Annotated in this window: 49 protein-coding genes and 1 riboswitch (2 of these 50 running past the window's edge); of the genes, 26 read left to right on the forward strand and 23 right to left on the reverse strand. The window is 67.3% G+C overall.

Translation table 11 applies throughout. The annotated features are described in order from the left end of the window. Both ftsZ and lpxC read left to right on the forward strand, forming a co-directional pair. Positions 1-790 carry the 3' portion of a cell division protein FtsZ gene (gene ftsZ, locus AC3IR9_RS03290; RefSeq protein WP_489295680.1) on the forward strand. Its footprint begins 437 nt before the window's first position, so the window shows 790 of its 1,227 coding nt (coding positions 438-1,227); its start codon lies beyond the left edge, outside the window; its stop codon occupies positions 788-790. Positions 791-968: 178 nt separating this feature from the next. After that, positions 969-1,880, forward strand: coding sequence for a UDP-3-O-acyl-N-acetylglucosamine deacetylase (gene lpxC / locus AC3IR9_RS03295; RefSeq protein WP_489294027.1), 912 nt, complete (start codon positions 969-971; stop codon positions 1,878-1,880). A gap of 297 nt (positions 1,881-2,177) precedes the next feature. Here lpxC and AC3IR9_RS03300 read toward each other — a convergent pair whose 3' ends face one another. After that, entirely contained in the window at positions 2,178-2,618 is a 441-nt protein-coding gene (locus tag AC3IR9_RS03300) for a DciA family protein (RefSeq protein WP_489294028.1), read from the reverse strand. Positions 2,619-2,630: 12 nt separating this feature from the next. On the opposite strand from AC3IR9_RS03300, the gene AC3IR9_RS03305 reads away from it, so the two are divergent. The 4 genes from AC3IR9_RS03305 (at position 2,631) to AC3IR9_RS03320 (ending at position 8,348) form a co-directional block, all read left to right on the forward strand. Then, entirely contained in the window at positions 2,631-3,581 is a 951-nt protein-coding gene (locus AC3IR9_RS03305; RefSeq protein WP_489294029.1) for a peptidoglycan DD-metalloendopeptidase family protein, read from the forward strand. Positions 3,582-3,748: 167 nt separating this feature from the next. Then, positions 3,749-6,481: a preprotein translocase subunit SecA gene (secA, locus tag AC3IR9_RS03310; RefSeq protein ID WP_489294030.1), complete on the forward strand. Its 2,733-nt coding sequence runs from the start codon at positions 3,749-3,751 to the stop codon at positions 6,479-6,481. 468 nt (positions 6,482-6,949) lie between these two features. After that, positions 6,950-7,321, forward strand: a complete 372-nt coding sequence (locus AC3IR9_RS03315; protein ID WP_489294032.1) for a VOC family protein — start codon at positions 6,950-6,952, stop codon at positions 7,319-7,321. 61 nt (positions 7,322-7,382) lie between these two features. Then, on the forward strand, positions 7,383-8,348 hold the full coding sequence (locus tag AC3IR9_RS03320; RefSeq protein WP_489294033.1) for a Nudix family hydrolase: 966 nt from the start codon (positions 7,383-7,385) through the stop codon (positions 8,346-8,348). Between the two features lie 161 nt (positions 8,349-8,509). Here the strand turns inward: AC3IR9_RS03320 and AC3IR9_RS03325 are convergent, their stop codons facing one another. The 3 genes from AC3IR9_RS03325 to AC3IR9_RS03335 form a co-directional block, all read right to left on the reverse strand. After that, entirely contained in the window at positions 8,510-9,094 is a 585-nt protein-coding gene (locus tag AC3IR9_RS03325) for a DUF4124 domain-containing protein (protein WP_489294035.1), read from the reverse strand. A 51-nt stretch (positions 9,095-9,145) separates the two neighbouring features. Then, positions 9,146-9,973: a methylenetetrahydrofolate reductase [NAD(P)H] gene (gene metF / locus AC3IR9_RS03330; RefSeq protein WP_489295681.1), complete on the reverse strand. Its 828-nt coding sequence runs from the start codon at positions 9,971-9,973 to the stop codon at positions 9,146-9,148. 137 nt (positions 9,974-10,110) lie between these two features. Continuing rightward, positions 10,111-11,607 (reverse strand): amidohydrolase family protein, encoded by a 1,497-nt coding sequence (locus AC3IR9_RS03335; protein WP_489294037.1) that lies wholly within the window; start codon positions 11,605-11,607, stop codon positions 10,111-10,113. 169 nt (positions 11,608-11,776) lie between these two features. On the opposite strand from AC3IR9_RS03335, the gene AC3IR9_RS03340 reads away from it, so the two are divergent. Further along, positions 11,777-12,334: a DUF3228 family protein gene (locus AC3IR9_RS03340; RefSeq protein ID WP_489294039.1), complete on the forward strand. Its 558-nt coding sequence runs from the start codon at positions 11,777-11,779 to the stop codon at positions 12,332-12,334. A 40-nt stretch (positions 12,335-12,374) separates the two neighbouring features. Here AC3IR9_RS03340 and AC3IR9_RS03345 read toward each other — a convergent pair whose 3' ends face one another. From AC3IR9_RS03345 to ahcY, 3 genes are all read right to left on the reverse strand, one after another. Beyond that, the gene (locus AC3IR9_RS03345) at positions 12,375-12,884 is read right to left on the reverse strand and encodes a hypothetical protein (RefSeq protein ID WP_489294041.1); all 510 of its coding nucleotides are present in this window, start codon (positions 12,882-12,884) and stop codon (positions 12,375-12,377) included. After that, a complete protein-coding gene (gene ybaK / locus AC3IR9_RS03350; protein ID WP_489294042.1) occupies positions 12,881-13,354 on the reverse strand; it encodes a Cys-tRNA(Pro) deacylase in 474 nt (157 codons plus the stop codon). Before ybaK ends, AC3IR9_RS03345 begins: the two co-directional genes overlap by 4 nt. Positions 13,355-13,902: 548 nt before the next feature. Beyond that, on the reverse strand, positions 13,903-15,348 hold the full coding sequence (ahcY, locus tag AC3IR9_RS03355) for an adenosylhomocysteinase (protein ID WP_489294043.1): 1,446 nt from the start codon (positions 15,346-15,348) through the stop codon (positions 13,903-13,905). Positions 15,349-15,428: 80 nt separating this feature from the next. Continuing rightward, positions 15,429-15,515, reverse strand: a riboswitch (S-adenosyl-L-homocysteine riboswitch). 183 nt (positions 15,516-15,698) lie between these two features. Between ahcY and AC3IR9_RS03360 the strand changes: the two genes are divergently transcribed. After that, complete coding sequence (locus AC3IR9_RS03360) at positions 15,699-18,167, forward strand: S9 family peptidase (RefSeq protein WP_489295683.1); 2,469 nt, start codon at positions 15,699-15,701, stop codon at positions 18,165-18,167. A gap of 221 nt (positions 18,168-18,388) precedes the next feature. Then, positions 18,389-21,100 (forward strand): phosphoenolpyruvate carboxylase, encoded by a 2,712-nt coding sequence (ppc, locus tag AC3IR9_RS03365; protein WP_489294045.1) that lies wholly within the window; start codon positions 18,389-18,391, stop codon positions 21,098-21,100. Positions 21,101-21,273: 173 nt separating this feature from the next. On the opposite strand, the gene AC3IR9_RS03370 is transcribed toward ppc, so the two are convergent. After that, positions 21,274-21,774 carry an acyl-CoA thioesterase gene (locus AC3IR9_RS03370; protein ID WP_489294047.1) on the reverse strand — a complete coding sequence of 167 codons (501 nt, stop codon included), beginning with the start codon at positions 21,772-21,774 and terminating at the stop codon, positions 21,274-21,276. Positions 21,775-21,938: 164 nt separating this feature from the next. After that, complete coding sequence (metK, locus tag AC3IR9_RS03375) at positions 21,939-23,150, reverse strand: methionine adenosyltransferase (protein ID WP_489294049.1); 1,212 nt, start codon at positions 23,148-23,150, stop codon at positions 21,939-21,941. Positions 23,151-23,486: 336 nt separating this feature from the next. Between metK and olsF the strand changes: the two genes are divergently transcribed. From olsF to AC3IR9_RS03390, 3 genes are all read left to right on the forward strand, one after another. Further along, entirely contained in the window at positions 23,487-25,196 is a 1,710-nt protein-coding gene (gene olsF / locus AC3IR9_RS03380; RefSeq protein ID WP_489294051.1) for a bifunctional ornithine lipid synthase OlsF, read from the forward strand. After that, positions 25,193-25,996, forward strand: a complete 804-nt coding sequence (locus AC3IR9_RS03385; protein WP_489294052.1) for a UDP-2,3-diacylglucosamine diphosphatase — start codon at positions 25,193-25,195, stop codon at positions 25,994-25,996. Before olsF ends, AC3IR9_RS03385 begins: the two co-directional genes overlap by 4 nt. 74 nt (positions 25,997-26,070) lie before the next feature. Next, positions 26,071-27,129: a metal-dependent hydrolase gene (locus AC3IR9_RS03390; RefSeq protein ID WP_489294053.1), complete on the forward strand. Its 1,059-nt coding sequence runs from the start codon at positions 26,071-26,073 to the stop codon at positions 27,127-27,129. Positions 27,130-27,150: 21 nt separating this feature from the next. On the opposite strand, the gene AC3IR9_RS03395 is transcribed toward AC3IR9_RS03390, so the two are convergent. The 8 genes from AC3IR9_RS03395 to AC3IR9_RS03430 all read right to left on the reverse strand — a co-directional run bounded on the left by AC3IR9_RS03395 (position 27,151) and on the right by AC3IR9_RS03430 (position 35,948). Then, positions 27,151-28,173, reverse strand: a complete 1,023-nt coding sequence (locus AC3IR9_RS03395) for a glycosyltransferase (RefSeq protein WP_489294054.1) — start codon at positions 28,171-28,173, stop codon at positions 27,151-27,153. After that, positions 28,170-30,056: a DUF7657 domain-containing protein gene (locus tag AC3IR9_RS03400; RefSeq protein WP_489294055.1), complete on the reverse strand. Its 1,887-nt coding sequence runs from the start codon at positions 30,054-30,056 to the stop codon at positions 28,170-28,172. The genes AC3IR9_RS03395 and AC3IR9_RS03400 overlap by 4 nt, the downstream gene beginning before the upstream one ends. Before the next feature lie 196 nt (positions 30,057-30,252). Beyond that, entirely contained in the window at positions 30,253-31,080 is an 828-nt protein-coding gene (locus AC3IR9_RS03405; RefSeq protein ID WP_489294056.1) for a methyltransferase domain-containing protein, read from the reverse strand. A 39-nt stretch (positions 31,081-31,119) separates the two neighbouring features. Further along, positions 31,120-32,142 (reverse strand): tRNA dihydrouridine synthase DusB, encoded by a 1,023-nt coding sequence (gene dusB / locus AC3IR9_RS03410; protein ID WP_489294057.1) that lies wholly within the window; start codon positions 32,140-32,142, stop codon positions 31,120-31,122. Positions 32,143-32,389: 247 nt separating this feature from the next. After that, positions 32,390-33,136, reverse strand: coding sequence for a SagB/ThcOx family dehydrogenase (locus AC3IR9_RS03415; protein WP_489294058.1), 747 nt, complete (start codon positions 33,134-33,136; stop codon positions 32,390-32,392). Between the two features lie 14 nt (positions 33,137-33,150). Then, a complete protein-coding gene (locus tag AC3IR9_RS03420) occupies positions 33,151-34,488 on the reverse strand; it encodes a YcaO-like family protein (RefSeq protein ID WP_489294059.1) in 1,338 nt (445 codons plus the stop codon). Continuing rightward, positions 34,485-35,039, reverse strand: coding sequence for a hypothetical protein (locus AC3IR9_RS03425; protein WP_489294060.1), 555 nt, complete (start codon positions 35,037-35,039; stop codon positions 34,485-34,487). Before AC3IR9_RS03425 ends, AC3IR9_RS03420 begins: the two co-directional genes overlap by 4 nt. 66 nt (positions 35,040-35,105) lie before the next feature. Next, positions 35,106-35,948, reverse strand: a complete 843-nt coding sequence (locus AC3IR9_RS03430; RefSeq protein ID WP_489294062.1) for a hypothetical protein — start codon at positions 35,946-35,948, stop codon at positions 35,106-35,108. Between the two features lie 76 nt (positions 35,949-36,024). Between AC3IR9_RS03430 and AC3IR9_RS03435 the strand changes: the two genes are divergently transcribed. Further along, on the forward strand, positions 36,025-36,675 hold the full coding sequence (locus AC3IR9_RS03435; RefSeq protein ID WP_489294064.1) for a phosphatase PAP2 family protein: 651 nt from the start codon (positions 36,025-36,027) through the stop codon (positions 36,673-36,675). Positions 36,676-36,827: 152 nt separating this feature from the next. Here the strand turns inward: AC3IR9_RS03435 and AC3IR9_RS03440 are convergent, their stop codons facing one another. Beyond that, on the reverse strand, positions 36,828-37,793 hold the full coding sequence (locus AC3IR9_RS03440) for a ribokinase (RefSeq protein ID WP_489294065.1): 966 nt from the start codon (positions 37,791-37,793) through the stop codon (positions 36,828-36,830). 26 nt (positions 37,794-37,819) lie between these two features. Further along, positions 37,820-39,118 (reverse strand): NupC/NupG family nucleoside CNT transporter, encoded by a 1,299-nt coding sequence (locus AC3IR9_RS03445; protein ID WP_489294067.1) that lies wholly within the window; start codon positions 39,116-39,118, stop codon positions 37,820-37,822. A gap of 193 nt (positions 39,119-39,311) precedes the next feature. Between AC3IR9_RS03445 and AC3IR9_RS03450 the strand changes: the two genes are divergently transcribed. From AC3IR9_RS03450 to AC3IR9_RS03470, 5 genes are all read left to right on the forward strand, one after another. After that, complete coding sequence (locus AC3IR9_RS03450) at positions 39,312-40,280, forward strand: potassium channel beta subunit family protein (protein ID WP_489294069.1); 969 nt, start codon at positions 39,312-39,314, stop codon at positions 40,278-40,280. Between the two features lie 388 nt (positions 40,281-40,668). Next, entirely contained in the window at positions 40,669-40,866 is a 198-nt protein-coding gene (gene hemP, locus AC3IR9_RS03455) for a hemin uptake protein HemP (RefSeq protein WP_019182448.1), read from the forward strand. A 170-nt stretch (positions 40,867-41,036) separates the two neighbouring features. Next, positions 41,037-43,271, forward strand: a complete 2,235-nt coding sequence (locus AC3IR9_RS03460) for a TonB-dependent hemoglobin/transferrin/lactoferrin family receptor (protein WP_489294071.1) — start codon at positions 41,037-41,039, stop codon at positions 43,269-43,271. 5 nt (positions 43,272-43,276) lie between these two features. Beyond that, complete coding sequence (locus AC3IR9_RS03465) at positions 43,277-43,873, forward strand: Hemin transport protein (protein ID WP_489294073.1); 597 nt, start codon at positions 43,277-43,279, stop codon at positions 43,871-43,873. A gap of 43 nt (positions 43,874-43,916) precedes the next feature. Continuing rightward, positions 43,917-44,858 (forward strand): DUF6607 family protein, encoded by a 942-nt coding sequence (locus tag AC3IR9_RS03470; protein WP_489294074.1) that lies wholly within the window; start codon positions 43,917-43,919, stop codon positions 44,856-44,858. Positions 44,859-45,309: 451 nt separating this feature from the next. On the opposite strand, the gene AC3IR9_RS03475 is transcribed toward AC3IR9_RS03470, so the two are convergent. The 3 genes from AC3IR9_RS03475 to AC3IR9_RS03485 form a co-directional block, all read right to left on the reverse strand. Next, a complete protein-coding gene (locus AC3IR9_RS03475; protein ID WP_489294075.1) occupies positions 45,310-45,663 on the reverse strand; it encodes a DMT family protein in 354 nt (117 codons plus the stop codon). 89 nt (positions 45,664-45,752) lie between these two features. Then, a complete protein-coding gene (locus AC3IR9_RS03480; RefSeq protein ID WP_489294076.1) occupies positions 45,753-48,239 on the reverse strand; it encodes an ABC transporter permease in 2,487 nt (828 codons plus the stop codon). Continuing rightward, positions 48,236-48,838 (reverse strand): ABC transporter ATP-binding protein, encoded by a 603-nt coding sequence (locus AC3IR9_RS03485; RefSeq protein ID WP_489294077.1) that lies wholly within the window; start codon positions 48,836-48,838, stop codon positions 48,236-48,238. Before AC3IR9_RS03485 ends, AC3IR9_RS03480 begins: the two co-directional genes overlap by 4 nt. A gap of 120 nt (positions 48,839-48,958) precedes the next feature. Here AC3IR9_RS03485 and AC3IR9_RS03490 point away from each other — a divergent pair, with 120 nt between their 5' ends. From AC3IR9_RS03490 to AC3IR9_RS03500, 3 genes are all read left to right on the forward strand, one after another. After that, positions 48,959-49,609, forward strand: a complete 651-nt coding sequence (locus AC3IR9_RS03490) for an arylesterase (RefSeq protein WP_489294078.1) — start codon at positions 48,959-48,961, stop codon at positions 49,607-49,609. Positions 49,610-49,698: 89 nt separating this feature from the next. Next, positions 49,699-50,412 carry a response regulator transcription factor gene (locus AC3IR9_RS03495; protein WP_019182442.1) on the forward strand — a complete coding sequence of 238 codons (714 nt, stop codon included), beginning with the start codon at positions 49,699-49,701 and terminating at the stop codon, positions 50,410-50,412. 153 nt (positions 50,413-50,565) lie between these two features. Further along, positions 50,566-51,837, forward strand: a complete 1,272-nt coding sequence (locus tag AC3IR9_RS03500) for a sensor histidine kinase (RefSeq protein WP_489294080.1) — start codon at positions 50,566-50,568, stop codon at positions 51,835-51,837. A 479-nt stretch (positions 51,838-52,316) separates the two neighbouring features. Here AC3IR9_RS03500 and AC3IR9_RS03505 read toward each other — a convergent pair whose 3' ends face one another. Then, the gene (locus AC3IR9_RS03505; RefSeq protein WP_489294081.1) at positions 52,317-53,021 is read right to left on the reverse strand and encodes an SGNH/GDSL hydrolase family protein; all 705 of its coding nucleotides are present in this window, start codon (positions 53,019-53,021) and stop codon (positions 52,317-52,319) included. A 241-nt stretch (positions 53,022-53,262) separates the two neighbouring features. On the opposite strand from AC3IR9_RS03505, the gene AC3IR9_RS03510 reads away from it, so the two are divergent. The 5 genes from AC3IR9_RS03510 to AC3IR9_RS03530 form a co-directional block, all read left to right on the forward strand. After that, positions 53,263-53,643: a diacylglycerol kinase gene (locus tag AC3IR9_RS03510; RefSeq protein WP_489294082.1), complete on the forward strand. Its 381-nt coding sequence runs from the start codon at positions 53,263-53,265 to the stop codon at positions 53,641-53,643. A gap of 38 nt (positions 53,644-53,681) precedes the next feature. Next, positions 53,682-54,431, forward strand: a complete 750-nt coding sequence (locus AC3IR9_RS03515; RefSeq protein WP_489294084.1) for a TerC family protein — start codon at positions 53,682-53,684, stop codon at positions 54,429-54,431. A gap of 211 nt (positions 54,432-54,642) precedes the next feature. Next, positions 54,643-55,284 (forward strand): LemA family protein, encoded by a 642-nt coding sequence (locus AC3IR9_RS03520; RefSeq protein WP_489294086.1) that lies wholly within the window; start codon positions 54,643-54,645, stop codon positions 55,282-55,284. A gap of 10 nt (positions 55,285-55,294) precedes the next feature. Next, a complete protein-coding gene (locus AC3IR9_RS03525; protein ID WP_489294087.1) occupies positions 55,295-56,185 on the forward strand; it encodes a TPM domain-containing protein in 891 nt (296 codons plus the stop codon). Next, positions 56,185-56,245, forward strand: the 5' portion of a protein-coding gene (locus AC3IR9_RS03530) for a TPM domain-containing protein (RefSeq protein WP_489294089.1). It continues 428 nt past the right edge of the window; only the first 61 of its 489 coding nucleotides appear in the window; its start codon is at positions 56,185-56,187; its stop codon lies off the right edge, out of view. The genes AC3IR9_RS03525 and AC3IR9_RS03530 overlap by 1 nt, the downstream gene beginning before the upstream one ends.

Here is a 56,245-nt window from a genome sequence, read left to right on the forward strand (position 1 = left end):
GCAGGTGGCGCTGAAGGGCATTGAAGAGCTGAGCCAGCATTGCGACTCGCTGATCACCATCCCCAACGAAAAGCTGATCACCGTGCTGGGCCGCAACGCCACCATGATCCAGGCCTTCCGTGCCGCCAACGACGTCCTCCAGGGCGCCGTGCAGGGCATCGCCGACCTGATCGTGCGTCCGGGCCTGATCAACGTCGATTTCGCCGATGTGCGCACCGTCATGTCCGAAATGGGCCTGGCGATGATGGGTACCGGTACCGCCCGCGGTGATGACCGTGCCCAGGCCGCCGCCGAAGCGGCCATCCAGAACCCGCTGCTGGACGATGTGAACCTGGCCGGTGCCAACGGCATCCTGGTCAACATCACCGCCGGCGCCGACTTCACCATGGCCGAGTTCGACGAGATCGGCCGCACCATCGATGGCTTCGCGTCCGAAGACGCCACCGTGGTGGTCGGTACCGTGCTGGATCCGGATATGCAGGACGAAGTCCGCGTGACCGTGGTGGCCACCGGCCTGAACCGCGTCGCGTCGGCCAAGAACCAGCGTCCCGGCGAGCGCGCCCCGATCAAGCTGGTCCGCAACGCGACCACCGGCCAGCCGGAGTTCGGCGAGTTCGACAACGGCGGTGATGCCGTCTCCAAGGCCGTGGGCGGCATGGGCCTGGGCCTGCGTCGTCCGAGTGCGGACACCCCGGCTGCGTCGGCACCGTCGTCCTCCGGCCCGGCCGCTGCCGAGCTGCCCAACGATTACCTGGACATCCCGGCGTTCCTGCGCCGCCAGGCGGACTGAGGGTTGCATGCCGGGGTCTTGTCCTCCCCGGTAGGCGCCTCCATGTCCCTTGCTGCCGGGCCAGGATCGGCCCGGCAGTCTGCTGCCCGCCCCATGGTTCAGAAAGGGGCAGTGGTACTGCGTGTTATTCTTGTTTGTCATTGCCGCGCTGACAGCGCGCTCTTCCGGTCCCCCTCCCATGATTCCGCAACGCACCCTCAAGAACACGATCCGCGCCACCGGCGTTGGCCTGCACAGCGGTGACAAGGTCTACATGACCCTGCGCCCGGCCCCGGTCAACCATGGCATCGTGTTCCGTCGGGTCGACCTGGATCCGGTGGTGGAAGTCCCGGCGCGTGCCGACCTGGTCACCGAGGTCACCCTGTGCACCGGCCTGACCTACCACGAGGCCAAGATCCAGACGGTCGAACACCTGATGTCGGCCCTGGCCGGCCTGGGCGTGGACAACATCATCGTGGAACTGTCCTCGGCCGAGCTGCCGATCATGGACGGCTCCTCCGGTCCGTTCGTGTTCCTGCTGCAGTCGGCAGGTATCGCCGAACAGGACGCCCCCAAGCGTTTCATCCGCATTCTCAAGACGGTGGAAGTCACCGAAGGCGACAAGGTCGCCCGCTTCGAGCCGTATGAAGGCTACAAGCTCGGTTTCACCATCCAGTTCAACCATCCGATGATCCCGGACAAGCAGTCGCGTGCGGAGATCGAGTTCTCCACGGCTGCCTACACCAAGGAAATCTCCCGCGCGCGCACCTTCGGGTTCATGCGCGACCTGGAGTACATGCGCGAGCGCAACCTGGGCCTGGGCGGGTCGATGGACAATGCCATCGTGCTCGACGAATTCCGCGTGCTCAACGAAGACGGCCTGCGCTACGCCGACGAGTTCGTGCGCCACAAGATCCTCGATGCGATCGGCGACCTGTACCTGGCCGGCGGCCAGGTGCTGGGCGCCTATGAGGGCTTCAAGTCCGGCCATGCGCTTAACAACAAGCTGGTACGGGCCCTGATGGCCGATGCCAGTGCCTGGGAATGGGTCAGTTACGACGCAGCCGCCGCGACCGCGCCGGTGGTCTACAGCATGCCGGCCTACGCCTGAGTCGCCGGTGTCGCGGTAAGTTTATGATTTTAAAGGATAAAAAACGGCGCCCAGGCGCCGTTTTTCGTTTCAGGCCACTGTTGTGGGATTAAGGCCAGATGACCTTGATGTCAATGAACCGTGTGCGGACGTGGGTCACGGAATTGTGAACCTGATCGAGCTTCTTGCTGAATTTAACGACTTTTTAATAAAACACTAACGACTCGGCGCGGTTCCACGGCTACAGTGCTGACCGGTTCCCTGACAAGTTCACGTGTTCGTGACGCGTCGGGGAAGGGGCCGGATGCCCCGATGCTTTCAGGATTTGGTCTCGTCCAGATCGTCGAAGCAGGCCAACGCGTCGCGTAGCCCTTTGTGCGTGGCGGCTGAAACTGCGTGGGGGCCATTCCTGTTATCGATCGCTGGGGAGCGTGGAGGAGCGGCAGGCGCGGTTTTGACGGTCACCTTGGTGACCTTCAGCCCGATGGACCGGGCCGCGTCGATCAACTGTGCTTCGGCAAGCCTCAGCTTGGCGTGCCACACGGGAGATTCGACGAGAAAAACGAGGTGCTCGCCGTTTACATTCGCCAGCCGGCAACGGGTGGCCAGTGCAGGCGGCAAATGGGGGCGCAATTGACGGTCCAGCGCGTCGAGCCACAAGGCACGGCGCAGCGGGTTACCGGCTTTGTCCGCCATGACCACATCCAGCGCCGGCTTCGGTGTTGATGGGGGACGGGTACTGGATTTCGGCTCAGACATGAAAACTCACTGATGGCATTCAAAAAGATCGTAATCAAAACGCGTGAAGGAAAGGCCAAGACGCCCCTGGCGCGTTTGCGTTTCTACTTCGAAGATTCACCCCGCGCCCTGCTGGGCAGTGTCCTGGGGCTGGGCTGCCTGATCGGCTTCGGTGCCGGTATCGGTGGCAGCATGTTCAATGATTCCCGGCTCCACGCCAAGGTCGCCCAGCAGGAACGCGAGCTGGCGCAGGCCCAGAAAGACGCTCAGACCCAGGTCAACGCGCTGGCCGCGCGGATGGGCGAGCTGCAGGCCCAGGCCACCCGTCTCAACGCCCTTGGCGAACGGCTCACCCAGATGGGCAAGCTGGAAGACGGCGAATTCGACTTCAACGAGACCCCTGGCCTCGGTGAAGGCGAGCCCGGCCCGACCCAGGATATCCCGGTCAGCGCGGTCAATGCCGACTTACAGGTGCTGGAGCAGCGCTTTGCTGCGTCCGGCCGTCAGCTGTCGGTGATGGAATCGCTGATGTTCGACCACCAGCTCGAACAGAACGCCGTGCCCTCGCGCATGCCGATCCGCAACACCTACATCACCTCCAACTTCGGCACCCGCAGCGATCCGTTCGGTCGCGGTGCGGCCACCCACAAGGGCATGGACTTCCACGCCAAGGTCGGCGACCCGGTGATGTCCGTGGCCGACGGCGTGGTCAGCTTTGCCGGCGTGAAGGGCGGCTACGGCAACGTGGTCGATGTGGACCACGGCAACGGCTATGTCACCCGCTACGCGCACAATTCGCGCCTGGTGGTGAAGCCGGGTGATCTGGTCCGGGCCGGCCAGGAAGTGGCCAAGGCCGGTTCCACGGGCCGTTCCACCGGTGCCCACGTGCATTTCGAGGTGTGGGAGCGCGGCCAGGTGGTCAATCCGCGCAAGTTCCTCGGTGACGGCGGCAATACCCCGGTCGGGCGCGTTTCACGCGGCTGATCGCGACGTTCGCGTCGAAGGGGGGTGGTTGAAACGCCAGCCCCCCGTCCCAAGCTACAATGGGTATTGCCATAGACAGGGCGCAGTGCGCCCTGTTTCGTTTGCGGCCGAGCGCTCCTCAGGGGAAGCCTCGCCGTTGGGGCGTCTCATTCCAACCGGTTCCTTCAATGATCAACAGCCTGCTTACCCGCGTCTTCGGCAGTCGTAATGAACGACAGCTGCGCCAGCTCAACCGCATCGTCGCCAAGGTCAATGCGTTGGAGCCGGAAATCGAAAAGCTCTCCGACGAGCAGCTCAAGGCCAAGACCCCGGAGTTCAAGCAGCGCATCGCTGACGGTGAAGCCCTGGACAAGGTGCTGCCGGAAGCCTTCGCGGTCTGCCGTGAGGCCAGCCGCCGCGTGCTGGGCATGCGCCACTACGACGTCCAGTTGATCGGCGGCATGGTCCTGCACCTGGGCAAGATCGCCGAAATGCGCACCGGTGAAGGCAAGACCCTGGTGGCCACGCTGCCGGTCTACCTGAACGCGCTGGAAGGCAAGGGCGTGCACGTGGTCACCGTGAACGACTACCTGGCCCGCCGAGACTCGGCGCAGATGGGCAAGCTGTACAACTGGCTGGGCATGAGCGTGGGCGTGGTCTACCCGGGCATGCCGCACGGCGACAAGCGCGAGGCCTATGCCAGCGACATCACCTACGGCACCAACAACGAATTCGGCTTCGACTACCTGCGCGACAACATGGCGCTGTCGCGCGCCGACCGCCACCAGCGCGGCCTGCATTACGCCATCGTCGATGAAGTCGACTCGATCCTGATCGATGAAGCGCGTACCCCGCTGATCATCTCCGGCCCGGCCGACGATTCCCCCGAGCTGTACATCCGCGTCAACCGCGTGGTGCCGAGCCTGATCAAGCAGGAGGCCGAGGAAGGCGAGGGCGACTTCTGGGTCGACGAGAAGGGCAAGCAGGTGCACCTGTCCGAAGCGGGCATGGAGCACGCCGAGGCGCTGCTGGTCGAGGCCGGCATCCTCAACGCCGAGACCGAAGGCCTGTACGCCGCGCAGAACCTGACCGTGGTGCACCATCTCAATGCCGCGCTGCGCGCGCATGCCATCTACCAGCGCGACGTGGATTACATCGTGCGCGACGGTGAAGTGGTGATCGTTGATGAGTTCACCGGCCGCACCCTGGCCGGCCGCCGCTGGTCCGATGGCCTGCACCAGGCCGTGGAAGCAAAAGAAGGCGTGCCGGTCCAGCGCGAGAACCAGACCCTGGCCAGCATCACCTTCCAGAACCTGTTCCGCATGTACAAGAAGCTGTCCGGCATGACCGGTACGGCCGATACCGAAGCCTACGAATTCCAGAGCATCTACAACCTGGAAGTGGTGGTGATCCCGACCAACCGCCCGACCATCCGCAAGGACGGCTCGGACCAGGTGTTCCTCAACCGCAACGGCAAGTTCAACGCCGTGCTGGCCGACATCCAGGAATGCAACGCGCGGGGCCAGCCGGTGCTGGTGGGTACCACCTCGATCGAAACCTCGGAGATGCTGTCCGAGCACCTGCGCAAGGCCGGTGTGCACCACGAAGTGCTCAACGCCAAGCAGCATGATCGCGAAGCGACCATCATCGCCAACGCCGGCATGCCCGGTGCGGTCACCATCGCCACCAACATGGCCGGCCGTGGTACCGACATCGTGCTCGGTGGCTCGCTGGAAGCGCAGCTGCAAGAGCTGGGCGAAGACATCAGCGACGCGCAGCGCGCCCAGGTCAAGGCGGATTGGCTGGCCCGCCATGAAGCAGTCAAGGCCGCCGGCGGCCTGCACATCGTGGGCACCGAGCGCCACGAATCGCGGCGTATCGACAACCAGCTGCGCGGCCGTTCCGGCCGCCAGGGCGACCCGGGTTCGTCCCGCTTCTACCTGTCGCTGGAAGACAACCTGATGCGCATCTTCGCCTCGGACTGGGTCCAGAAGGCGATGCGCATGATGGGCATGAAGGAAGACGACGTCATCGAAGACCGCCTGGTCAGCCGCCAGATCGAAAAGGCGCAGCGCAAGGTGGAAGCGCACAACTTCGACATCCGCAAGAACCTGTTGGACTTCGACGACGTCAACAACGACCAGCGCAAGGTGATCTACGCCCAGCGCGACGAACTGCTGGACGCCGAGTCGGTCAAGGAAAACGTGGACGGTATCCGCGGCGATGTGATCTACGACATCGTGGCGCGTTTCGTGCCGCCCAACTCGATCGACGAACAGTGGGACCTGCCGGGCCTGGAAGCCACGCTGGCCTCCGACCTGGGCCTGCAGATGGACATCACCGGGCTGCTCAAGCAGCACGAAGAGCTCGATGCTGAAGCGATCGCCGAAAAGGTGCAGACGCGTGTGGACGAGCACTTCGCCGAGAAGGAAGCCGGCGTGGGCGACGAGACCATGCGCGCGCTGGAGAAGCACGTGATGCTCACCGTGCTCGACCAGAGCTGGAAGGAGCACCTGGCCCGCATGGATTACCTGCGCCAGGGCATCTACCTGCGCGGTTATGCGCAGAAGCAGCCCAAGCAGGAATACAAGAAGGAAGCCTTCGAGCTGTTCTCGGAAATGCTGGAGAACGTCAAGCGCGAAGTGGTGACCCTGCTGGCGCGCGTGCGCATCCGCAGCGAAGAAGAAGTGGCGGCGCTGGAAGCAGCCGAACGCCAGCAGGTGGAAGCGCGCCTGCTGCAGTCGCAGTTCCAGCACCAGGATGTTGGCAGCTACAGCGCCGACGAAGAAGCGGCCGACGTGGAAGCGTTGCAGAACGGCGTCTCCCAGGTCACCCGCGACGAACCCAAGGTCGGCCGCAACGACCCGTGCCCCTGCGGCAGTGGCAAGAAGTACAAGCACTGCCACGGTCAGCTGACCTGACCCACTGAAAAACCCCGCCTGGTGCGGGGTTTTTTTGGGGTTCTTCCGGGCCCGGTGCCCTTGCGTGCGACGCCCCCGGCGCCGACCTGCGGCGAACAGTGTCACCACCAACGGTGGTGACCTACCGCGGACCGCAAGCCGAGCCCCTTGGCGGTCGACAGGTCCTTGGCAAAATAAAGGAGGAGGCCGTCGCCGCAGGCGTCGGCCGGGGGACATTTGCACAAGGACCTGCCGGCCGCCAAGGGGCCCGGACGCTCGCGCCATAGCCAGGCGAAGACATCCCCGCACGCTGCTGTCGCCCCGTGGGTGAACCTCTCGTCTTACATGGGACAAGCGCCTTTTGGAGAGCTCGCCGCGCCCGTCATATCCATGCCATGCGTGGAGGCGGTTCGCCGACGCCGACGCCGGGACAGATGGTGTCGCTGGGATACCATCGCTGCTGCGCTTCATCCCCTCTGCAGGTATTCCATGACGAGCTGGCACGCACAGCAACTGAAGGTCTTTGTTCCGGCCAGGGACTTCGCCGTGTCGCAGGCGTTCTACCAGGCCATCGGATTCACGCTGGAATTCCAGGGCGACGGCCTGTGCGGGTTCCGGGCGGGTGGGACGTGCGCGTTCTTCCTGCAGGATTTCTACGTCGCTGCCCTGGCCGACAACCTGATGCTGCACCTGCAAGTAGATGACGTCGATGGCGTCCACGCACAGCTGCAGGCGCAGGACGTGCCTGGCCGGTTCGGCGTGGCCTGCAGCGCGGTCGAGGACCGCCCCTGGGGACTGCGCGATTTCACCCTGCACGATCCGTCCGGCGTGCTCTGGCGGATCGCCAGCGCGCCGGGCTGAGTCCGGCGCCGGCCACGTGCCGCCATTGCATCCCCCCCGTGCCTTTGGGCATGCTCTGGGCATGCCATCTCCCAAACGATCGATCCACGTCGTGGCCGGCGTCATCACCGACGCCCGCGGCCGCATCCTGCTCAACCGCCGGACCGAGAACAGCGACATGGCCGGCCTGTGGGAATTCCCCGGCGGCAAGCGCGAGCCCGGTGAAACCTCCGAACAGGCGCTGGTGCGCGAGCTGCGCGAAGAGCTGGGCATCGAGGCCGAGATCGGCGAGTGGATCATGGACGTCCCACAGATCTACCCCGACAAGCGGCTGCGGCTGGAAGTGCGCCGGATCAGCAGCTGGAAGGGCTCCCCGCGTGGGCGCGAGGGCCAGGCCATCACCTGGGTCGCCCCGGACAAACTGTCGCGCTACTCCATGCCGCCGGCCGACCTGCCGGTAGTCGCCGCGCTGCGCCACCCCGACCGCTACCTGATCACCCCCGAACCCGAGGCCGACCACGACCAGGCCCACCGGGACTGGCATCAACGGCTGGCCCAGGCGCTGGCCGCCGGGGTCAACCGCGTGCAACTGCGGACCCCTGCCAGCCCGGCGCGCATCGCGCTGGCCGAACAGGCCATCGGGGCCCACCGCGGCCGCGTGCAATGGCTGCTCAACCGCGATATCGCGCTGGCCAGGCGCCTCGGTGTGGGCGTGCACCTGGGCAGCGAGCAGCTGCTGGCGCTGGCCCAGCGCCCGCTGCCGGTCGACCAGCTGGTGGCCGCCTCCTGCCACGACCTGGCGCAGTTGCAGGCGGCGCAGCGGCTGGGCTGCGACTTCGCGGTACTCGGCCCGGTGCAGGCCACCGCCAGCCATCCCGATGTGCCCGCACTGGGCTGGGATGCCTTCGAGCAGCTGCGCGAGCAGGTCTCGCTGCCGTTGTACGCCCTTGGCGGGCTGCACCCGCAGGACATCGTCGAGGCGCGCCGACATGGCGCGCAGGGCATCGCCGCGATCGGCAGTCTCTGGCCGTCGGCCGTCAACGGCTGATTGCCCGGGCATTCGCGGTCATCCCCCGCGCCTTTGGCGCGCATCGACCAACGGTCGATGCCTACCGGGTGGCGGGGGGCATGGCGCGCATCGACCAACGGTCGATGCCTACCGGGTCCGGGTAGGTGCCGACCGTTGGTCGGTACGCCTTACCCGCGGCGCTACAGCGTGATCCAGAAACACCCGTATTGACGGCGCAGCCCAAACACGGTGCGTGCCGGCGTAGCGCTGTTGCCCAAGGTCTGCTCCAGGCGCAATCCCACCGGGCGCGGCCGGCTCGGCGCGGCCACCGGCAGCGGCAGTCCATCGCTGCCCACTGGCGCCTCAGCCGCAGCCTCCATCGGCGCGCTTTCCTCGCGATACGGATACACCGGCGCGATATCCACCAACGGCCGCTGCACCACCGATTCCAGCCGCCCGATGATGCTGTTGGCAGTGGCATTGGAAACATTGCTCCACAGGTAGATCGACGAGAGCCGGTTCACGTCCTGCTGGCTCACCGCGTCGCGTATCTGGCCGGTCAGCTCGCTCAGCCGCCGCGCGCAGCCGGCGCGGTAGATGCCCGTGTTCCCCACCGACGGCGCCCGCACCGGCATGCGTTCGGTAGCACCCAGCGCATCACAGCGGCGGTCGGTGAACACGGTCTGGCCCTGCGCGTTGGTACAGCGGTTCACGCGTTGCGCCTGCGCCGATGCCGGGGCAGGCAGGCACAACAGCAACAGCAGGGACAGGAGCAGCGATTTCATCGCAGCAGAGTAGCCGGGCCGGCGTTATCTGCAAGCGATATACGCCGATTTTCAACTTTGCAGCAGCTTCAGCACCTGGCTGGTCGGCTTGGCCAGGTTGAGCGTGTAGAAGTGCAGGCCTGGCGCGTCACCGGCCACCAGCCGCTCGCACAGGCTGGCCACCACCTCGGCCCCGAACGCGCGTACCGACTCGGCATCATCGCCGTAGGCCTGCATCTTCTTGCCGATCCAGCGCGGAATTTCAGCACCGCACTGTTCGGAGAAGCGGCGCAGCTGGCTGAAGTTGGAGATCGGCATGATGCCCGGCACGATCGGCACGCTGACGCCCAGCTTGCGTACTGCATCGACGAAGTGGAAGTACGCATCGGCGTTGAAGAAATACTGGGTGATGGCGGCATCGGCACCGGCATCGATCTTGGCCTTGAAGTGCTTCAGGTCCAGCAGTGCGTCGTTGGCCTGCGGATGGGTTTCCGGGTAGGCGCCCACCTCGATCCGGAACGCATCGCCGTGCTCGGCGCGGATGAAGCTGATCAGCTCGGCGGCGTAACGAAGGTCGCCCGGGTGGCCCATGCCCGAGGGCAGGTCGCCGCGCAACGCGACGATGCGGCGGCAGCCGATCGCCCGGTACAGCTTGAGCAGCTCGCGGATCTCCTCGCGGCTGCCGCCCACGCAGGACAGGTGCGGGGCCGCCTCGAAGCGGTGGTGCTGCTTGAGGTGGCGCACGGTTTCGGAGGTGTAGCTCAACGTCGAGCCACCGGCGCCGAACGTACACGACACGTACTCCGGTGCGAACACCTTGAGTTTGGCGGCGGTGCGGTCCAGCTGGGCGCGCTGGTCATCGGTCTTGGGCGGGTAGAACTCGAAGCTGAGGGCGGTCATGGGCGGCGGCGGCAGCGGATGTGCGAACATCATATCGCTTCATCGCGATGAATGTGAAGTAGAGGGCGGGCGCCCCCGCCGCATTGATCTGCGCCGGGCGCGCGTTGCCTGAACGGATGGCGCGGTAAACGGTGCCCTCAGAGCTCGGCACTGACCGGGCTGCGCAGGAAGCCCCATAGCAGCTTGACCCACAGGGTCGGCGCGTTGGCCTGGTCGCCACTGAACTGCAGCAATGCATCCAGTCGCGGGCGGTCGTACAGCCGTCCGCCAAGCAGCACGGCATGGAGGCGGCGTGTATTGCCGATGTCCTGCAGCGGGTTGGCGTCGAGCAGGAGCAGATCGGCGACCCTGCCGACGGCAACCGACCCATGCTGGTGCTCCATGCCCGCGTAACGGGCGGCATCCAGCGTGGCCGCCCGCAACACCTCGGCGGGCGACAGCCCGGCGCGGACAAGCAGTGCCATTTCATCATGGAAACGGAACCCACCGATGGCCGTGTCGGTACCGACCAGCACCGGTACGCCCGCGCGGTACGCCGCTACCGTCAGCGCAAGGCCGTGGTTGAAGTAACGCTCGAGCGCGGCCTGGCCGCGCTCCCCGGGATAACGTGCCGCAGTGGCGGCCAGGTCGTCGGCATAGGCCCAGCGTGAGAGCGGATCGAGGTACTCCAGGCGGGGGTCGTGCAGGAACGCCGGGTCGGTCGCACGCGCATCTTCCTCGCGGGTGACGTGGGTGGGTATCCACCAGCTGCCTGCCCGCCGCATCGCCTCGAAGGCCTGTTGGCAGCGCGCTGGGTCGTGCTCAGCGACCATGCGCTCTGCAAGCAGCGTCGGCGGGGACTGGTCCAGGGCCCCTGCGCGCCACTGTGCAGCGTCCTTGAAACAATGACGGGTGAGCAGGTGGCCGTGCTCGAAACTGCGTTGGCCCTGCTGCACTGCCTCCTCAAGAGGGACCGCCTTGGGCAGGTGCCCCACCAGCGGCATGCGCAGGCGCCGGGCATCAGTAGCCAGTTGCAGGTAGATGGGCCGCTGGAGCCGGTTGTAGACCTTCAGCGTGTCCAGCCCCCTGGCGTGGAAGATGGCGGCGCGCTGGGCGGCGTCGGCAGGTGTCATCGCCGGATCGTCAAAGTAGAAGCTGGCCATCTCCACCAACCGCGGTGCGCTCAGCTGGCCGGCTGCCACCTGCGCGGTCCAGCGACGTTTGTCCTCCACGCAGGCGATGAGGCTGTCGTGCTCGCGTGGGCAATCCATCATGTCGCGCGTGCCGGTGATGCCGTTGGCCACGAACAGGGGAAAGTGCAGCTGCGGGGACAACTGGAATGCATGCGTATGCATGTCCCAGAAGCCGGGCAACAGAAAGCGCCCGCCGGCGTCCAGTACCGGCACCTCTGCCGGGACGGTCAGCTCCGGGGCGATCCGGGTGATCCGGCCGCCTTCGATCAGCACCCGCGTGGGCGCGCCGACGGTGCCCCGCTCGACGTCGATGATGCGTACGTTGCTCAGCAGGCGCGTCGTGGCCGGATCGGGCAACGGCGCATTCGCGACCGGCCATCGGATAGCGATCGCCAACAGTGCCGCCGCGATGACAATGGCGATGCCCAGCCACCGGAGCGCACGGATCGGCCCGCGCTTCATGCGCATACCGGTGGCCGTGCCGCCAGCCATGGCAGGGAGCAGGAAGTCTCGTCCATGAAGGTCACCGCTGCGGTCGTCAGAGCGGGAGCTTGGCGCAGTCACCGCTGCCGTGCCAGTGCCGCAGGCAGCTCGGGTTACCCTGTCCCCCTGTTTTCCTGCTGCGTGCGCCATGTCCATCGTTCTCACCCCGTTCGCCCGCCCCCGCCTGTTCCCGCGCGTTCCCCGTGGCAACACGATCCAGGACTGCAGTGCCGAGCAGTTCCAGGCACACCTCAACGCACACGCACCGCTGAAGGTGCTCGACGGCTACGCGCCGTTCTGCAAGTTGCATGTGTACGAGAACTGGACCAGCACGCGCTGCCTGACCGTGCCGATCACCGATGCCAACCGCCACCAGCTGCATACCGGCTACGAAGCGCGCAACCGCGAGGAACTGCCGGTGCTGGTGCGTTGGTTCGAGGGCGTGGAATCGCCGCGTGCGAACTACCTGGTGGTGATCCTGTACAGCGCTGCGCAGCTGGCAGCCGAGGGTTCGCCGATCGAGGCCGACTGGGGCATCGTCGGTTGCATCTACACCGCCGAGCCGGAAGAAGTGCCGATGGCGCCGATCACCATGATGCGCAACGCGCTGGGGGTGGAGGAAGGCGGCTCGGGTGTGCCGCTGGACCGGGAGGCGTACCAGCGTGCGGTGGCGTTCTGGGAGAGCAATGCCAACTGGCGGCCGTAACGTGCTCCGGTAACGCCATCCATGGGTGGGGCATTCGGCTTCAGGCCATCGGCAGTGCGTTCCACTCCCACCACGGCGCGTGATACTCACGGTCGGTGCAGCGCCACCCGCGCCCACATACCGTGCAGGTGCCGTCCTGGGTATCGCCCCAGCCGTCGTCGGCGGTGCCGGTGGCGAGGGGCAGCAGGTGGCCGTTGCTGATCTCGCGCGCGGGCTGGTAGTGCATCCAGTGCGGGTACAGCAGGCACAGGCAGCCGGCCTGGTCACGCCAGTGGCGCAGCTTGCGCAGGACGAAGTCCAGTTCGTAGTGTTCGCGGATCCACTTCGGGTCGCTGTTGTAGCGTGCCCGGGCCGCTTCCACGTACGGCAACTGTGCGGCCAGGTCATCCAGCAATGCCGCATCGCGGGTGAGCGCGATGGTGGCCGCCGCAACGCGCAGCAGACCGTAGTCGCCACTGCCCAGCGGTCGCAGCAGTGCGGTGCCGGGGCGACCGTCCTGCAGCGGCGGCAGGGACGCGCCGAACAGACGCTCGAACAGCGTGCCGATCATCGCGCCTTGCCGATCGGCGAAAGCACACCGCTGGTGAGTTCCAGCAACGCCGCCGGTGCCAGGGCCACTTCCAACCCCCGCCGCCCGGCGCTCACGTGCACCGCCGGCAGCGCCTGCGCGCTGGCATCCAGAAAGGTGCGGTGTTGCTTCTTCTGTCCGAGCGGACTGATGCCCCCTACCAGATAGCCGGTGGCACGCTGCGCCTGCTCCACATCGGCCATCTCGCACTTCTTGCAGCCGGCAGCCTCGGCCAGCGCCTTCAGATCCAGCGTGCCGCTGACCGGCACGATCGCCACCAGCAGTTCGTGCTTTTCGTTGCTGGCCAACAGTGTCTTGAACACCAGCGCCGGATCCAGCCCCAGCTGCTGCACGGCCTCGCCGCCATAGGAGTCAGCATCGGGGTCATGCTGGTAAGACAGTACCGTGTGCGCAATGCCATGCTTCTTGAGCAGGTTGATGGCCGGGGTCATGGCGGTTCCTTGTTGCCGGGTGCGATGCCATCGTAGCGCCGTGCAGCGGGCGTGGCTTGACCGAGGCTATTGGTGGGTGAGTTCACGCGGCAGGTGGGGCGAGCGCCGGACACCGATGCCCGTGCGTGCGAAGCCCCCGGCGCCGGCCTGCGGCGAACAGTGTCACCACCAACGGTGGTGACCTACCCGGGCAGAGGGATAGTGGCACCCGCGCTCGAGCATGCCGGCGGCCGAACCAGACCCGCAGATCCACGCCATGCACGGATACCGCTCTTCGCCCGCCGCAAGCCGAGCCCGTTGGCGGTCGGCAGGCCCTTGGCAAAATAAAGGAGGAGGTGACGGCCGCAGGCCGGCGCCGGGGGACATTTGCGAAAGGGCCTGCCGGCCGCCAACGGGCCCCGGACGCTCGCGCCATAGCCCGGCGAGGACTCGCCGCAAGCTGCTGTCGCCCTGCGGGTGAACCTCTCCCCCACAGGGCAGAAGAACCAAAAAAACGGGCGCCTCTCGGCGCCCGTCTTCATTTCAACACGCAGTGACCGGCCAGCCGATCAGTAGCGGTAATGCTCCGGCTTGTACGGGCCTTCCACCGGCACGCCGATGTAATCGGCCTGGTCCTTGCTCAGGGTGGTCAGCTTCACGCCGATCTTTTCCAGGTGCAGGCGCGCCACTTCCTCGTCCAGCTGCTTGGGCAGCAGGTACACCTTGTTCTCGTAGCTGTCCTTGTTGGCCCACAGGTCGATCTGCGCGAGCGTCTGGTTGGCGAACGAGTTGGACATCACAAAGCTCGGGTGGCCGGTGGCGCAGCCCAGGTTCACCAGGCGGCCGTCGGCCAGCAGGAAGATCGCGTTGCCGTTGTCGAAGATGTACTTGTCCACCTGCGGCTTGATGTTGATCTTCTGCACGCCGGCCAGCGCGTTGAGTGCGTCGACCTGGATCTCATTGTCGAAGTGACCAATGTTGCAGACGATGGCCTGGTCCTTCATCGCGCCCAGGTGCTCGATGCGGATGATGTCCTTGTTGCCGGTGGTGGTGACGTAGATGTCGCCACGGCCCAGGGTGGATTCCAGCGTGTTGACCTCAAAGCCTTCCATCGCCGCCTGCAGCGCGCAGATCGGGTCGATTTCAGTGACCACCACGCGCGCGCCGTAGGCACGCAGCGAAGCGGCGCAGCCCTTGCCCACGTCACCGTAGCCGCAGACCACCGCAACCTTGCCGGCCAGCATCACGTCCATCGCGCGCTTGAGGCCATCGGCCAGCGACTCGCGGCAGCCGTAGAGGTTGTCGAACTTGCTCTTGGTGACCGAGTCGTTGACGTTGATCGCCGGAATCAGCAGCGTGCCGGCCTGGGCCAGCTGGTACAGACGGTGCACGCCGGTAGTGGTCTCTTCGGAGACACCCTTCCAGTCCTTGACCACACGCGCCCAGTAACCCGGTCGTTCCTTGGCCACGCGCTTGAGCAGGTCCTTGATGACCTGTTCTTCGTGCGAGGCAGCCTTCTCGTCGACCCAGGTGCTGCCGTTCTCCAGCTCGAAGCCCTTGTGGATCAGCAGGGTGACGTCACCACCGTCGTCCACCACCAGCTCCGGCCCGGTCAGGGTGCCGTCGGCCAGGGTGAAGGTCAGCGCGTCCAGCGTGCAGTCCCAGTATTCCTCCAGCGACTCGCCCTTCCAGGCAAACACCGGGGTGCCGGTGGCGGCGATTGCCGCAGCGGCGTGGTCCTGGGTCGAGAAGATGTTGCAGGACGCCCAGCGCACGTCGGCGCCGATGTCCTTCAGGGTCTCGATCAGCACCGCGGTCTGGATGGTCATGTGCAGCGAGCCGGTCACACGCACGCCCTTCAGCGGCAGGGTGGCGGCGTGCTTGCGGCGGATCGACATCAGGCCCGGCATCTCGTGCTCGGCGATGTCCAGTTCCTTGCGGCCCCAATCGGCCAGCGAGATATCGGCAATCTTGTAATCACCTTCGGTGGAGAAGGTCTTGGCAACAGCGTTCATGCATAAGCTCCGGTAGTGACGAGTGTTGCTCATCAAGCGCAGACCCAGCTACAGGCGCACGCCCAACAAGAAAAACTCGCAATCGCCGGGCGCCGTTGGAACCAGTCCAGCCACCGAGCCTGGCCGGCCAGACAGGGTCTGGAACGGTCGCAGCGCCCCTCGGTGGAGGGTCACCCATTATATCGCGGCGCGTTGCGATGGCATGAATCTGCGGGGTCCCCCAACCATCGGCAGGGGGGCGATCGGCGCCCGGCTGTTAAGGTCCAAGGTTTGCATCGGCATGGGGTAGGAAGATGACAGGCAGTGATCGTCGGCGCGGTGCGCGCTGGGGCAGCAGGTTGATCGTGGGCATGGCCTTGTTGGCCGTGGCCCCATTGGCGCTGGCGGCACCGGCGGCCGGCACGGCGCAGCGCCCGCCGCTGGCCGTGGCCAAGGGCGCGCAGGGCTACGAGCTGCCATCGGCCGCGCTGCAGGCAGTGGTCGACGCGCCGCGCGCACCGACCCTGAGCCTGTCGCCACGCCGTGACATCGCCGCACTGCTGCAGACCCCGTCGCTGCCGTCGATTGCCGAGGTGGCCCAGCCCGAGCTGAAGCTGGCCGGCCTGCGCATCAACCCGGCCACGCATTCTTCCAGCCGTTTCAGCTTCGGCAACAGGGTGTGGTTGATGAACGTGGCCGACGGCAAGGAGCGCCAGATCAGCGGCCTGCCGCAGCCGTTGTCGGTTGCCAGCATGGCCTGGTCGCCGGACCAGCAGTACCTGGCCTTCAACCAGGTGCACGCGGCCAGCGGCGCCAATGAACTGTGGATCGTCGATGTGGCCGCCGGGTCGGCGCGCCGCCTGTTGGCCGATCTCAACACGGTGATGGACACGGGGTACCGCTGGCTGCCCGACAGTCGCGGCCTGCTGGTGATGCAGCAGCGCAAGGGCTCCGGCCCGGCACCGGGCACTGGCGGTGTTCCCAGCGGTCCGGCGATCCAGCAGACCCAGGCCGACGCCGGGGTCCGCGCGATCCGCACCTACCAGGACCTGCTCAGCAATGAGGCCGATGCACGCCAGTTCGATTACTACGCCAGCGCGCAGCCGGCGCGGGTCACCCTCAACGGGGTCACCACGCCGCTGTCCATCGGCGGCGTCTACCTGGACATGAGCGTGTCACCGGATGGCCGCTACCTGCTCAGCGAACGGGTAGTGCGTCCGTATTCCTACCTGGTGCCGGTCGGCGCCTTCCCGCGCCGCATTGAAGTGCTGTCCGCCGTCGACGGCACGCTTGAGCACACCGTGGCCAGCCTGCCGCTGGTGGAAGGCCTGCCGACCGGCAACGACGCGGTCGCCACCGGCGTGCGTCGGATCGACTGGCGCGCCGATGCGCCGGCTACCCTGGTGTGGGCCGAAGCCCAGGACGGCGGCGATCCCAACCGCGCGGCCAAGGTGCGCGATGCGGTGCTGATGCAGGCCGCGCCGTTCGACAAGCCGCCGCTCACCCTGGCCCAGCTGGGCAGTCGTTACGCCGGCATCCAGTGGGGCCGGGGCGACCTGGCCCTGCTCAATGAATCGTGGTGGAAGAACCGCCAGGTCAAGCAGTGGCGCATCGCGCCGGACCAGCCCGAACAGGCCCCGGAACTGCTGTCCGAGCGTTCCTCGCAGGACCGCTACAACGACCCGGGCCGGCCGGGCCTGGTGAGTGATGTCAACGGTCGCTCACGACTGCAGATCAGCGCCGATGGGCGCAGCATCTTCCTGTACGGCCAGGGGGCGTCACCCGAAGGCGATCGCCCGTTCGTGGACCGTTTCGACCTGGGCAGCAAACAGGCCACGCGCCTGTTCCACTCGCAGGCGCCGACCTACGCCGCACCGGTGGCGCTGCTGGACCAGGAAGGCACGTCGCTGCTGCTGACCCGCGAATCGCCCGATGAGCCGGCCAATATCTATGTGCAGTCGCTCACCGATGCGAGCGCCACCCCGCGTGCCCTGACCCATTTCCCGCATCCACTGCCGCAGCTGCGCGGCGTGAGCAAGGAGCAGATCCGCTACAAGCGCAACGATGGTGTCGACCTGACCGCCACCTTGATGCTGCCACCGGCGTACAACGCGAAGAAGAACGGCCCGCTGCCGCTGCTGATGTGGGCCTACCCGGGTGAGTTCAAGACGGCCGCGGCCGCCAGCCAGGTCACCGATTCGCCGTACCGTTTCAACGCGATCAGTTACTGGGGCCCGCAGGCATTCCTGGCCAAGGGCTATGCGGTGCTGGTCAGCCCGTCGATGCCAATCATCGGTGAGGGCGACAAGGAACCCAACGATACCTACCTGCCGCAGCTGATCGCCAACGCCGAGGCGGCGGTGGACGAAGTCGTGCGCCGGGGCGTCACCGACCGCGACCATATCGCCATCGGCGGGCATTCCTACGGCGCGTTCATGACCGCCAACCTGCTGGCGCATACGCGCCTGTTCAAGGCCGGTATCGCACGCAGCGGTGCTTACAACCGCAGCCTCACGCCATTCGGTTTCCAGGCTGAAGAGCGCAATTACTGGCAGGCGCAGGACGTGTACCAGACGATGGCGCCGTTCAACTACGCCGACAAGATCAAGGACCCGATCCTGTTCATCCACGGCGTGGACGACAACAATTCCGGCACCTTCCCGATCCAGAGCGAGCGCATGTTCGCCGCGGTCAAAGGCCTGGGTGGTACCGCGCGGCTGGTGATGCTGCCCAACGAATCGCACGCCTACCGCGCGCGCGAATCGATCATGACCATGCTGGCCGAGAGCGAGCGCTGGCTGGAGCAGACGGTAGGCCCGGGCAAGCCGCCATCGCGCTGACGTAGAGCCGACCGTTGGTCGGCTGCTCTGCGCACGATCCCACCGCCCAAGGTAGCGCCGACCGTTGGTCGGCTGCTCTGCGCACGATCCGAAAGAACAGCCGACCAACGGTCGGCTCTACGGGGAGATATCTGCAGATGAAACCATTTTTGCAACGCAGCATCCACGGTGATCTGCGGTAGGCTTGGGCGATTCCGTTCCTTCAGGCCAGTGCGTCGCAGATGAACGAGTACCGCAGCAGCATCGTATTTGCCACTCCCGATATTCCCCTGCGTGATGACGTGCGCCGACTCGGCGCACTGGTCGGCGACCTGCTCGCCGAACAGGTGTCCACGCAGTTCCTGGAAGACGTGGAACAGGTGCGCACGCGCGCCATTGCCCGCCGCGAGAGCGCCGCCCCGTTGTCCGATCTCAACGACGCACTCACCGGGCTTCCGCCGGAGCGTGCCGAAGCGATGGTGCGGGCCTTCAGTACCTACTTCCAGGTGGTCAACATCGCCGAGCGCGTGCATCGCATTCGCCGCCGCCGCGACTACCAGCGGGCCGGTACGGCCGCGCCGCAGCCGGATGGATTGCAGGACGCGCTGCAGAAACTGAAAGCACAAGGGGTCACCCTGGCCGAGTTGGGCGAGTGGCTGCCGCGCATCGACATCGAGCCGGTGTTCACCGCCCATCCCACCGAAGCGGTACGCCGCGCGCTGCTGGAAAAAGAGCAGCTGATGGTGGCCAGCCTGGTCGACAACCTCGATGGCCAGCGCACCCCGGGCGAGGCCGCCGCCGATGCCGCGCGCTTCCGCATGGCGCTGACCGCGTCGTGGCAGACCACCGATTCTTCACCGGTACGTCCGAGCGTGGACGATGAGCGCGAGCATGTTGGCTTCTACCTGGTGCAGGTGCTGTACCGGGTGATTCCGGTGTTGTACGAATCGCTGCAGCAGGCCCTGCTGGACACCTATGGTGAAGACCTGCCGCTGCCGCGCCTGCTGCGCTTCGGTACCTGGGTGGGCGGGGACATGGACGGCAACCCGAACGTGGATGCCGGCACCCTCCGGCATACCCTGGATGCGCAGCGCCAGGCGGTACTGGGCCGTTACCAGAAAGACCTGCTGCAGCTGGCCAGCCTGCTCAGCCAGTCCACCGAACGCATTGCAGTGAGCGACGCGCTGCAGGCCCGCGTGGCGCATTATCTGCAGCTGCTGCCGCAGGTCACCTCGCGCCCGCGCCATGCCGACATGCCCTATCGGCTGCTCAACGACCGCATGCGCGCGCGCGTGCAGGCCACGCTCGATGATGATGACGGTGCGTATGCCTCGCCGCAGGAACTGGAACAGGACCTCGAACTGATCCTGGCCAGCCTGCACGCCAACAAGGGCGACCATGCCGGCGGGTTCGCGGTGCGCCGGCTGCTGTGGCGCGTGCGCACCTTCGGTTTCCACCTGGCGCGGCTGGACGTGCGCCAGGAATCCAGCGTGCACGGGCGCGCGCTGGCCAGCGTACTGGACGGCCAGGACGCCTGGGACGGTGCCGATGCGATCGCGCGCGCGGCGCGGCTGGCGCCGTTTTCCAGCGGCGCGCAGACCCTCCCGGCCAGTACTGACGACGCTGGCGCGCGCCTGGACGCGGTGTTTGCCGCGCTGGCCGATGCCCGTCGCCGCCACGGTGCCGATGCGCTGGGCAGTTACATCATCTCCATGGCGCACGACCGCAGCGACGTGCTGGCGGTGTTGGCGCTGGCCCGTCGCGGCGGCCTGGTCGAGGACAGCGGCGCGGTGCCGTTGGACATCGCACCGCTGTTTGAAACCGTGGACGATCTCAAGCGCGGTACCGATACCCTGCGCGATCTGTTGGCCGATCCCGTCTACCGCGCGCACCTGGCCGCGCGCGGTGATGTGCAGATGGTGATGCTGGGTTATTCGGACAGCGGCAAGGATGGCGGTATCGCGGCCTCGCGCTGGGGCCTGCAGCGCGCGCAGGTGGAACTGCTCGACGTGGCGGCGGAGAACGACATCCGGCTGACCTTTTTCCACGGCCGCGGCGGGTCGATCAGCCGCGGTGGTGGCAAGACCACCCATGCGGTGGATGCCTCGCCGCGCGGCAGCATCGATGGCCGCCTGCGGGTCACCGAGCAGGGCGAAGTGATCCACCGCAAGTACGGCATCCGTGCGTTGGCGTTGCGGTCGCTGGAACAGTCCACCGCGGCGGTGCTGCGCTCCAGCCTGCGACCGCGCGCGCCCGAGCCACGTGAGCAGCAATGGCGGCCGGTGATGGACCTGGTCGCGCAGACCAGCGCCGATGCCTACCGCGCATTCGTGGGCCAGAGCGGCTTCATGCAGTACTTCCGCCACGCCACGCCGATCGACGTGATCGAGCGGATGACGCTGGGCTCGCGGCCCTCGCGCCGGCTCGGCGAAGATGCGGCATTGACCAACCTGCGTGCGATTCCGTGGGTATTCGCCTGGAGCCAGGCGCGTGCGGTGATACCAGGCTGGTTCGGCGTGGGCAGCGGCCTGCAGGCCGCGATCGACGCCGGGCATGCGGACACGCTGCAGGAGATGGCACGCGACTGGCCGTTCTTCAGTACCTTCCTGGACGATATCGCGATGGTGCTGTGCAAGGGCGACATCACCATCGCCGAGCAGTTCTCGCGCTTGTCAGGGCCGCTGCACGAGACCTTCTTCCCGCAGATCCAGCAGGAACTGGAGCGCACCGGCGCGTTGATCCTGGCGCTGACCGGGCAGGACGAACTGCTGCAGCACGACCAGCGCCTGGCGCTGTCGATCCGCCTGCGCAATCCCTACATCGATCCGATCAGCGTGCTGCAGGTGGACCTGCTGCAGCGCTGGCGGGCCAGCGGCGGCGAGGACGACGACGTGCTGCGCGCATTGGTGGCGTGCGTGAACGGCGTATCGCAGGGCGTGCAGAACACCGGCTGACCTGCGTGCCCGTATCGACCAACGGTCGATACCTACCGGGCAGGTCATCACCCGGTAGGTCACCACCGGGTAGGTCACCACCGTTGGTGGTGACACACGTGGCAGGTCACGGCCCGTTGGTCGCAACACACCCGGTAGGTCACCACCGTTGGTGGTGACACACGATCCGTCCGCTACGACTCGGTAGGCGGATTGGAGGCCAGCAGTTCAAGATGCCGCTGCTCCATTTCCTCGCGCAGCTGCCGACGGATCAGCGCGGCGGCGTGGCGGCGGCGTTCGTCACTGGTTTCCGGCTGCAGCGGCGGAACGGCGGTGGGCTTGCCGTCCTCGTCCACGGCGACCATGGTGAAGAAGCAGCTGTTGGCATGGCGCACGCTGCGCTTGAGGATGTCCTCGGCCACCACCTTGACCCCGATCTCCATCGAGGAGGTGCCGGTGTAGTTCACCGAGGCCAGGAAGGTGACCAGCTCGCCCACGGCGATCGGCTGGCGGAACATCACCTGGTCCACGGACAACGTCACCACATAACGGCCGGCGTAGCGGCTGGCGCAGGCATAGGCGACCTGGTCGAGCAGGCGCAGCACTGCGCCGCCATGGACCTTGCCGGAGAAATTGGCCATCTCCGGCGACATCAGCACGGTCATGGACAGCTGGTTGGATTTGAATTCGGGCATGGCGGCAGTGTAGCGCCGGTTGCCCGCCCGGTAGAGCCGACCGTTGGTCGGCTGGGCGTGGTGCCCGAACGACGACGGGCCGCTTTCGCGGCCCGTCGTTTTGTTTCGGTCAAAGGCTTCGATCATTGCCGCGCTACGCGCGGCCAGCCGACCAACGGTCGGCTCTACTTCAGCTTCGCATCCGCACGCAGGGCGGCGGCGCGATCGGTCTTCTCCCAGGAGAAGGCGGTCGCGTTGACGGTTTCGCCTGCACCGTCGAGGTAGCTGAACTCCTTCGGCTTGCGGCCGAAGTGGCCGTAGGCGGCGGTCTGCTGGTACATCGGGTGGATCAGGTCCAGCATCTTGATGATGCCGTACGGGCGCAGATCGAAGTGCTTGCGGATCAGCTTTTCGATCTTCTCATCGCTGATCTTGCCGGTGCCGAAGGTGGTGACCGAGATCGAGGTCGGCTCGGCCACGCCGATGGCGTAGGAGACCTGCACTTCGCAACGGTCGGCCAGGCCGGCGGCGACCACGTTCTTGGCCACGTAGCGGGCCGCGTAAGCCGCCGAACGGTCGACCTTGGACGGATCCTTGCCCGAGAACGCGCCGCCACCGTGACGGGCCCAGCCGCCGTAGGTGTCGACGATGATCTTGCGGCCGGTCAGGCCGCAATCGCCCACCGGGCCGCCGATCTCGAACTTGCCGGTCGGGTTGATGTGGAACTTGGTGCCCTTGTGCAGCCACTTGGCCGGCAGCACCGGCTTGATGATCTCTTCGCGGACGGCCTCGATGAGGTCCTTCTGCTTCACGCCGGGGGCATGCTGGGTGGACAGCACGACGGCGTCGATGGCCGAGACCACGCCGTTTTCATAGCGCAGGGTGACCTGGCTCTTGGCATCCGGGCGCAGCCAGGACAGTGCCGAGTTCTTCTTCTTGCGGATCTTGGCCTGCTGCTCGACCAGGCGGTGCGACAGGTGGATCGCGGCCGGCATGTAGCTGTCGGTCTCGTTGGTGGCATAGCCGAACATCAGGCCCTGGTCGCCGGCGCCCATTTCTTCGGGCTTCTTGCGGTCAACGCCCTGGGCGATGTGCGGGGACTGCTTGCCGATCAGGTTCAGCACGCCACAGGTGGCGCCGTCGAAACCCACATCCGAGCTGTTGTAGCCGATGTCCAGGATCACCTTGCGGGTCACCGCTTCCAGGTCGATCCAGGCGCTGGTGGTGATTTCACCGGCCACGATTGCCACGCCGGTCTTGACCATGGTCTCGCACGCGACGCGGGCGCGCTGGTCCTGGGCAAGGATCGCGTCCAGCACCGCATCGGAGATCTGGTCGGCAATCTTGTCCGGATGGCCTTCGGAGACCGATTCGGAGGTGAACAGGTAGCTGGACATCAGGCGTAATATCCTTTGATTCGGATGGAAAGATGGGTGCGAATGATACACGGCAAGCCGCGCTGTTGCATTGTGCGCCCGCCGGAGTTGCCGGTGGTTAAGCCCATGTGCCTGGCGCAGAGGCCGGCAGGACGGGATTGAGGGCCAGCGTCGGGGGCCAGTGTTCCACCAGCGTGACAACCGGCGCTCCCCTGGCAGGCCTTCACATCGCCGGAAGCACCCGCCGCGCCATGCCGGCACGGCCGTCATCGGGTTGCCGCGCAACGGTCATCGTCCTGCCGCGTGCCAGGCGCAGGCTCTCGGCCAATCCGGCCGCCGGGCAGGAGGGAGCATGCCATGCAGGACCTTGAACAGCGCCTCCAGCAGCGCTTTCCCGAGTGGTTCCACGGTCGTCGCGGGCAACTTGCCCGGCCCCTGCTGCGCAGCGTTGGACGCTGGTCGCGGCTGGACCGGATCGAGGACTTCCTGCAACGTACCGCCAGCCTGCGCGGCTTTGCCTTCGTCACGGCCGGGCTGGAATTCCTCGATGGCCAGTACCGGGTGGACCCGGCCGCGCTGGCGCGGATCCCGGCCACCGGCCGGCTGCTGATCGTCGCCAACCACCCGTCCGGCGCGCTCGATGCGCTGGCCCTGCTCGACGCGGTCGGCCGCATCCGCCGCGACGTGCGGATCGTGGCCAACGACCTGCTTGCGGCGATCGGCCCGCTGCAGGACCTGCTGCTGCCGGTGCGCATGCTGGGCGGCAAAGCGCAGCGCGCCAGCCTGCACGCGGTGGAGCAGGCGCTGGCCGCCGAACAGTGCGTGATCGTGTTCCCGGCCGGTGAGGTCTCGCGGTTGTCGCTGCGCGGGATCCGCGACGGCCGCTGGCAGCGCGGCTTCGTCCGCTTCGCGCGGTCGGCCGGCGCGCCGGTGTTGCCAGTACGGGTGGAGGCGCGCAACTCGGCGCTGTTCTATGGCGCCTCGACGCTGTTCAAGCCGGCCGGTACCGCCCTGCTGGCGCGCGAGATGTTCACCCGCCGTGGCCGGCCGCTGCGGCTGCGCATCGGTGCGCCGATGCGGTTGGGCCAGGGCGGGGCGGAGGCTGAACTGCTGGCGGTGCGCAAGGCGCTGTACTCACTCGGCCGCACCCCGGTGGCCGAGGCGGCCACGGAAGGCGGGCCGGAGCCCCTGGCCGCGCCGGTGCCGCCGTCGCAGGTTGCCGCCGCGATCGCCGCCGCGACCCGGCTGGGGCAGACCGCCGATGGCAAGCAGATCCTGTTGGCACGCTGTACGCCCGACGCACCGCTGCTGCTGGAACTGGGGCGCCTGCGCGAGCTGACCTTCCGCCGGGTCGGCGAGGGCACCGGGCGCAGCCGCGACCTGGATGATTTCGATCTGCACTACGAGCACATCGTGATCTGGGACGGGGCCGCGCAACGCATCGCCGGCGCCTACCGGATCATGCGCGGCGCCCACGCGCTGGCGCGTCGCGGCCTGGCCGGGCTCTACACCGCCTCGCTGTTCCGTTACTCCGACGATGCCATCACCCGCATCGCCGAAGGCCTGGAACTGGGCCGCAGCTTCGTGGTGCCCGACTACTGGGGCAGCCGCAGCCTGGACTACCTGTGGCAGGGCATCGGCGCCTACCTGCATTGCCAGCCCGGTATCCGCTATCTGTTCGGCGCGGTATCGATCAGTGCCGCGCTGCCGCGCGACGCGCGCGAGCAGCTGGTGGCCTACTACCAGTGCTACTACGGCGCCGCTGCCGGGCTGGTCGAATCCAACCGGCCGTTCCAGTACTTCGCGGCCCCGCCCAGTTTCGGCACGCTCGATACGGCGGCGGCATTCGACGTGCTCAAGGCCAACCTGGCCGCGCTCGGCGCAGGCGTGCCTACGCTGTATCGCCAGTACACCGACCTGTGCGAGCCCGGTGGCGCGCGTTTCCTGGCGTTCGGGGTAGATCCGGATTTCAGCGATTCGATCGATGGGCTGATCGAGGTCGATCTGCATGCGATCCGGCCACACAAGCGCAAGCGCTATCTGCGCGACGCGGCGGTGCCGGCATGAGCGCGCTGGCAAGCCTGACCCCGCATCGGCGTGCCGTGTTCGTGTCCGATGTCCACCTGGGGTCGCGCCATTGCCACGCCGCCGAACTGGCGCGCTTTCTTGGCCAGCTGCGCTGCCAGCGGCTGTACCTGGTGGGCGACATCATCGACCTCTGGTGGATGTCGCAGCGCCGTGCCAACTGGGGCAAGGCCCACAGCGAGGTGATCCAGGCCCTGCATGCGCTGCGTCGCGCCGGTACCGAGATCATCTACATCCCCGGCAACCACGATGCGTCGCTGCGCCAGGTATGCGGGCTGATGTTGCCGGCGATGCAGGTGCGACGGCGCGCCATCCACGTCACCGCCGACGGCCGCCGGTTGCTGGTCGCCCACGGCGATGACTACGACGGCGTCACCCACTTCGGGGGCCTGCAGGAAAAGTTCGGCGACTGGCTGTATTACCGCATCCTCACCGGCAACCACCTGTTCAATGCGCTGCGGCGACGGCTCGGCATGCGCTACTGGTCGCTGTCGGAATTCCTGAAGAAGCGCAGCAGCGCGGCAGAGCGTTACATCGAACGCTTCGTCCAGGCCGGTCTGGACGATGTGCGCCGGCGCGGCCTGGACGGCATCATCTGCGGGCACATCCACCGCGCCGCGCTGCTCCAGCGCGATGGGCTGATCTACGCCAACGATGGCGATTGGGTGGAGAGCCTGACGGCCATCGCCGAGGATCACGATGGCTGCCTGCGGCTGCTGGACCACGGCGGCCGCACGTTGGCGCAGCTGCCGGGCCAGGCCGACCTTGCCGCGGTTGCCTGAGCGGCGGTCGCTGACACCACCGGCACAGGACCCGCCCGCAGACAGTGGCGCGGCACGGCTGCTAGCATCGGCCGATGGACTCCTTTACCCAGATCGTACTGGGCGGTGCTGTCGCTGCCGCCATCGCCCCCGCCGGGCACCGACGCGCGGCCCTGTTGGCCGGTGCCGCGCTGGGCACGTTGCCGGACCTGGACGCGTTGCTGCTGGCATTCACCACCGCCGATCCGGTGGGGGTGATGACCGAACATCGCAGCTACAGCCATTCGCTGCTGGTCCTGCCGTGGGTGGCCGCGCTGATCTGGTGGCTGTTCAAACGGCATGGCCATGGCCGGGTCGCGCAGGCACCGGGGCGCTGGTTCTGGGCGATCCAGCTGGCGCTGGTCACCCATCCGTTGCTGGATGCGTTCACCGTGTACGGCACGCAGCTGTGGTGGCCGTTCACGCCCGCACCGACGATGTGGTCCAGTGTGTTCATCATCGACCCGCTGTACACCGTGTGGCTGCTGCTCGGTTGCGCAGTGGCCTGGTTTGCACGCGCTCGCCCGGTGGCGCAGAAAGCACTGGTGGCCGGGCTGGTGCTCAGTTGCGGTTACCTGGGCTGGTCGCTGCTGGCCAAGCACACGGTGGAGCGGGAGGCCGACCGCGCACTGGCGGCGATGGGCCTGGCCGATGCGCCGCGGTTCTCGGTGGCCACACCGTTCAACACGCTGTTGTGGCAGGTAGTGGCGATGACCCCCAGCGGCTACGTCATCGGCGAACGTTCGGTAGTGGCCGACCGTGGCCCGATGACCTTTGAAGGCCATCCATCCAACGTGCAGGCGCTGCGCCAGGCCGAGCTGGCGGGGATTCCCGCCGTGCAGCGGCTGCTGTGGTTCAACCGCGGCTTCATGCGCGCCCAGGTGGTGGATGGTCGCCTGCAGTTGAGCGACCTGCGCATGGGGTTGGAACCGGACTACACCTTTACCTTCGCAGTGGCACGTACCGACGGCGCGGGCTGGGCGGCGATCACGCCCGAGCAGGTACGGCCGGCCTATGCAGGCGAGCAGGGCAGGGCACAGCTCAAGCGCCGGTTTGCCGGGATGTGGGAACGGATCTGGCAGCAGCCCACCCCTGCCCTGCAGGCGGCGCAGTAACCCTGGCCTGCAGCGGGTGCGTCACCGCGGTGGCGGCAGCGCGCGGTTGACGGTGATGGAGCGGTGCAGGATCTGGCGCGGCGCGTTGGCGATATCGAAGCCGGCAAACGCCAACAGGAACTGCAGCCCGGAGATCAGCGCCACCATCACGATCATGAGGGTGCCGACCGGTGTGGCGATGTTCGCTGACGCCGAGGCGACCCAGTGATACAGGCCGAAGGCGCTGCCGAACGCGAGCAGGCCGATGCCGGCGATCAGTTCCAGCGAGGCGATCGACAGGTCGCGTAGGAAGTAGTTGTAGCCGATGCGCTTGAGCGTGTTGCGGGCATGCTTGAAGGCGAACTCACCCACGATCCGGCTGATGCGCAGGTTGCTGGTTTCATCGGCATAGCGCGCGTCCATGGCCACGTCCTGGACCACGGCGCGGATGGTATTGAGCCGGAACAGCATGTCGGTCTCGAAGAAGTAGCGATCACTGATCGCATCCAGCCGGAGGTGGCTGGCTACCTTGGCGTGGATGGCGGTGTAGCCGTTGGTCGGATCGAACACCTGCCAGTAGCCGGACGAGGCCTTGGTCATGAACGACAGCATCAGATTGCCCACGCGCCGCACCAGCGGCATGCGTCGGATATGGCTGAGGTTCCAGAAGCGGTTGCCTTTGGTGTAATCGGCACTGCCGTCGGCGATGGGCGCGACGAAGTCCATCAACAGTGCGGGATCCATCTGGCCGTCTCCGTCGACCTTGACCAGGATATCCATGCCGTCGGCGATGGCGGCCCGATAACCGGTCTTGATCGCACCGCCCACGCCACGGTTCTGCGCATGGAACAGCACCGAGATGCGCGGGTCGGCCGTGGTGTTCTGGATCAGCCTGCCGCTGCCATCCGGGCAGGCATCATCGATGCAGTAGATCGCGGTCACGGACCCATCGATCGCTGCCAGCACGCCAAGGACATGGTGGGTGACCTTGTAGCAGGGAATGATGACGGCGATCTTCGGCACGCTGGTGACGCTGGCGGTAGGGGACACGGACGCGGTTCTCATTGCGGCACCGAGGGCTGGGCGCCGTCTGCCAGGGGGGCATCAGCGTAGGGTGCAGGCGCTGCCAGCATTGCCGCGGCGGGCACTTCCACCAGGTCGGCGTGGCGGGAGATGGGCTCGACCACATCGCTGACCATCACGTGGTGGTAGCGGTTGAAGGTGGTGTTGAAGGCTTCCTCGGGCATTGTCGGGAAGCGCTTGCGGAAATATTCCAGCTGCGGAAAGTAAAGCGTGTGATTGACCGCCGGAATGCCGATGCCGGACAACATCGCTCCGTAGCGCCCTTCCATTACCCAGGAACCGTCCGCTGCCTGCTGTGCACCCTTGGCCTGTATGGACTGGAGCACGGCGGTATGGTCCATGGCGAAGATCGGCTGTGCCGACTGCACTGGATTGAACAGGCCGTTGATCAGCAGGTTGCCCAACGTGGCCACGGCCAGCACCAAGGCTGCCGGATGCGCGGCCAGTCGCGGCCGCCGTGCGCAGAAGGCCAGTATGCCCACGCACACCAGTGGCCAGGCATCGGCGGTGGTATGCAGGCGGCTGAAGCTGCCTTGGCCGAAGGCGAACTTGGCCAGGCTGCCGGCCACCAGCAAGGCGGCCAGCAACAGCAGGCGGTTGCGGGTGAAGCGCGTGCCGCCCTGCACCAGCACCATTGCGCAGCCGATGTTGAGCAGCAGGCCGAAGGCCAGCACCGCCCGGCTCGGGGGCAGCATGGACAGCCCGGTCAGCTTGCCGACGACCAGCGGAACCGGCAGGAAGATCCAGCAGGCGATCAGGCCGAAGCCGCCTGCGAACAGAGCCAAGGACAGGCGATTGGCGCGGCCCCGGCGGGCCACCTGGGGCCAGTCGGCCAGTACTGCGGTGAACAGCGGCAGCAGGCTGCCCAGCACCGCGATCTCGCAGGCATTGGAGTAGTCGAATGCAGGCAGCGGATAAAAGCCCCGGGTCATCAGGTTGGGAAACGCATGCGCCACCAGCGTGATCCAGCTGACGCCGCCGCCCGCGCTTTCGCGGTGCCCGGGATAGACCGTGTTGCGTATCACCTCGATCGCTTCATGGAAGTAGCCGAGGAACACCGCAAGCGCGAGTGCACCGGCCAGTACGGCGTCCAACAGGCGGGGCAGCGACAGCGCATCGCGGCGCACAGCCAGGACCAGCACGGCCATGGCCAGCAGGGCGGAAATGATGAAGGGCGGGTAGGCCACGGCGAGCAGCCAGACCACCAGTGCGTAGGCACTGGCCAGGATGCGCAAAACGCGATTGTCGATCCGCAGCCAGGCCACTGCCGCCCACGGGGCCAGCGCAAATGCGCCAGCGTTGCTGGTCCACCACACCTGGACGTAGGGCGAGAAGTACAGCGTGAGTGCGATCAGCACGGCCGCCAGCGGTGGCAGCCGTAGCTGGCGCAGGAACAGCGCCCAGCCGCACAGGAAGGCCATGGCCATGAACATGAAAAAGAAGGAGTACGCGTTGGCCGGCGGTAGCAGGAAAAATGCCCAGTGATAGGGCTTGAACGCCAGCCCCCAGTCCAGCAATGGCAATGCCTGGAACGAGCGCAAGGTCTCGTGGTACGGCGAATAAGCATTGGTCGGGCCGAAATCGTTGGCCACGGCGATCTGCACATAGGGTGTGTACACCATCCACTCGTCCATGCGGATGCCGCGCGCCCTGCCCAACAGGGGCTCAATCGGCGCCAGCCCCAGGTACTCACTGGCCAGGGCGTACGAGGACGGGGTCAGGGCGAAGCCGACATACAGGAGGCACAACAGCGCGATGACGGCCATGCAGAGGCGGGCGTGGCGGGGATCAAGCCCGCTCAACAGGCCGCCGTCATGGAGGGGCCGGGGCAACCGGACATCCCCGGTCAACGCGCGTTCTTTCATTTGGTCTCCCGTCGGGCGCAGAACGCAATGCGCCACGGCGACGGTGGCAGCACGGCGAGGATCTGGCGCGCGCCTTCCTGGGCACCAACCTGTCGTCCATTCTAACCGCTTGGCTACAGCCGGCGACAAACCGGCAGGAAGCCGCCGGGCAGAGCCGGAAAGAACAATCAGCGCAGCCGGGCAGAGCCCGGCGCTACTAATAGACCGTGGCGCGGGCCTGTACGAACGAGAAGAAGAACACTGCGTTGGGGTCGTTCTGGACCAGGCCGAATTCGCGGCGCATGCCGTCCACGGTGTCCTGGTCGACCAACCCTGCCTCCAGCAAGGGGTCGGCCGCCGACAGCAGCAGTTGCTCCCAGAACGCGATCATGGTTTTGCGCCGGGCCGGTTCGCGGTTGTCCAGGTGGATGGTCTTGATCTCGGTATGCACGTCGCGGAAGCCACCGGCCAACAGCAGGTTGCCCAGCTTGGCACCGACGAACGGATCGCCGCCGTGGTCGTACTGGAAATCGTTGAAGGCCATCCAGTAGCGCCAGATGTGCGGCGAATACGGGTCGAGCAGGAACGATGCGTTCATCACCTCGGTGATGTAGACCGGCGAGCCCGGTGCCAGTACCCGGCGCACTTCGCTGAGGACGCGGGCGGGCGAGGGCACGTGTTCGAGCACCCAGCACAGGAAGGCCGAATCGAACTGGCGGGCGCCGAACGGCAGGTCGCCGGCATCGGCCTGCAGCAGGGTGTAACGCTCGCTGCACCAGGGGGTCTTTTCCAGGTTTCCGCGTGCGGTGGCCAGCTGCGCCTCGCTCAGGTCCACCCCGGTGACATGCAGGTCGGGAAAGCGGCGCAGCAGGATCTCGGTCTGTGCACCCACGCCGCTGCCCACTTCCAGCAGGCGCTGCGCACTGCTGTAGTCGATGCTGCCGAAGATGCTCGATTCAAACAGACGGGCCTGGGTGACCAGGCGGTGCTGTTCGGTGTCCGAGAAGCCGTGGAGATAGGTGGGTGCGGTAATCGGCGGGGTCATGGCGGCGTAGTCAGAGAGGGGCGAGCGCGGCTCGAGGGATCATGGGGCCGTCGAGCATGGCTCGGCGACAGGGGAGTGGGATGACAACGGTTCGCCGGCAGCGAGACGGTCGAAGTAGTCGGTGGTCAGCGCGATCTGGCTGGCCGGGTCTTCGGCACGGTTGACCACCGCGCGGAACGCGGCGTTCTCCGGACGGTCCTTGGCGTACCAGCCCAGGTGCTTGCGCGCGATGCGCACGCCCTGCGGCTCACCGTAGAAATCGTGCAGGGCGTGCAGGTGGCCGAGCAGGATGTCGCGGACCTCCAGCAACGACGGCGGCGGCAGCAGCTCGCCGGTGGCCAGGTAATGCGCCACCTCGCGGAAGATCCATGGCCGGCCCTGCGCGGCGCGGCCGATCATCACCGCGTCCACGCCGGTGTCGGCCAGCACCTGCGCGGCTTTCTGCGGTGAGTCGATATCGCCGTTGGCGAGTACGGGAATGCGCAGCGCGGCCTTGATCGCAGCGATGGTTTCGTACTCGGCGCGGCCGGTGTAATGCTGGTCCCGGGTGCGGCCATGCACGGCCAGCGCGGCGATGCCGCTGTCCTCGGCGATGTGGGCGATGCGCGGGCCGTTGCGATGGTCGCCATCCCAGCCGGTACGGATCTTCAGCGTGACCGGCACGTCGACGGCGCTGACCACCGCGGTCAGGATGCGCGCCACCAGGTCTTCATCGCGCATCAGCGCCGAACCGGCCCACGCATTGCAGACCTTCTTGGCCGGGCAGCCCATGTTGATGTCGATGATCTGCGCGCCGTGGTCGACGTTGTAGCGCGCTGCCTCGGCCAGTTGCTGCGGCTCGGTGCCGGCGATCTGCACGCTGATCGGGTCCGGTTCGCCGGCATGGTCCATGCGGTGGATCGATTTGCGGGTGTTCCAGAAGCGCGGGTCGGAGATGGTCATCTCCGAAGCAGCCAGCCCCGCGCCCAGCTGTTTGCACAGCAGGCGGAAGGGCTTGTCGGTGACACCGGCCATCGGCGCCAGCACCACGTTGGGCTGGATGTTGTAGGGGCCAATCTGCATGCGCGCATTGTAGAGCGCCGGGGCAGGGGCCGGCCGGGCTGGGCGGTGCCCTGTTCAGACCCATCGGGAAGGCCCTGATGCGCTCAGGTCATGAGCATATGCTTGAGGATGGCTTCCACCGCCCCCAGCGACACACCATGCTGGACGGCTGCCCCGCCCCGTGGCGCCGACCGTGGGTCGGCTGCTGGAGGGCTCACACACCCCGTAGAGCCGACCGTTGGTCGGCTGCCGTTGCCCCGGCGCTAGTTCAAGGCGCCGGACCACAGGCATAGGCCAGCACGGCCAGATGCCGCCGCGGGTCGAGCCCGAGCAGGGCCAGTACGGCGGCATCCTCGAAGGAGCCGATCGCGCAGCCGGCGGCATTCATCGCCGCCACTTCCTGCCCCAGCGCGCCCAGCCAGACCCCGGCTTCGATCAACACGAAGCGGCCACCACGCTCGCCGTACTTGGCCAGGGTGCCGGCCGGCTCGGCGATCAGGAACAGCACGGCCGCCGGCCGTTCCGGCCACTCCACGCCGAGCAGCCTGGACAGCGCCGGCCACGCCGGGCAGGGCGCCACCGGCACCAGCGCATGGTCGAGCGGGTCGTACCAATGGATGCCCGGGTCTGCGCCGAGCGCATCGTCGGCGCCGTACAACGCGACATAGGCCTGGATCGGGTACTTGGCACCCCCGGAAGGCAGGCGCCGCGTGTCACTGTCGCCGGGTCGCGCACGCAGCGGGGCCAGCACGCGCCCCAGTTCGCGCGCGCCCCAGCGTGCGTCACCGAAACGACGGCCGCTGTGGCGCCGCGCCAAGGCGTCGCCGGGTTGTACCGGGTCCGGCAGGGCGATGCCGGCGGCCGCATGCAACGGCCGCGGCGGCGACCAGGCGCGTGCGGCATCTTCGGCGATGCGCGTGCCCATCACTGTGGCGCGCGCAGGATTGAGCTCGCCGTTGTGCCAGAACAGATGGAACAGCGGGGCATCCTGCCAAGGGGGAGGCGGTGACGGCATGCGGTCCTCGTGGATCAGCCCAATGGATGCGGAAAAGGATTGGGGACGTCGCCGCTGTGCGGCACCCCGGGATAACGCCATGCCACGTCCCGGCAGCGGCCGCCGAGAAACGGCGCACGCTCGTCGGCATGCAGGCCACTGAGTTGCGGCGACAGCACCCGCATCACCCGCAGCCCGGCCGCGGCTACATCGGTGGTGGTCAACTCGCGGTAGTACAGCGCGATACCGGCACTGCCCAGCCGGCGCCGCAGCAGATCCAGCTCGCTGATCGCGCGCTGCGCCGGGGGGCGGACCGCGCAGCCCGGCGCAGGCAGCTGCAACGTGCTGTCGCCCGCATCCCGCAGCAGCGGCAGTTGTGGCCACAGTTCCGGGCGCAGGGTGTAGAACGCGGCATGTTCGTCGAAGCTGCGCAGCGCGGACGGTTCGCGCGGAAGCCGGTCGCTTTGGCGGCCACATAGATGCGCGGCAAAGGTCAGCGCCTGCTGCCATTCCAGCAGCGCCTTGTGCAGCGCCTCGCCCGGATCGGCGCGGCAGGCGATGCCGAGTACGTGTCGGGGGCGGCCTTCAAACGGGATGCCGCCAGCGACCGCGATCACCGGGTGCGGGTTCCATTGCTGGGTCAGGTCGAAGGCCTGCAGTTGCCCACCGCGCTCGCGTACATGGGCGTGCCATTGCGCCGGCAGCGCGATGCGCCGACCGGCCACGCCATTGAGCCAGGTCACCGCCAGCGCATCGCGTTCGAGCAGTTCCTGAGCCGCGCGCAGCAGCGCCAGCCAGGCGCCATCGCGGCCATCACGCCAGGCCGCCAGCCCACTGGACGTCGATGGCAATCGCGCCTGGCCGCTGCGCGGCCCCAGCCCGACCAGTTCCTGCGGCACCCAGGCCACCCGGTTGTCATCCAGCGCATGCACCGCCGCGAACAGGTCGTCGTCGTGTTCGGGCATTGGCCACGGAAAGCCCGGTGTTGCGCGCTGGCTGGCCGAGAACAAGGCGAAGGCCGATTCGTCCAGGCGTTGTGCGGGCGTCAGCGCATCACGCCGACGCACCTCGAACCCCGCCTGCGCCGCCGCCAGTCGCTCCAGCGCCTCGGCGACCGCGCCGTCAGCGGCCGCATCGGCGTCCAGGGCAACCGCGCCTGAGACGCTCTGCCAGGGATTGGCCGGGTCGGCCGGGGTGGCGGCATTGTGCACCGGCCGTCCCTCGAACAACGGGCCGGTGGCATCGCAGGCGCTGGCCTGGATCGGCTGCGCCGGGCGCACCAGACCGCAGCGCGGACGCGCCGCGCCATGCAGCAGGTGCGAAGACAGCGTGGGGGTTTCCGGCGCCGCCGCCTTCACGGCGGCGTGGCTCATTTCATCACGCTCAGCCAGAGCATCATCTCCAGCGCGCTGGCGGCAAACAGGCCCAGCAGCAGCGCGATGCCGATACCGATGCCGCGCCCGAGCGGCCGCCCCGAGCGCTCGTAGACGATGGCGTAGATACCGACAAACACCCCGACGGCGACGAACAGGCCGAATATCGAGCTGCCGATGCCGATGAAAATGCCACCGCCGAGCGCTGCCAGCGGCAAGGCGAACAGTCCCAGCAGCAGCCGTGCCGTGCGGCTCAGTCCGGCCACCGGCACTACGGGTGTGGCTGCCTCTGGCAGGTCCGGATCCGGCACGATGGGCGGTTCCTGCAGCGACGCAGGCGGCTGGGCGCGAACGCCGGTGTCGCTATCGCCGGTATCGGCCGTGGCGGGCGCTACCGGTACCAGCGAGCTGAGTACCACCGCCGACAGCACCGAGCTGCCGATCAGGGTGACGACGCAGGAACTGCAGGTGGTCGACGTCGAGCCGCCGCCTGCCGCGGCAAGATCCTGGCGCGAGGCACTGGCATCGAACTGGGTAGGCAGGCGATACATTCGGTCACTCCATTGACGGATGCGCAGACACCCGGTGCGTGAGGCCCACTATAGCGCCAGCCCGGATCACCAGGGCAACGACAGCGGCGGCGGCAGCAACGCCTCACCGCTCTGGCAGGCGGGGCACCAGGGTAGCCGCAGCACCCGGTCGCGCTCGCCGTGCAGGCGATCCAGGTCGAGCCAGACGCTGCGTTCGAGATAGCCCAGCAACAGCGGCGGCTGATCCAGCAAAGGCGCGACCAGCGCTGCAATCCGTGCCGGCTGCGCGGCGACCGCCGGCATCGCCGGCACCGCCGCGTCGCCCCAACGGCGCAGCACCCGGTTGCCGAGGCAATACACGCAGGCACTCTGGCCGGGCACCACGTACGGGCCGAGCGCGAGCGTGTGGTGATAGCTGAGGTCCAGCAGCAGATGCGGTTGTGCCGGCATCTGTGTGCGGTAGCGGGCCAGTGCCTCTTCCCAGCCGAGCCCATGCCGGACCAGCACCAGCAGGTCGGCATCGGCGGCGGCATCGACGCGCTGCAGATCCGCGCTGGCATGACGGTCGAAGGCGTCGGCCAATCCGGGCAGCGGTTCGCCCAGCCACGCCAGTGCATAGCGTCGTACCCGGTGCACGGCCTGCAGCGGCACCAGCACGCCGAGGCGGATCAACTGGCGGACCGCCGGGCCGCATTCGGCATCGTCCTGCAATAGCGGCAGGGTGTCGTTCCGCCAGTGGTCAAGCACCCGTTCGACAACCGTCGGGGTATCGGCCTCATCGACCACATACACCTCGTCGGCGCCACCGGACACCAGCAGCAGCTGGCGCTGCACATGCGTCTGCGAGAACAAGGCCCAGGCCGGGTTGCGCGTCCAGCGCTGCTGGCCAGCCGGCGGGCATGCTTGTTCCTGATTACCTGCTGCTGCCACCGTGCCTGGTCCATGCATCCGCCGGAACGCAAGGATAACGGCAAACAGGTTCGCCACGTTCTGCTACGGTGCGCGCGTGCCTGCACCCTCTGTCGCCAACGCTTCGGTCCCCCAGCCGCCCTGGCGCGAAGCCCTGTTGTGGATGCTGCTGCTCGGCGCGATGTTCATCCATGGCTATAGCTGGAGCAACCAGTGGGCCGCCAGCCAGGCCCAGACCTACAGCCTGCACGGGCGCTGGGACGATGCGATCCCGTTCTGGGCCTGGACGATCTGGCCCTACCTGGCGCTGAACCTGCTTTACCCGCTGACCTTCTTCATCTGCCCGACCCGATCGGCGTTGCGCCGCCATGCGCTTGCCATCGCCCTGGTGCAGGCCGGCTGCATGCTTGCCTTCGTGTGCTGGCCGACCGGCAATATTCGGTTGTTGCCGCAGCCCGATGGCGCAAGCGGGTTGCTGTTCGCACAACTGCGGGCGTTCGAGGCACCGTTCAACATGGCCCCGTCGCTGCATGCCGCCGTGCTGGTGCTGGTGTGGCAGGCATGGCGGCGCTGGTTGCAGGCCGATGCCGCGGCGTTGCGCTGGCTGTGGCATGGCGCCTGTGGCCTGATCCTGCTGTCGACCCTGACCACCTGGCAGCATGATCTGCTGGACGTGCTTGCCGGACTGCTGGTCGGGGGGCTGGCGCTGTGGATCAGTGCGTCGGTGCTCAAGGCAAACGCCACGTAGAGCCGACCGTTGGTCGGCTGCCGTGGACACCAGAGGACAGACCGCAGCCGACCAACGGTCGGCTCTACACCGCAGCCGACCAACGGTCGGCTCTACACCGCAGCCGACCAACGGTCGGCTCTACGTGGGGTGGGTCAACTTTGTGGAGACGATCAGGCCGTGGCGGCGTCTGCCGGGGTGAAGTGCGGCATCGCCACGGCGGCGCCTTCCTTCTCGGTGGAGCGGCCGGCGAACTGGTTGGCAAAGCGCACGTGGCGGATGAAGGCCGCTTCCGGGTCCTGCGCGATCGAGGCGCACAGGGCGCCGTTGAAGGCGTCGCCGGCACCGGTGGTGTCCAGCACCTGGACCTGTTCGGCGCCCACCCGGTAGTACGGCTGGGTGTCACCGCGCAGGGTTTCTTCGGCGTGCGACACGAACACGCCCACCGCACCGAGCGTGACCACCACCGTGCCGGTGCCGGTCAGCTTGCGGCACAGTGCGTGCAGGCTGGCACCGTCGAGTGCGGCAACGTCGTCGGCATCCACGCGCTCGCCGACATGGCGGCCGAGCAGGGCGGCGAACTCGGTCTCGTTGGGCGTCAGCACATCGGCCAGCTTGAGCAGGCCGATGCTGGAGGGGGCATCGGCCGGTGCGGCGTTGAGCACGGTGATGGCACCGCCCTCACGGGCGATCGCCAAGGCGGCTTCGATGGTTTCCACCGGCGATTCCAGCTGGGCCAGCACCACCTTGGCGCCGCCCAGCGCGTCGCGCTGGGCCTGGACGAAGTCCACGCTCAGCGCCGCATTGGCCCCCGGGCCGATCACGATGGTATTGCGGCCACGCGCATCCACATAGATGCCGCCGGTGCCGGTCGGCTCGCTGCTGGCCTCGGCGGTCAGCGTGAAACGGTCCTGTGCGGCCAGCCCGCGCGCCATCGCACCGCCAGCGTCATCGCCCAGCGCGCACAGGAACGTGGTGGCCGCACCGGCACGGCGGGCCGCCACGGCCTGGTTGAAACCCTTGCCGCCGGGACCGGTGCTGTAGCGGCCGGCAATGGTCGCACCCGGGGCCGGGAGCGACTCGCAACGCCAGACATGATCCACATTGAAAGAACCGACAACGACGACAGTGTTACTCATAAATACTGCTTCTCAGGGAGCGGATATCAGCTGAAATGGGTCAGCACGCCGGCGATGGTCGCCGTCATGAAGGTGGCGATGGTACCGCCAAGCACCGCGCGCAGGCCGAACTTGGCCAGGTCGTGGCGACGTTCCGGGGCCAGTCCACCAATACCACCGATCTGGATGGCGATCGAGCTGAAATTGGCGAAACCGCACAGCGCGTACGTGGCGATCAGGCGGCCTTCGGAGGACAGGCTCATCCCCGGCACCTGGCCGTTGACGATCTTGGACAGCTCCGAGTACGCCACGAACTCGTTGATGACCACTTTCTGGCCGATCAGCGAGCCCACCGTGGTGGCATCGGCCCACGGCGTACCGATCACCCAGGCGATCGGGGCCAGCACGTAGCCGAACAGGGTCGACAGGTCGGTCGGGCGACCGATCACGGCCTGCAGGCCGCTCACTTCGCCCAGCCAGGTCAGCGGGGCGTTGAGCAGGGCGATCAGGGCGATGAAGGCCAGCAGCATCGCGCCGATGTTCAGCGCCAGCTTGAGGCCGTCACCGGCACCGGCGGCGGCCGCGTCGATGATGTTGCTGGAGGTCTTCTCCACTTCCATCTTGACCGTGCCGCGGGTGAGCGGGGTACCGGTTTCGGGCACCAGCAGCTTGGCCACCACCAGGGTTGCCGGGGCGGCCATGATGCTGGCGGCCAGCAGATGCTTGGCGTAGAACGCCTGCTGCACCGGATCGTTGCCGCCGAGCATGCCCACGTAGGCGGCCAGCACGCCGCCGGCGATGTGCGCCATGCCGCCGATCATCATGGTGATCAGTTCGGACTGGGTCATCTTGGCGATGTAGGGGCGCACCGTCAGCGGGGCTTCGGTCTGGCCGATGAACACACTGGCGCAGACGCTGGTGGTTTCCGCGCCGGACACGCGCATGATCTTGGTGATCGCCCAGGCCATGCCGCGCACGATCCCCTGCATGACGTTGAGGTGGTACATGACCCCCATCAGCGCCGAGAAGAAGATGATGGTCGGCAGCACCTGGAAGGCGAAGATGAAACCGAACTGCTCGGTGTTCATCAGGCTGCCGAAGATGAAGCTGGAGCCTTCATTGACGAAGCTGAGGATCTTGACGAAGCCCTTGCCCAGCGCGTCGAACACATCGCGGCCACCGGGCACCAGCAGCACCACCGCAGCAAAGGCGATCTGCAGCGCGATACCGGTGACCACCAGGCGCCAATCCACCGCGCGCTTGTTGTTCGAGAACAGCCAGGCGATGCCGATCAGCACCACCAACCCGAACAGGCCGAAGCCAATCCTGCCCAAACCTTCGACCATGAGACTTCCCTTGGGGCGCCGCGAAAAACGGGAAGCCTATAGCGGTGGCAGGGGCGGGGCAAGGAAAAGCGGCGTCCACGAGCCGATCGGCCGTGATCAGGCAAGTATCCATAAGGGTTTGCGCGTTCTGCCCGGCTACACTGGCGGGCATCGTTCCGGCCCGGTTGCGGGCTTGCAGCAAAGGAGAATCCCCATGCAATACCGGCGTCTTGGATCCACCGGCCTGAAGCTGTCGGCCCTGTCCTTCGGGGCCTGGGTCACCTTTGGCGACCAGATCGGCCGCGATGAGGCCCGCAACCTGGTCGCCAGCGCCTGGGACCACGGGATCAATTTCTTCGACAACGCCGAGGGCTACGCGCGCGGTCGCGCCGAGCAGGTGATGGGCGATGTGATCGCCGACCTGCGCCTGCCCCGCGACGGCTTCTGTGTGTCCAGCAAGGTGTTCTTCGGGGCGGTGGACGAGCCGCGCCCGACCCAGCACGGGCTGTCGCGCAAGCACGTCACCGACGCCTGCCACGCCGCGCTCAAGCGCCTGCGGGTGGACTACCTGGACCTGTATTACTGCCACCGCCCGGACCCGGACACTCCCATCGCCGAGACCGTGCAGGCCATGGACACGCTGATCGGGCAGGGCAAGGTGCTGTACTGGGGAACCTCGGAGTGGTCGGCCGCGCAGATCCAGGAAGCGGTGGCCATCGCGCGCGCGCAGCACCTGCACCTGCCGTCGATGGAGCAGCCGCAGTACAACCTGCTGCACCGCGAGCGGGTCGAGCAGGAATACGCGCCGCTGTACGCCGACCCGGGCCTGGGCACCACGATCTGGTCGCCGCTGGCGTCGGGCCTGCTGACCGGCAAGTACAACGATGGCGTGGACGCACAATCGCGCCTGGGCCAGGGCCAGCTGGGCTGGTTGAAGGACATGGTGCTGGACCCGGCCGGGCAGCGCCTGGACAAGGTGCGCCGCTACACCGCGCTGGCCACCGGGCTGGGCCTGTCGCCGGCGCAGCTGGCGATCGCCTGGTGCCTGCGTAATCCGAACGTCTCCAGCGTGATCCTCGGCGCCAGCCGGGTAGGCCAGCTGGAAGAGAATCTGGGCGCGTTGGACCTGCTGGCGCAGGTGGATGCAGCGGTGTGGCAGCAGGTGGATGCCATCTTCGCCTGAGCTGGGCAGCGGCGGGCGGGGCGTTGGTGGGGGCAGCGCGGTGTCTTCGTTGCGGCCTTTCGCGAGCGTTTGGGCCCCTTGGAGGCCGGCAGGCCCTTGGCGCAAATGTCCCCCGGCCGCCTGGCGGCCTCCTCCTTTATTTTGCCCAAGGACCTGCCGGCCTCCAAGGGGCTCGGCTTGCGGTAGGTCACCACCCGTTGGTGGTGACGCGGACGCCGGCCGTGCTCGCAATTCCTTGCGACGGCGCGTTGCTTGCATCTTTGCGATAGGTTGCGTGAATCGAAATATCGAATTCAATCATCAATACCATCGATCAAGATGAGAATGGGTGTTGATTGTCAACTGAGAATCATTATCATTTGACTCGCCCCTCGCACGAGTCCAGACAATGAACACTCAAGCTGCTGTACTGCTGCGCCCCGAAACGCTGACCCTCCGCGACCGTCCGGTGCGTGTGGTCCCGCCGGAAGAAGTGATCGACAGCGAAGCCCTGCTCAAGGGCCGCCGTGAAATCCTGATCCAGCACGGCGACCGCTTCTATCGCCTGCGTCATACCAGCAACGACAAGTTGATCCTGACCAAATAACGGCCCTGCCTCCCCCGCGGGAAGGCGACCAGGCGTGCGGCCGCGCGATCACCTGGCTTCCCGGGCATGACGTTACCCACAGCTCTCTCCCCCTCGATTCTTCGTCAGCGGCTTGGGTCGCTGGCGTCGGTCGGGGGTCTCCATCCGCGTCCAGCCGATCGCCGCCCACCATGAATCTCCGCCCCCATGCCCTGAGCGCCGCCTTGTGGCTGGCGTTGCCGATGGCCGCGCATGCCGCCGCCGATGCGGCGCCCGACGCGCGCCAGTTCGACCGCGTGCAGGTCACCGCCACGCGCACTGCGCGCGCGCTGAGCGATGTGCCCGCCACCGTCGATGTAATCGATCGTGAGCAGCTGGACAACCACCTGGTGCGTGACCTCAAGGACCTGGTGCGCTACGAACCGGGCCTGTCGGTGACCAGCAGCCCGGCGCGGTTCGGCCTGGGCGGCATCCGCATCCGTGGCCTGGACAGCAACCGCGTGCTGATCCAGACCGACGGCATCGCCATGCCCAAGGCCTTCGCAATCGGCAGCTTCTCCGACGCCAACCGCAACTTCACCGACCTGGAAACGCTCAAGCGCGTGGAAATCGTGCGCGGGCCCGCCAGCGCGCTGTACGGGTCGGACGCCCTTGGCGGCGTGGTCGCCTTCGTCACCAAGGACCCGGCGGACTATCTCACCGACGGGAAAAACAGCTACGTCGGCCTGAAGTTCGGTTACGACGGGCAGTGGCAAGGCCTGCTGGGCAGCGCCACCACCGCCTTCGGCGGCGACCGCTGGAGTGGCATGGTCAACGTCAACCACCGCCAGGGCCAGGAAACCCGGAGCATGGGTGACCGGCGCAGCAACGACAGCACCCGCACCGCTGCCAACCCGCAGGACCGCGACGGCCGCAGCGTGCTGGCCAAACTGGTCTTTGCGCCCAGCCAGGACCAGCGCTTCAAGCTGACCGTGGAAGGCAACGAGGACAGCGTGGACACCGACGTGCTGTCGTCGGTGGCGCCGCCCGCCGCCGTCGTCGCTGCCACCACCACTACCGCGATGAAGGCACGCGACCACCAGACCCGGGCCCGCGTGTCGTTCGGCCACGAGATGGACAACCTGGGCCAGGGCTTTGCCGATGACCTGTCCTGGCAGGTATACCGGCAGGACAGCGAAACCACCCAGCGCACGTATGAAAACCGTGGCAGCGGCGACAACGCCAGCCGCCGCGAGCGTGAATTCAACTTCGACCAGCGCGTGTATGGCTTGCAGGCGGTGTTCCACAAGAACCTGCAGACCGGTTCGGTCGAGCATGCGCTGACCTACGGGCTGGAAGGCACCTGGACCGACACCCACCAGAAGCGCGATGGCTTCCAGGTCAATGCCAAGGGCCAGGTCAGCACCACGATCGTGCCCGACACCTTCCCGGTACGCGACTTCCCGATCAGCAGGACCACCGAGCTGGGCCTGTACGTGCAGGATGAAATGCGCTTCGCCGATGGACGCCTGTCACTGGTGCCCGGCGTGCGCGTGGACCATTACGAACTGCGCCCGGAAACCGATGGCATCTTCGCTACCGACAACCCCGGCGTGGCCGTGTCGGACCTGACCAAGACCAGCGTGTCGCCGAAACTGGGCCTGGTCTGGCGCTTTGCCGACCAGTGGTCGCTGTTCGCCGGGTACGCACATGGCTTCCGCTCGCCGCCGTTCAATGACGTCAACCTGGGCTTCACCAACGTGCAGTTCGGCTATACCGCCATTCCCAACCCCGACCTCAAGCCGGAAACCAGCGATGGCCTGGAACTGGGCGTGCGCTTCATCGGCGCGACCGCGTATGCAAGCGTCAGCGGCTACTACAACCAGTACAAGGATTTCATCGAGTCGCAGGGCTTTGTCGGGTTCAACAACCAGGGCCTGCAGGTGTTCCAGTCGCGCAACGTGGCCGATGCGGACATCTACGGTGCCGAGCTGAAGGCCGGGGTCGAGTTCGGCCAGCTCAGCAGCGCGCTGGAAGGCTGGTCGTTGAACGGTTCGGTGGCCTGGGCGCACGGCCAGAACAAGACCGAAGACGTGCCGTTGTCGACCATCGACCCGTTGCGCGGCACCGTGGGCCTGGCCTTCGACCGCGACCGCTGGGGCGTGGAACTGGTGGGCACCTTCGCCCAGCGCAAGAACCGCCTGCCGCCGGCCGCCGTGGCCAACACCACGCCGTTCGCCCCGGCCGGTTACGGCGTGCTGGACCTGATGGCGCACTGGGACTTCGCGCCGGGCGCCAAGCTCAACGTGGGGGTGTTCAACCTCGGCGACCGCAGGTACATCGACTATTCCGGGATCACCTCGTCGCTGGTTTCCACCAGCAGCGTGGCCGATCGTTTCACCAACCCTGGCCGCACCGTGTCGGCCAGCCTAGCCGTGAGCTGGTAGCCGCCATGAGCCGAGCCTTGTCTGCCGTACGTCCGTTCGCCGGTGCACGCAGTGCGGCACCGTTGCCATCGCCAGCGCAGTTGGCGGCGTTGGGCACCGTGCTGTGCCTGTACCGGCCCGACAGCAGCGAGCTGGGCGGCTGGAAGCACGCGGTGTCGGCCCATGCCTGCCAGGGCATGGACAGCGAGGGCATCCGTGAAAGCCTGTGTTTTGCCGACGCGCGCGGCCGCTGCTGCTGGCGCCTGTACCTGCTGCCCGACAGCGATTTCCTGGCCTGGGACCGGCTGGTGACGGCGTTCCCCGCGCGGCCGGAGCCGGTCAACGATGGCGGCGTGGCCGAGCGCCTGTGGCGCCGGCTGGCCACGCGCCTGGGCGGTGAGCCGTGGCGGATGTGTGCGCTGCGCCTGCATGCCAACGAGGGCCAGGGGCTGTCGGCGAGCCTGGCCTCGCTGTCGGCACTGGGCGCGACGGCGGCGCGGCGTATTGCACGGGTGGAAGGCGCAGACGGTGCGTTGTGGGTGGACGACTGCTGCTGCGCCACGGCGGCGCGCCAGGCGCTGGCGCCACTGGACCGTAGCGCACCGCCGCTGGTGCGGTTGTAACCAACACGATGCAATGCAAGCCAACCTTGAAGGAACTCCTTGGATGAAACGCCAGATAGCCAGTGCGTGGCTGCTGCTTGCCAGCAGCGGTGTGGTCTACGCCCAGCCCTCGAACCTGCAGCGCGACCACGACAGCATCGTGGCGATGAAGGGCGAGTACGTAGTGGACTTCGCCTTCGACGAGACGGTGTTGTTGAAGCCGGGTTACGAGCGCGCGCCGGCCGTGCGCAGCGGGGGCAATGAGGTGGTGATCGTGGTGGAGGACAGCCCGAAGCGGGTGGTGCTGCAGCACCTGCTGGTGGATCCCAGGAGCGGGCATGTAACCAAGCACTGGCGGCAGGATTGGGTATACGAGGCACCGGGCCGGTTCGAGTTCAGCGCTGACCAGACCTGGCAGGTGCGGACGATTGCGGCAGCGGTCAATGCCGGTGCGTGGACCCAGTGCGTGTACGAGGTGAGCGATGCGCCGCGCTACTGCGGCACGGGCAAATGGGCCTACGACAACGGGGTGGCGACGTGGACCAGCGATCTGAGCTGGCGCCCGCTGCCGCGCCGTGAGTACACCCGGCGCAGCGACTACAACGCGCTGTCGGTGGTCAACCGGCACACGCTGACGCCGAACGGGTGGACGCACGAGCAGTTCAACACGAAGATCCTGCGCAATGCCGACGGCAGCCAGCAGGAGATCGCCCGCGAGTTCGGCTTCAACGATTACAACAAGACCACCGAGGTCGACTTCAAACCCGCCTATGACTACTGGACCGCCACCGCCAGCTTCTGGGCCAAGGTGCGGCAGCGTTGGGACGGGTTCCTGGGGCAGGCCCCGGGCGTACACCTGAAGACGAAGCTGGACGGGATGGCGATGATCATTCCGCTGTTTACCCAGGCCCAGGACATCCAGGACGGCAAGCCGGTCAAGGACGCCGACATCGACAAGGTGTTCAAGCAGTGGGTGGAAAAAGCGCCGGCTGAGGCTGCGCGCTGATTCTTTTTCCAAAGCCAAAGCCAAAGCCAAAGCTCTGGCGTCTTGGCTGCTGGCGCAGGAGGGTACCGGGTAGCCCCGGCCGGGACACGCCGTGAACCCATCCATGGGGGCTCGTGTACAACATCCATGTTGTACACGGTCCCGGCCGGGGCTACCCGGCACCCTCTGCTCAGATCGCCTGTGCGGCAAGAAGATCAAGTGCGGCTGCACGTTGGCAATGCAATGTCATGCGCGGCTGCGCTCCCAGCCGCCCAAGGCCATCTCGAAGAAGGGCAGCGGATAGCCGCGCCCAGGACCGTTGGGCGCCATGGATGGCGCTCACGAGCCCCCATGGATGGGTTCACGGCGTGTCCTGGGCGCGGCTATCCGCTGCCCTTCACGCAGTGAAATCAAGACGCCATGAGCGCAACCGACCAACGCTCAGTTGGCCCCGGAGCGATGGCCTCGCCCATCACTCCTTGAACATCAAAAACGCCGCCACCAGGATCAACCCGAATGCCGCGTAGTGGTTCCACTTCATCGGCTGGTCCAGGTACACCGAGGAGAACACCGCGAACACCACCAGCGTGATCACCTCCTGCATGCCCTTCAGCTGCGGGGCCGAGTACACCGCGCTGCCCAGGCGGTTGCCCGGCACCTGCAGGCAGTACTCGAAGAAGGCGATGCCCCAGCTCACCAGGATCACCGTCATCAACGGCGCGCTCTTGTACTTGAGGTGCCCGTACCAGGCGAAGGTCATGAAGATGTTGCTGCCGAGCAGCAGCAACACGGGGTACAGGTAAGCGCTGAGCGGCGTGCCGGGCATCCGGGCGGTCTCGATGGGATAGGGGCGCGCAGCATAGCGCCACGCACCCCGGCCGCGTGTCAGCGCCGGCTGAACGCCCCCGGCGCCGCTCACACCTCGCGCAGCGCCAGCGCCGGCGGCGTATGCAGGATCCGCCGCGTGCCCCACCAGCCGGCCAGCATGCTCAACGCCATGCCCAGCGCACCGCCGGCCAGCAGCGCCAGCCACGGCGGGCTCAGGGTCAGCTCGAACACCTGCCGGGCCACCACGCTGCCCAGCAGCGCCGCGGTGCCCACCGCCAGCAGTGCCGACAACAGCCCCAGCGCACCGAACTCCACCAGCACCGCGCCGCGCAGCTGGGTGCGCGTGGCCCCCAGCGTGCGCAGTACCGCGCTGTCGTAACGGCGCTCGCCCGCAGTGGCCTGCAGTGCCGCCAGCAGCACCAGCAACCCGGCCAGCAGGCTGAAGCCCATCACCAGCTGCACCGCCTGGCTGACCCGGTCCACCACCTCGCGCACCCGCTGCAGGATGCTGTCGATGTCCAGCAGCGAAATGTTGGGGTACTCGCGGGTCAGCGCCGCCAGCTGCGGTGCCTGCGCCTTGGGCAGGTGGAAGGCGGTGATCAGGTTGTACGGCGCATCGCCGACCGCACCTTCGTTGAGCAGCAGGAAGAAATTGACCCGGAACGAATCCCAGTCGGCCTTGCGGATGCTGGTCACGGTGAAATGGCGTTGCTGCTCGCCCATCTGCAGGGTGACCTTGTCGCCCAGTTTCATCCCGTAGCGTTCGGCCCAGCCCTGCTCGATCGACGCCTCGGCCGCGGTACTGCCCGGCGCCCAGTAGCGCCCGCTCAACAGCGTGTTGGCCGCGGGGAAGTCATGCCGCCAGGAGAAGTTGACCGGGCGGTTGGCGTCGTCGTCGTCGTTGCTGTTGTCTTCGCGCTGCTGCCGCTGGGGCGGGCGATCGTTGACCGACAGCAGGCGCCCGGTACTGAACGGCTCGATCCCCGGCGCGGCCACGCCCAGGCCCTGCAGGGTGGTTATCACCGCATCGCGCTGTTCGGGCTGGATGTTCATCAGGAAGTAGTTGGGCGTATCCACCGGCAGGCGGTCGCGCCATTGCGCCAGCAGCCCCGGCCCGATCACCGCCAGCAACAACAGCGCGCACAGCGACAGCGACAACCCCACCAGCTGCATCACCGCCAGGCCACGGCGCCGGGTCAGTGCCGCCAAGCCCAGCTTCCAGCGCCCACGCAGGCGCGGTTGCAGCCCGCGCAGCAGCCACAGCAACAGGGCGCCCAGGCCGCCGGCCAGCGCCGCCAGCGCCGCCAGCCCACCGAGCACCCAGGCGGCGAGCTTCACATCGCCGGTGGCCTGCACGGTCAGTGCCACCGTGGCCGCCAGCGCAGCCGCATACACCAGTACCGAACTGGGCGGCAGCGCGGCGAAACTGCGGTTGAGCACGCGCATCGGCGGCACGCTGCGCAGCCGCAGCAGCGGCGGCAGGCCGAAGCCAAGCAGCAGCGCCAGCCCGATCCCGGCCCCGCTCAGCGCCGGGGTGGCCTGCGGCAACGGCAGCCGGTTGGGGATCAACCCGCCCAGCGCCTGCACCAGTCCGGCCTGCGCGGCCATGCCCAGCCCGATACCGACCAGGCAGGCCGGTACCGCCAGCATCACCAGCTGCAGCGCCATCGCCGTCAGGATGTCGCGCTGGCGCGCGCCCAGGCAGCGCAGCACGGCCACCTGGTCGATCCGGCGCAGTGCGAAGCGGTTGGCGGCCAGCGCGGTAGCCACGCCGGCCAGCAGCACGGCCAGCAGCGCGGCCAGCGAGAGGAAGCGACCGGCCAGGTCGAACGCCCCGCGGACCCCGCGCTGCGCATCGGCGATGCCGACGATGCGGTAGCCGGTGGCCTGCGGTGCCAGCCATTGGCGGAAATCGGCGATCGCCTGCGCATCGCCGGCGAACATCATGCGGTAGGACGCGCGGCTGCCTGGTCCGAGCAGGCCGGCGGCCTCCACGTCGGCCCGGTTGACCAGCAGCGGCGGCGACAGCTGCATCAGTTCGCCGGAGGTGTCCGGCTCGGCCTGCAGCACCCGGGTGACGGTGAGGCTGCCGGCGCCGAACTCCAGCGCATCGCCTACCGCCAGCCCCAGCGCCTGCATCAGCCGTGGATCGGCGTAGGCTTGGCCCGGTGGCGGGGTGCCGGCAGTCTCGGTGGCGCTGTCATGCAGCGCCCGGCTGACCTGCAGTTGCCCGCGCAGCGGGTAGCCATCGCTGACGGCCTTGATGTTGGCCATCTGGCTGGCCTCGCCATGGAACAACACGCTGGGGAAGCTGACCAAGCGTGTGTTGGCCAGGCCGCGCGCCTGCGCGGCATCGGCGAAGCGCGTGGGAATGTCCTCGCGCCCACTCAGGCCCAGGTCGCCGCCGAGCATCTCCGCGGCGCTGCCGGTCAAGGCCAGCGTGACCCGGTTGACCAGCGTGCCCACTGCGGTCATCACCGCAACGCCCAGCACCAGCGCCGCGAACACGGTCAGCAGGTCGCCGGCCAGGAACTCACGGCGCAGTGCGCGCGCGGCATGCTTGACGACATTCATGCGGGCACGCCGGTGGTGCTGTCCACCAGGCGCCCGCCATCCAGCCGGTACACGCGCTCGCAGCGCTGCGCCAGGCGCAGGTCGTGGGTGACCAGTACCAGGGTGGTGTCGCTGGTGGCGTTGAGGGCGAACAGCAGGTCGCTGATCTGCTGGCCGGTGGCCTGGTCCAGGCTGCCGGTGGGTTCGTCGGCGAACAGGATGCGCGGCTTGGCCACGAACGCGCGTGCCAGTGCCACGCGTTGCTGCTCGCCGCCGGACAGCTGGCGCGGGTAGTGGCGGGCACGATGGGTGAGCCCGACCTGTTGCAGCACCTCGCGCACGCGCGCGGGATCTTCGCGCCCGGCCAGTTCCAGCGGCAGCGCGATGTTTTCCTCGGCGGTCAGTGCCGGCAGCAGGTGGAAGCTCTGGAACACAAAGCCCACCTCGCGTGCGCGCAGCTGCGCGCGGGCTTCTTCATCGAGCGTGTTGAGGTCTGCACCGGCCAGGCGGATCTGGCCCCGGGTGGGCAGGTCCAACCCGGCCAGCAGGCCGAGCAGGGTGGTCTTGCCCGAACCTGAAGCACCGACGATGGCGATGCTCTCGCCTTCATGGACGGTCATGCCAATGTTGTCCAGTATGTGGACTTCACCCTCCGGGCCACGCGCGGATTTGCCTACATCAAGGGCGGCGATGGCGACGGGCGCGCTGCGGGGGGACAGGCTGTCGATGAGGATTCTCCAATGTATCGAGCAATGTGGACGGGCCGTGCGGCCCTGATGGTCTGGCTGCTGGCAGGATTGATGCTGGCGCCGTTGCTCGCCTGTGCCAAAGGTGCAGACACCCGCAACGCGGTGCTGGTGGTCGGCGACAGCCTCAGTGCCGCCCACAATATCCCGGTCGAATCGGGCTGGGTAAACCTGCTTCAGCAGCGGGTTAAGCAACGGGTCAAGCCAAGCCCGGCGATCATCAATGCCAGCATCAGCGGCGAAACCACGGCAGGGGCACTGACCCGTCTGCCCGGGCTGCTGGACAAGCACCGGCCGTCGGTGGTGGTGATCGAGCTGGGCGGCAACGATGCCCTGCGCGGGCTCAGCCCGGCGCAGCTGCGCGGCAATCTGGAAAAGATGATCCTCGCCAGCCAGAAGGCCGGGGCCCGGGTGCTGCTGCTGGGCATCGACGTGCCCCCCAACTATGGCCCGGCCTACCGCCAGCGGCTCAAGGACGTGTACGCGGGGCTGGCCAGCCAGTACAAGCTGGCCCTGCTGCCGTTCCTGCTGGAGGGGGTCGCCCTGCAGCCGGGCCTGATGCAGTCCGATGGCCTGCATCCGACCGCCGCCGGCCAGCCACGGGTGCTGGAAAACGTGTGGCCGCACCTGCAACCGTTGCTATGACGGCCGCTTTGCTTCGGATGTGAGCGAATTCACACCGCGTCCACTGCCGATGCGGCATGTTTCACAAAGCTGAAGAAAAAGGGAATCCCATGCGTCAGACAAAGGAAACCTCCGGCCTGGTGCTGGTGGTCGAGGACAACCGCAATATTTCCGAGATGATCGGCGAATACCTGGAAGGTCGCGGGTTCGAGGTCGACTATGCCCAGGACGGGCTGGACGGCTACCGCCTGGCGGCCGAGAACAGCTATGACGTGGTGGTGCTGGACCTGATGCTGCCGCGTCTGGACGGTATCGAGGTCTGCCGGCGCCTGCGCAACGACGCCCGCAAGTCGACCCCGGTGCTGATGCTGACCGCGCGCGACACGCTGGACGACAAGTTGACCGGGCTGGGCTTCGGTGCCGACGATTACCTGACCAAGCCGTTCGCCATCCAGGAGCTGGAAGCGCGCCTGCGTGCGCTGATCCGCCGTGAGCGTCGCCAGGTGGGGTCGGAAGTGCTCAAGGTCGCCGACCTGGTGCTGGACCCGGTGAGCATGCGCGCTACCCGCGCCGGCACCGAGCTGCAGCTGTCGCCGATCGGGCTGCGCCTGCTGACCATCCTGATGCGCGAATCGCCCCGCGTGGTGACCCGCCAGGAGATCGAGCGCGAGATCTGGGGCAACGGGCTGCCCGATTCGGACACCCTGCGCAGCCATCTGTACAACCTGCGCAAGATCATCGACAAGCCCTTCGACCGCCCGCTGCTGCATACCGTGCAGAGCGCCGGCTACCGCATTGCCGACATCGCCCAGCCGATGAGCTGATGCCACGCGAGGTGGCAGGGCAGTGACCAGACGGGCCCCGCAGGGCCCTGATCGAGGCGACGACCCGGCCTTTGCCGGGTCGTTGTCGTTTCTTGCACGATGGAATCACGGCGCGGTTTCCTATAATCGCGGCGAACCGCCCTGGACCCCGTAATGCCGCACGGTCTGCCGCGCAAGATACGCATCGTCTTCATCCTCCAAGCCGTGCTGGCCAGCCTTGGCATCCTGCTGGGTGCCTGGCTGGTGTCGTTGGTGATCAAGCACAGCCTGGTCAGCAGCGCGCTGAAGGAGGAGGCGGCGTATTACTGGCAGCTGCACGACGCCTCGGCGATGCAGCCGCCACCGAACACGCAGAACATCCGCGGCTACCTGTTGGAGACCGGGCAGTCGCCGTTGGCGCTGCCGGCCAACCTGCGCACGCTGCCCCCCGGATTCCATGAACTCAAGGCCGACGACCAGCTGGTGCTGGTGGATGCGCGGCCGGAGGGGCGGTTGTACCTGGTGTTCCTGCGCTCGCGGGCGGAGATGCTGGCGTTCTGGTTCGGGATCGTGCCGGTGCTGCTGACGTTGCTGGCGGTGTACGGCGCCTCGTGGATCACCTACCGGGCCTCCAAGCGGCTGGTATCGCCGGTGAACTGGCTGGCGCGGCGGGTCTCGCGCTGGAATCCGGGCCACCCGGAGGCGGTGGACCTGGCACCGGAGAAGCTGCCGGCGGACATGCAGGGCGAGACGCGGCAGTTGGCGGCGGCGTTGCATTCGTTGGCCACCCGGGTGACCGCGCACGTGGCGCGCGAGCGCAACTTCACCCGCGATGCTAGCCATGAGCTGCGCACGCCGTTGACGGTGATCCGGGTTGCCAGCGACATGGCATTGGCCGATCCGGAGCTGTCGCCGCGCTTGAGCCGCAGCCTCAACCGGATCCAGCGGGCGGGTCGCGACATGGAGGCGGTGATCGATGCCTTCCTGATCCTGGCGCGCGAGGCGGATGTGGAGCCGCAGGTGGAGTTGTTCGATGTCAACGACATCGTGCGGTACGAGGTGGACAATGCACGCGAGCTGCTGGCGGGGCGGCCGGTGCAGATTTTCCTGCACAGTGCCGGCGCGGTGCAGTTGCATGCGCCGCCACGGGTGCTGCAGGTGGTGGTGAGCAATCTGCTGCGCAATGCATGCAGCTATACCGATGAGGGGCGCATCGATGTGGATGTGCTGGACGATCGGGTGGTGGTGCGCGACACCGGCATCGGGATGTCGGCCGAGGCATTGGGACGCGCGTTCGAGCCGTTCTACCGGGCCGAGCCGACGCGCCCGCAGGGCACGGGGTTGGGGCTGTCGATCGTGCGGCGGTTGTGCGACCGGTTCGGCTGGAAAGTTACGTTGAGCAGCGAGCCGGGGAAGGGGACGCAGGCGTCGGTTGCGTTTCGGTAGTTGCGGCAAACGGCAACCACAACCACAACCACAACCACAACCACAACCGCATGCGTTCATGGCGCCAGAGTTCGGGTCGGGGTGGGTGGGTTGGCGGGACACGCCGTAAACCCATCCTTGGGGGCTCGTGGGCCGCATCCATGCGGCCCAACGGTCCCGCCAACCCACCCACCCCGACCCATGACAGTGGGTCGGCGCGTCGGGGGAGGGCAAGAGCAGCCGGGCAGAGCCGGCTCTACCGCCGGGGTGCTACCGATGCATGCCCGCTCTGGTAGGTGCCGACCGTTGGTCGGCACGCCTTTCTCCTCCACCCACCAGCCAACTGTCGGGGGCTGGTGGCGGTGGGTTGGTGGGACCCTCCACCGCATGGATGCGGTGGCGGAGCTTACATGGATGTACTTGCAGCGTGTCCCACCAACCCGCCGCCGCCAGCCCAGCTCGATAGAACAGTAGTCTGCCGTTGCAGTTGCTTCAAAAAATCAATCGCAATGCACCTTCGGCACCAACGCCTTCCGCCAGATCGCATACCCCTCCGGCGTCATATGCAGCATGTCCTCGCGGAACAACGCCGCACGTGGCTGCCCGTCCGCGCCCAGCATCGGCGTGTAGATGTCGGTGAAGCCGGTGTTCGGCAGCGTGGCCAGTGCCTGCTTGATCAGGCCGTTGGCCTCCATCACCGCCGGCAGCAGTTGCGCGCGCGACGGGCTGGGCTTGATCGAAATCACCTCCACCGTGGTCCTGGGCAGGTCGCGGTGTACCCGCTGCACGAAGGCCACCACATCGTCGCGGACCTGCACCGCGCTGCGGCCGCTGTTGAGGTCGTTGTCGCCGGCATAGAAGAACACCTTGCAGGGTGCGTAGGGCACCACGATGCGGTCGGCATACCAGGTGCTGTCGCGCACTTCGGACCCGCCGAAGCCACGGTTGAACACCGGCTGCCCCGGGAAGTCGCTCGCCAGCGTGTCCCACATCCGGATCGACGAGCTGCCGATGAACTCGATCCCACCGCGCGGCGGGGGCAGGGCCGCGTCGGCCTGGGCGAAGCTGGCCATGTCCTGTGCCCAGGCCACGTTGGACACCTCGGCCGGCACCTGCGGTGGCTTGGCCGGGGACAGCGCCAGCGCCGGCAGGGCAGCGCACAGCGCCAGGGCGAGCAGCAGGGGGCGGGGACGGCGATACGGCATGTTCAGGCTCCTTGGCACGATGCCCTGCGGGCGGGCAGATCAGTGAAATCCCATCATAGAAGCTGCCGCCCGCCGCTGCTTTACCGTCCGGGGCGGACCGCCCTTGCGGCCGCCTTCGACGATGGTCCGACAGGCTTGTGGCAAAATGACCGATTGCCTGCCCATTCAGCCCTGCCCATGACCGCCTGCCGCGTGCTGTTTCCCCCGTCCTGGCCCGCCCTTGACCCCGGAGCGTGCCCACGTGGCTGATCAAATAGGGCATATGCCGCGCGGCCCCAAGCGCATCTTCAAAGCCGCCATCTGGTCCTGGCAGGGGTTGCGCGCCGCCTGGCTGCACGAGTCCTCGTTCCGGCTGGAGGTCTACCTGCTGGTGCTGCTGGCCCCGCTCGCGCTGTGGCTGGGCCAGACCCCGGTCGAGCGCGCGTTGATGATCGGCTCGATGCTGCTGGTGCTGGCCATGGAACTGGCCAACTCGGCCATCGAAGCGGTGATCGAACGCTACGGCGCCGAGTTCCATGAGCTTGCCGGCCGCGCCAAGGACATGGGCTCGGCCGCCGTGTTCGTGTTGATGATGAACGTCCTGCTGTGCTGGGGCCTGATCCTGTGGCCGCGTTTTTTCTGAGCGCCCCCGCTCATTCCCCTTTGTAAGGATCCACCTGCATGTATCTTGAACTGCTGTCCGACCCCAACGTCTGGCTGACCTTGTTGACCTTGAGCGCGCTTGAAATCGTGCTCGGCATCGACAACCTGGTGTTCATCTCCATCGCCGTCAGCAAGCTGCCCGAAGCGCGCCGCCCGTTCGCGCGCAAACTCGGTATCGCCGTGGCCTGCATCACCCGCATCCTGCTGTTGGTGTCGCTGGCCTACCTGGCGCACATGGAAGCCAACCTGTTCACCGTGGCCGGCGTGGGCATCTCCATCCGCGACCTGGTGCTGATCCTCGGCGGCCTGTTCCTGATCATCAAGGGCGGCATGGAAATCCGCGAGCTGATCACCGGCGGCGAAGACGAAGACCCCACCACCACCAAGGCCTCGGCGGTGTTCGGCATGGTGATCCTGCAGATCGCCATCATCGACATCGTGTTCTCGCTGGACTCGGTGATCACCGCCGTCGGCATCGCCGACCACGTCCCGGTGATGGTCGCCGCGATCCTGCTCTCGGTCGCGGTGATGCTGCTGGCGGCCAACCCGCTGGGTCGCTTCATCGATGCCAACCCCACCGTGAAGATGCTGGCGCTGGCCTTCATCCTGCTGATCGGCGCAGTGCTGATCCTGGACGGGCTGGGCGTGCACGTGCCCAAGCCGTACATCTACGCCGCGATGGGCTTCTCGGTGCTGGTGGAATGGCTGAACCTGCTGATGCGCCGCCGCGCCGTGGCCCACCACGTGCCGGGTGCCGGCAACTGGTGACAGGGTCGCGCGCGCCGGGAATATGCGGACCAACGGTCCGCACCTACCGGGCCGCACGCCGCCGGCCGCGGGATGCCGAACAACACCGGTAGGTGTCGACCGTTGGTCGACACGCCCCGGAGGCCACCCGGGCCCCCGTCGCACCTACATCGGCTTGACGGCAAACGTGGCATGCTCCGGCGCTGAATCCATCGCCGCCCCGGAGCCGACCATGCGTACGTTCTCCCGCCTGTTGCTGCTGGCCGTGCTGGCCACCCTGTTGTCCGGTTGTGGCTACAACGCCATCCAGCAGAAGGACGAGCAGGTCAAGGCCGGTTGGGCCGAAGTGCTCAACCAGTACAAGCGCCGCGCCGACCTGATCCCCAACCTGGTGCAGACCGTGGAAGGCTATGCCAACCAGGAACGCCAGGTGCTCACCGACGTCACCAACGCGCGTGCCCGGGTTGGCCAGGTCAACGTGAATGCCGATGATGCCGACTCGCTCAAACAGTTCCAGCAGGCCCAGGGCGAACTGAGCGGTGCGCTGTCGCGGTTGCTGGTGGTCACCGAAAACTACCCGAACCTGAAATCCGACCAGGGCTTCCGCGACCTGCAGGCGCAGCTGGAAGGCACTGAAAACCGCATCACCGTGGCGCGTGGCCGCTACATCGAGATGGTGCAGGACTACAACACCTACCTGCGCCAGTTCCCGCAGCTGATCACCGCCAAGCTCTTCGGCTATGCGGTCAAGCCCAACTTCAGCGTGGACAACGAAGCGCAGATCTCCCAGCCGCCGGCGGTCAAGTTCGGTGCGCAGGCCCCGGCTCCGGCTCCTGCGGCGCAGACTCCGCCGGCGCCGCAGCCGGCGCACTGAGCCGGTGACCATGCGCCTGCTGCTGCGCGGCCTGCTGCTGTTGGCCCTGAGCCTGGCCCTGCCGGCCGGGGCGCAGGGCGACGCAGCGATTCCGCCGATGGACTCGCCGGTGGTGGACACCACCGGCACCCTGGATGCCGCGCAGAAGCAGGCGCTGGAAGCCCAGGCGCTGGCGCTGCAACAGCGCAAGGGCAGCCAACTGCAGATCCTGATGGTGCCCAGCACCGCGCCGGAGTCGATCGAGCAGTACACCCAACGGGTGTTCGAGCAGTGGCAGATCGGTCGCAAGGGCGTGGATGACGGCGTGCTGCTGGTGGTGGCCAAGGACGACCGCCGCGTGCGCATCGAACCCGGTTACGGGCTGGAGGGGGCCATTCCCGATGCGATCGCCAACCGCGTCATCCAGGAATACCTGGCCCCGCGTTTCCGCGACAACGACTATGCCGGCGGGCTGGCCGACGCTACCGGCGCGCTGGTCAAGGTGATCGACGGCGAGTCCCTGCCGGCACCGGTCAGCACCCACCGTGCCACCGGCAATCCCGATGGCGATGGCTGGACCTTCGCGCTGGTGATCGGCTTCTTCGTCGGCAGCTTCCTGCGCGCCATCCTGGGCTGGTTGCCACGCCCGGTGCGCGCGCTGCTCGGCGGTGGCGGCGCGGCGCTGGCCGCCTTCCTGTTCACCTCGTTGTGGCTGGCCAGCGGCCTGGCCGGCCTGATCGGCCTGTTTGTCGGGCTGTCCTCGGGCCGCAGCGGCGCCTTTGCCCGCACCGGTGGCTGGGGCGGCGGTGGCGGCTGGGGCGGGGGAGGCGGTTTTGGTGGCGGCGGTGGCTTCGGCGGCGGTGGCGGCTGGGGTGGCGGCGGTGGACGTTCCGGGGGCGGTGGCGCCTCGGGGGGCTGGTGATGCGCTGGTTGCGGCACCTGTTCGCGCCCTCCCTGCGCCGGGCGTTCCCGTCGGCGCGCC

The organism is Stenotrophomonas sp. GL_101, from assembly GCF_057835675.1.

What these genes read in the sequence shown, in the direction of transcription:
- AC3IR9_RS03335 (WP_489294037.1), bottom strand. Translation starts at nt 11,607, where the DNA reads ATGAAGCGCGGGCCGATCCGTGCGCTCCGGTGGCTGGGCATCGCCATT.
- AC3IR9_RS03445 (WP_489294067.1), bottom strand. Translation starts at nt 39,118, where the DNA reads ATGGTCGAAGGTTTGGGCAGGATTGGCTTCGGCCTGTTCGGGTTGGTG.
- AC3IR9_RS03525 (WP_489294087.1), top strand. Translation starts at nt 55,295, where the DNA reads ATGCGCCTGCTGCTGCGCGGCCTGCTGCTGTTGGCCCTGAGCCTGGCC.
- AC3IR9_RS03440 (WP_489294065.1), bottom strand. Translation starts at nt 37,793, where the DNA reads ATGAGTAACACTGTCGTCGTTGTCGGTTCTTTCAATGTGGATCATGTC.
- secA (WP_489294030.1), top strand. Translation starts at nt 3,749, where the DNA reads ATGATCAACAGCCTGCTTACCCGCGTCTTCGGCAGTCGTAATGAACGA.
- AC3IR9_RS03505 (WP_489294081.1), bottom strand. Translation starts at nt 53,021, where the DNA reads ATGCCGTATCGCCGTCCCCGCCCCCTGCTGCTCGCCCTGGCGCTGTGC.
- AC3IR9_RS03420 (WP_489294059.1), bottom strand. Translation starts at nt 34,488, where the DNA reads ATGAGCCACGCCGCCGTGAAGGCGGCGGCGCCGGAAACCCCCACGCTG.
- AC3IR9_RS03390 (WP_489294053.1), top strand. Translation starts at nt 26,071, where the DNA reads ATGGACTCCTTTACCCAGATCGTACTGGGCGGTGCTGTCGCTGCCGCC.
- AC3IR9_RS03300 (WP_489294028.1), bottom strand. Translation starts at nt 2,618, where the DNA reads ATGTCTGAGCCGAAATCCAGTACCCGTCCCCCATCAACACCGAAGCCG.
- AC3IR9_RS03475 (WP_489294075.1), bottom strand. Translation starts at nt 45,663, where the DNA reads ATGCCCGGCACGCCGCTCAGCGCTTACCTGTACCCCGTGTTGCTGCTG.
- lpxC (WP_489294027.1), top strand. Translation starts at nt 969, where the DNA reads ATGATTCCGCAACGCACCCTCAAGAACACGATCCGCGCCACCGGCGTT.
- AC3IR9_RS03340 (WP_489294039.1), top strand. Translation starts at nt 11,777, where the DNA reads ATGTCCATCGTTCTCACCCCGTTCGCCCGCCCCCGCCTGTTCCCGCGC.
- AC3IR9_RS03370 (WP_489294047.1), bottom strand. Translation starts at nt 21,774, where the DNA reads ATGCCCGAATTCAAATCCAACCAGCTGTCCATGACCGTGCTGATGTCG.
- AC3IR9_RS03325 (WP_489294035.1), bottom strand. Translation starts at nt 9,094, where the DNA reads ATGAAATCGCTGCTCCTGTCCCTGCTGTTGCTGTTGTGCCTGCCTGCC.
- AC3IR9_RS03515 (WP_489294084.1), top strand. Translation starts at nt 53,682, where the DNA reads ATGTATCTTGAACTGCTGTCCGACCCCAACGTCTGGCTGACCTTGTTG.
- AC3IR9_RS03450 (WP_489294069.1), top strand. Translation starts at nt 39,312, where the DNA reads ATGCAATACCGGCGTCTTGGATCCACCGGCCTGAAGCTGTCGGCCCTG.
- AC3IR9_RS03485 (WP_489294077.1), bottom strand. Translation starts at nt 48,838, where the DNA reads ATGACCGTCCATGAAGGCGAGAGCATCGCCATCGTCGGTGCTTCAGGT.
- AC3IR9_RS03415 (WP_489294058.1), bottom strand. Translation starts at nt 33,136, where the DNA reads ATGCCGTCACCGCCTCCCCCTTGGCAGGATGCCCCGCTGTTCCATCTG.
- AC3IR9_RS03490 (WP_489294078.1), top strand. Translation starts at nt 48,959, where the DNA reads ATGTATCGAGCAATGTGGACGGGCCGTGCGGCCCTGATGGTCTGGCTG.
- hemP (WP_019182448.1), top strand. Translation starts at nt 40,669, where the DNA reads ATGAACACTCAAGCTGCTGTACTGCTGCGCCCCGAAACGCTGACCCTC.
- ahcY (WP_489294043.1), bottom strand. Translation starts at nt 15,348, where the DNA reads ATGAACGCTGTTGCCAAGACCTTCTCCACCGAAGGTGATTACAAGATT.
- olsF (WP_489294051.1), top strand. Translation starts at nt 23,487, where the DNA reads ATGCAGGACCTTGAACAGCGCCTCCAGCAGCGCTTTCCCGAGTGGTTC.
- AC3IR9_RS03500 (WP_489294080.1), top strand. Translation starts at nt 50,566, where the DNA reads ATGCCGCACGGTCTGCCGCGCAAGATACGCATCGTCTTCATCCTCCAA.
- AC3IR9_RS03495 (WP_019182442.1), top strand. Translation starts at nt 49,699, where the DNA reads ATGCGTCAGACAAAGGAAACCTCCGGCCTGGTGCTGGTGGTCGAGGAC.
- dusB (WP_489294057.1), bottom strand. Translation starts at nt 32,142, where the DNA reads ATGCAGATTGGCCCCTACAACATCCAGCCCAACGTGGTGCTGGCGCCG.
- ppc (WP_489294045.1), top strand. Translation starts at nt 18,389, where the DNA reads ATGAACGAGTACCGCAGCAGCATCGTATTTGCCACTCCCGATATTCCC.
- AC3IR9_RS03305 (WP_489294029.1), top strand. Translation starts at nt 2,631, where the DNA reads ATGGCATTCAAAAAGATCGTAATCAAAACGCGTGAAGGAAAGGCCAAG.
- AC3IR9_RS03465 (WP_489294073.1), top strand. Translation starts at nt 43,277, where the DNA reads ATGAGCCGAGCCTTGTCTGCCGTACGTCCGTTCGCCGGTGCACGCAGT.
- metF (WP_489295681.1), bottom strand. Translation starts at nt 9,973, where the DNA reads ATGACCGCCCTCAGCTTCGAGTTCTACCCGCCCAAGACCGATGACCAG.
- AC3IR9_RS03360 (WP_489295683.1), top strand. Translation starts at nt 15,699, where the DNA reads ATGGCCTTGTTGGCCGTGGCCCCATTGGCGCTGGCGGCACCGGCGGCC.
- AC3IR9_RS03425 (WP_489294060.1), bottom strand. Translation starts at nt 35,039, where the DNA reads ATGTATCGCCTGCCTACCCAGTTCGATGCCAGTGCCTCGCGCCAGGAT.
- AC3IR9_RS03395 (WP_489294054.1), bottom strand. Translation starts at nt 28,173, where the DNA reads ATGAGAACCGCGTCCGTGTCCCCTACCGCCAGCGTCACCAGCGTGCCG.
- AC3IR9_RS03520 (WP_489294086.1), top strand. Translation starts at nt 54,643, where the DNA reads ATGCGTACGTTCTCCCGCCTGTTGCTGCTGGCCGTGCTGGCCACCCTG.
- AC3IR9_RS03315 (WP_489294032.1), top strand. Translation starts at nt 6,950, where the DNA reads ATGACGAGCTGGCACGCACAGCAACTGAAGGTCTTTGTTCCGGCCAGG.
- AC3IR9_RS03400 (WP_489294055.1), bottom strand. Translation starts at nt 30,056, where the DNA reads ATGAAAGAACGCGCGTTGACCGGGGATGTCCGGTTGCCCCGGCCCCTC.
- metK (WP_489294049.1), bottom strand. Translation starts at nt 23,150, where the DNA reads ATGTCCAGCTACCTGTTCACCTCCGAATCGGTCTCCGAAGGCCATCCG.
- AC3IR9_RS03480 (WP_489294076.1), bottom strand. Translation starts at nt 48,239, where the DNA reads ATGAATGTCGTCAAGCATGCCGCGCGCGCACTGCGCCGTGAGTTCCTG.
- ybaK (WP_489294042.1), bottom strand. Translation starts at nt 13,354, where the DNA reads ATGACCCCGGCCATCAACCTGCTCAAGAAGCATGGCATTGCGCACACG.
- AC3IR9_RS03470 (WP_489294074.1), top strand. Translation starts at nt 43,917, where the DNA reads ATGAAACGCCAGATAGCCAGTGCGTGGCTGCTGCTTGCCAGCAGCGGT.
- AC3IR9_RS03385 (WP_489294052.1), top strand. Translation starts at nt 25,193, where the DNA reads ATGAGCGCGCTGGCAAGCCTGACCCCGCATCGGCGTGCCGTGTTCGTG.
- AC3IR9_RS03345 (WP_489294041.1), bottom strand. Translation starts at nt 12,884, where the DNA reads ATGATCGGCACGCTGTTCGAGCGTCTGTTCGGCGCGTCCCTGCCGCCG.
- AC3IR9_RS03320 (WP_489294033.1), top strand. Translation starts at nt 7,383, where the DNA reads ATGCCATCTCCCAAACGATCGATCCACGTCGTGGCCGGCGTCATCACC.
- AC3IR9_RS03460 (WP_489294071.1), top strand. Translation starts at nt 41,037, where the DNA reads ATGAATCTCCGCCCCCATGCCCTGAGCGCCGCCTTGTGGCTGGCGTTG.
- AC3IR9_RS03405 (WP_489294056.1), bottom strand. Translation starts at nt 31,080, where the DNA reads ATGACCCCGCCGATTACCGCACCCACCTATCTCCACGGCTTCTCGGAC.